Source organism: Sphingomonas qilianensis (assembly GCF_039614825.1).
Lineage (GTDB): Bacteria > Pseudomonadota > Alphaproteobacteria > Sphingomonadales > Sphingomonadaceae > Sphingomonas > Sphingomonas qilianensis.
Genome location: NZ_JBDIMF010000002.1, coordinates 167,842 through 224,828, shown reverse-complemented (window position 1 = coordinate 224,828; position 56,987 = coordinate 167,842). Strand labels below are relative to the sequence as shown.

54 protein-coding genes, 2 tRNA genes and 2 pseudogenes (2 of these 58 only partly in view) are annotated in these 56,987 nt (G+C 63.8%); 37 read left to right on the top strand and 21 right to left on the bottom strand.

The annotated features are described in order from the left end of the window. Positions 1–122 carry the beginning of an SOS response-associated peptidase family protein gene (locus tag ABC969_RS07555; RefSeq protein WP_345864303.1) on the bottom strand. The gene continues 514 nt to the left of window position 1, outside the view, so the window shows 122 of its 636 coding nt (coding positions 1–122); it begins with the start codon at positions 120–122; its stop codon lies off the left edge, out of view. A 480-nt stretch (positions 123–602) separates the two neighbouring features. Here ABC969_RS07555 and ABC969_RS07550 point away from each other — a divergent pair, with 480 nt between their 5' ends. Together ABC969_RS07550 and ABC969_RS07545 are read left to right on the top strand one after the other, a co-directional pair. Next, the gene (locus ABC969_RS07550) at positions 603–1,739 is read left to right on the top strand and encodes a diguanylate cyclase domain-containing protein (protein ID WP_345864069.1); all 1,137 of its coding nucleotides are present in this window, start codon (positions 603–605) and stop codon (positions 1,737–1,739) included. Between the two features lie 1,049 nt (positions 1,740–2,788). Further along, positions 2,789–3,172, top strand: coding sequence for a response regulator (locus ABC969_RS07545; protein WP_345864068.1), 384 nt, complete (start codon positions 2,789–2,791; stop codon positions 3,170–3,172). 665 nt (positions 3,173–3,837) lie between these two features. Here ABC969_RS07545 and ABC969_RS07540 read toward each other — a convergent pair. Both ABC969_RS07540 and ABC969_RS07535 read right to left on the bottom strand, forming a co-directional pair. Next, the gene (locus tag ABC969_RS07540) at positions 3,838–4,185 is read right to left on the bottom strand and encodes an effector-associated constant component EACC1 (protein ID WP_345864067.1); all 348 of its coding nucleotides are present in this window, start codon (positions 4,183–4,185) and stop codon (positions 3,838–3,840) included. Positions 4,186–4,376: 191 nt separating this feature from the next. Beyond that, positions 4,377–6,485 (bottom strand): caspase family protein, encoded by a 2,109-nt coding sequence (locus ABC969_RS07535; protein WP_345864066.1) that lies wholly within the window; start codon positions 6,483–6,485, stop codon positions 4,377–4,379. 531 nt (positions 6,486–7,016) lie between these two features. Here ABC969_RS07535 and ABC969_RS07530 point away from each other — a divergent pair. Continuing rightward, positions 7,017–7,648 (top strand): annotated as a pseudogene (locus ABC969_RS07530) (tyrosine-type recombinase/integrase). A 596-nt stretch (positions 7,649–8,244) separates the two neighbouring features. On the opposite strand, the gene ABC969_RS07525 reads toward ABC969_RS07530, so the two are convergent. From ABC969_RS07525 to ABC969_RS07515, 3 genes and pseudogenes are all read right to left on the bottom strand, one after another. Beyond that, positions 8,245–12,189 carry a hypothetical protein gene (locus tag ABC969_RS07525; RefSeq protein WP_345864065.1) on the bottom strand — a complete coding sequence of 1,315 codons (3,945 nt, stop codon included), beginning with the start codon at positions 12,187–12,189 and terminating at the stop codon, positions 8,245–8,247. 427 nt (positions 12,190–12,616) lie between these two features. Next, entirely contained in the window at positions 12,617–13,462 is an 846-nt protein-coding gene (locus ABC969_RS07520; protein WP_345864064.1) for a PEPxxWA-CTERM sorting domain-containing protein, read from the bottom strand. A gap of 235 nt (positions 13,463–13,697) precedes the next feature. Continuing rightward, positions 13,698–14,161, bottom strand: a pseudogene (locus tag ABC969_RS07515) (IS5 family transposase); the annotation flags it as partial. A 1,879-nt stretch (positions 14,162–16,040) separates the two neighbouring features. On the opposite strand from ABC969_RS07515, the gene ABC969_RS07510 reads away from it, so the two are divergent. The 5 genes from ABC969_RS07510 (at position 16,041) to ABC969_RS07495 (ending at position 19,186) form a co-directional block, all read left to right on the top strand. Further along, positions 16,041–16,331 (top strand): hypothetical protein, encoded by a 291-nt coding sequence (locus ABC969_RS07510; RefSeq protein WP_345864063.1) that lies wholly within the window; start codon positions 16,041–16,043, stop codon positions 16,329–16,331. 3 nt (positions 16,332–16,334) lie between these two features. After that, a complete protein-coding gene (locus ABC969_RS07505) occupies positions 16,335–16,808 on the top strand; it encodes a hypothetical protein (RefSeq protein ID WP_345864062.1) in 474 nt (157 codons plus the stop codon). Between the two features lie 550 nt (positions 16,809–17,358). Next, positions 17,359–17,682, top strand: a complete 324-nt coding sequence (locus ABC969_RS07500) for a hypothetical protein (protein ID WP_345864061.1) — start codon at positions 17,359–17,361, stop codon at positions 17,680–17,682. A 141-nt stretch (positions 17,683–17,823) separates the two neighbouring features. Beyond that, complete coding sequence (locus ABC969_RS16470; protein WP_380808254.1) at positions 17,824–18,000, top strand: helix-turn-helix domain-containing protein; 177 nt, start codon at positions 17,824–17,826, stop codon at positions 17,998–18,000. Between the two features lie 7 nt (positions 18,001–18,007). Continuing rightward, a complete protein-coding gene (locus ABC969_RS07495) occupies positions 18,008–19,186 on the top strand; it encodes a tyrosine-type recombinase/integrase (RefSeq protein WP_345864060.1) in 1,179 nt (392 codons plus the stop codon). A 161-nt stretch (positions 19,187–19,347) separates the two neighbouring features. On the opposite strand, the gene ABC969_RS07490 is transcribed toward ABC969_RS07495, so the two are convergent. Further along, a tRNA-Ser gene (locus tag ABC969_RS07490) sits at positions 19,348–19,438 on the bottom strand. Positions 19,439–19,536: 98 nt separating this feature from the next. Between ABC969_RS07490 and ABC969_RS07485 the strand changes: the two genes are divergently transcribed. Beyond that, positions 19,537–20,406 (top strand): peptidylprolyl isomerase, encoded by an 870-nt coding sequence (locus ABC969_RS07485; RefSeq protein WP_345864059.1) that lies wholly within the window; start codon positions 19,537–19,539, stop codon positions 20,404–20,406. A gap of 4 nt (positions 20,407–20,410) precedes the next feature. Here the strand turns inward: ABC969_RS07485 and ABC969_RS07480 are convergent, their stop codons facing one another. From ABC969_RS07480 to ABC969_RS07465, 4 genes are read right to left on the bottom strand one after another with little or no spacing between them, the layout of a single operon-like run. Then, complete coding sequence (locus ABC969_RS07480) at positions 20,411–21,004, bottom strand: ABC-type transport auxiliary lipoprotein family protein (RefSeq protein ID WP_345864058.1); 594 nt, start codon at positions 21,002–21,004, stop codon at positions 20,411–20,413. Continuing rightward, a complete protein-coding gene (locus tag ABC969_RS07475) occupies positions 21,001–21,969 on the bottom strand; it encodes an MlaD family protein (RefSeq protein ID WP_345864057.1) in 969 nt (322 codons plus the stop codon). The genes ABC969_RS07480 and ABC969_RS07475 overlap by 4 nt, the downstream gene beginning before the upstream one ends. After that, positions 21,969–22,844, bottom strand: coding sequence for an ABC transporter ATP-binding protein (locus ABC969_RS07470; protein WP_345864056.1), 876 nt, complete (start codon positions 22,842–22,844; stop codon positions 21,969–21,971). The genes ABC969_RS07475 and ABC969_RS07470 overlap by 1 nt, the downstream gene beginning before the upstream one ends. Continuing rightward, positions 22,844–23,944: an ABC transporter permease gene (locus ABC969_RS07465; protein ID WP_345864055.1), complete on the bottom strand. Its 1,101-nt coding sequence runs from the start codon at positions 23,942–23,944 to the stop codon at positions 22,844–22,846. Before ABC969_RS07465 ends, ABC969_RS07470 begins: the two co-directional genes overlap by 1 nt. A gap of 62 nt (positions 23,945–24,006) precedes the next feature. On the opposite strand from ABC969_RS07465, the gene ABC969_RS07460 reads away from it, so the two are divergent. After that, positions 24,007–24,657: an HAD family hydrolase gene (locus tag ABC969_RS07460; protein WP_345864054.1), complete on the top strand. Its 651-nt coding sequence runs from the start codon at positions 24,007–24,009 to the stop codon at positions 24,655–24,657. A gap of 176 nt (positions 24,658–24,833) precedes the next feature. Here the strand turns inward: ABC969_RS07460 and ABC969_RS07455 are convergent, their stop codons facing one another. From ABC969_RS07455 to ABC969_RS07440, 4 genes are all read right to left on the bottom strand, one after another. Next, the gene (locus ABC969_RS07455) at positions 24,834–26,099 is read right to left on the bottom strand and encodes a DUF445 domain-containing protein (protein WP_345864053.1); all 1,266 of its coding nucleotides are present in this window, start codon (positions 26,097–26,099) and stop codon (positions 24,834–24,836) included. A gap of 108 nt (positions 26,100–26,207) precedes the next feature. After that, positions 26,208–26,447, bottom strand: coding sequence for a hypothetical protein (locus tag ABC969_RS07450; RefSeq protein WP_345864052.1), 240 nt, complete (start codon positions 26,445–26,447; stop codon positions 26,208–26,210). A 51-nt stretch (positions 26,448–26,498) separates the two neighbouring features. Further along, on the bottom strand, positions 26,499–29,717 hold the full coding sequence (locus tag ABC969_RS07445) for an efflux RND transporter permease subunit (protein ID WP_345864051.1): 3,219 nt from the start codon (positions 29,715–29,717) through the stop codon (positions 26,499–26,501). 3 nt (positions 29,718–29,720) lie between these two features. Then, entirely contained in the window at positions 29,721–30,914 is a 1,194-nt protein-coding gene (locus tag ABC969_RS07440; RefSeq protein ID WP_345864050.1) for an efflux RND transporter periplasmic adaptor subunit, read from the bottom strand. 272 nt (positions 30,915–31,186) lie between these two features. On the opposite strand from ABC969_RS07440, the gene ABC969_RS07435 reads away from it, so the two are divergent. Both ABC969_RS07435 and ABC969_RS07430 read left to right on the top strand, forming a co-directional pair. Continuing rightward, complete coding sequence (locus tag ABC969_RS07435; protein WP_345864049.1) at positions 31,187–31,450, top strand: GlsB/YeaQ/YmgE family stress response membrane protein; 264 nt, start codon at positions 31,187–31,189, stop codon at positions 31,448–31,450. 108 nt (positions 31,451–31,558) lie between these two features. Then, positions 31,559–32,278 carry an SIMPL domain-containing protein gene (locus tag ABC969_RS07430; RefSeq protein WP_345864048.1) on the top strand — a complete coding sequence of 240 codons (720 nt, stop codon included), beginning with the start codon at positions 31,559–31,561 and terminating at the stop codon, positions 32,276–32,278. Positions 32,279–32,336: 58 nt separating this feature from the next. Here the strand turns inward: ABC969_RS07430 and ABC969_RS07425 are convergent, their stop codons facing one another. The 3 genes from ABC969_RS07425 to ABC969_RS07415 form a co-directional block, all read right to left on the bottom strand. Beyond that, complete coding sequence (locus ABC969_RS07425) at positions 32,337–32,588, bottom strand: GlsB/YeaQ/YmgE family stress response membrane protein (RefSeq protein WP_345864047.1); 252 nt, start codon at positions 32,586–32,588, stop codon at positions 32,337–32,339. A 157-nt stretch (positions 32,589–32,745) separates the two neighbouring features. Further along, entirely contained in the window at positions 32,746–33,045 is a 300-nt protein-coding gene (sciP, locus tag ABC969_RS07420) for a CtrA inhibitor SciP (RefSeq protein WP_345864046.1), read from the bottom strand. Between the two features lie 88 nt (positions 33,046–33,133). Continuing rightward, complete coding sequence (locus tag ABC969_RS07415) at positions 33,134–33,385, bottom strand: hypothetical protein (RefSeq protein WP_345864045.1); 252 nt, start codon at positions 33,383–33,385, stop codon at positions 33,134–33,136. 123 nt (positions 33,386–33,508) lie between these two features. Here ABC969_RS07415 and mnmA point away from each other — a divergent pair, with 123 nt between their 5' ends. Then, positions 33,509–34,618 carry a tRNA 2-thiouridine(34) synthase MnmA gene (mnmA, locus tag ABC969_RS07410; RefSeq protein ID WP_345864044.1) on the top strand — a complete coding sequence of 370 codons (1,110 nt, stop codon included), beginning with the start codon at positions 33,509–33,511 and terminating at the stop codon, positions 34,616–34,618. Between the two features lie 4 nt (positions 34,619–34,622). Here the strand turns inward: mnmA and ABC969_RS07405 are convergent, their stop codons facing one another. After that, complete coding sequence (locus ABC969_RS07405) at positions 34,623–35,312, bottom strand: winged helix-turn-helix transcriptional regulator (protein ID WP_345864043.1); 690 nt, start codon at positions 35,310–35,312, stop codon at positions 34,623–34,625. A gap of 82 nt (positions 35,313–35,394) precedes the next feature. Between ABC969_RS07405 and ABC969_RS07400 the strand changes: the two genes are divergently transcribed. From ABC969_RS07400 to ABC969_RS07370, 6 genes are all read left to right on the top strand, one after another. Beyond that, positions 35,395–35,829: a VOC family protein gene (locus tag ABC969_RS07400; protein ID WP_345864042.1), complete on the top strand. Its 435-nt coding sequence runs from the start codon at positions 35,395–35,397 to the stop codon at positions 35,827–35,829. 26 nt (positions 35,830–35,855) lie between these two features. Then, positions 35,856–36,509 carry a glutathione S-transferase family protein gene (locus tag ABC969_RS07395; RefSeq protein WP_345864041.1) on the top strand — a complete coding sequence of 218 codons (654 nt, stop codon included), beginning with the start codon at positions 35,856–35,858 and terminating at the stop codon, positions 36,507–36,509. Positions 36,510–36,529: 20 nt separating this feature from the next. Continuing rightward, the gene (locus ABC969_RS16465) at positions 36,530–37,249 is read left to right on the top strand and encodes a DUF1428 domain-containing protein (protein WP_427916128.1); all 720 of its coding nucleotides are present in this window, start codon (positions 36,530–36,532) and stop codon (positions 37,247–37,249) included. A 10-nt stretch (positions 37,250–37,259) separates the two neighbouring features. Then, positions 37,260–38,072 (top strand): VOC family protein, encoded by an 813-nt coding sequence (locus ABC969_RS07380; RefSeq protein WP_345864040.1) that lies wholly within the window; start codon positions 37,260–37,262, stop codon positions 38,070–38,072. A gap of 274 nt (positions 38,073–38,346) precedes the next feature. Further along, positions 38,347–39,000 carry a glutathione S-transferase family protein gene (locus ABC969_RS07375; RefSeq protein WP_427916127.1) on the top strand — a complete coding sequence of 218 codons (654 nt, stop codon included), beginning with the start codon at positions 38,347–38,349 and terminating at the stop codon, positions 38,998–39,000. 15 nt (positions 39,001–39,015) lie between these two features. Continuing rightward, a complete protein-coding gene (locus ABC969_RS07370; RefSeq protein WP_345864039.1) occupies positions 39,016–39,474 on the top strand; it encodes an SRPBCC domain-containing protein in 459 nt (152 codons plus the stop codon). A 67-nt stretch (positions 39,475–39,541) separates the two neighbouring features. Here ABC969_RS07370 and ABC969_RS07365 read toward each other — a convergent pair whose 3' ends face one another. Next, a complete protein-coding gene (locus tag ABC969_RS07365) occupies positions 39,542–40,153 on the bottom strand; it encodes a J domain-containing protein (RefSeq protein ID WP_345864038.1) in 612 nt (203 codons plus the stop codon). Between the two features lie 39 nt (positions 40,154–40,192). On the opposite strand from ABC969_RS07365, the gene ABC969_RS07360 reads away from it, so the two are divergent. The 4 genes from ABC969_RS07360 to ABC969_RS07345 all read left to right on the top strand — a co-directional run bounded on the left by ABC969_RS07360 (position 40,193) and on the right by ABC969_RS07345 (position 42,828). After that, a complete protein-coding gene (locus tag ABC969_RS07360) occupies positions 40,193–40,498 on the top strand; it encodes a BolA family protein (protein ID WP_345864037.1) in 306 nt (101 codons plus the stop codon). Next, the gene (locus tag ABC969_RS07355; protein WP_345864036.1) at positions 40,495–40,938 is read left to right on the top strand and encodes an NUDIX hydrolase; all 444 of its coding nucleotides are present in this window, start codon (positions 40,495–40,497) and stop codon (positions 40,936–40,938) included. The genes ABC969_RS07360 and ABC969_RS07355 overlap by 4 nt, the downstream gene beginning before the upstream one ends. Further along, on the top strand, positions 40,928–41,830 hold the full coding sequence (locus ABC969_RS07350) for a pirin family protein (RefSeq protein ID WP_345864035.1): 903 nt from the start codon (positions 40,928–40,930) through the stop codon (positions 41,828–41,830). Before ABC969_RS07355 ends, ABC969_RS07350 begins: the two co-directional genes overlap by 11 nt. Before the next feature lie 110 nt (positions 41,831–41,940). Further along, on the top strand, positions 41,941–42,828 hold the full coding sequence (locus ABC969_RS07345; protein ID WP_345864034.1) for an alpha/beta fold hydrolase: 888 nt from the start codon (positions 41,941–41,943) through the stop codon (positions 42,826–42,828). 205 nt (positions 42,829–43,033) lie between these two features. On the opposite strand, the gene ABC969_RS07340 is transcribed toward ABC969_RS07345, so the two are convergent. Further along, the gene (locus ABC969_RS07340) at positions 43,034–44,131 is read right to left on the bottom strand and encodes a DUF2332 domain-containing protein (RefSeq protein ID WP_345864033.1); all 1,098 of its coding nucleotides are present in this window, start codon (positions 44,129–44,131) and stop codon (positions 43,034–43,036) included. A 59-nt stretch (positions 44,132–44,190) separates the two neighbouring features. On the opposite strand from ABC969_RS07340, the gene hisG reads away from it, so the two are divergent. From hisG to ABC969_RS07270, 14 genes are all read left to right on the top strand, one after another. Then, a complete protein-coding gene (hisG, locus tag ABC969_RS07335) occupies positions 44,191–44,898 on the top strand; it encodes an ATP phosphoribosyltransferase (protein ID WP_345864032.1) in 708 nt (235 codons plus the stop codon). Positions 44,899–44,941: 43 nt separating this feature from the next. Further along, a complete protein-coding gene (gene hisD / locus ABC969_RS07330) occupies positions 44,942–46,225 on the top strand; it encodes a histidinol dehydrogenase (RefSeq protein ID WP_345864031.1) in 1,284 nt (427 codons plus the stop codon). Positions 46,226–46,426: 201 nt separating this feature from the next. After that, the gene (nusB, locus tag ABC969_RS07325) at positions 46,427–46,906 is read left to right on the top strand and encodes a transcription antitermination factor NusB (protein WP_345864030.1); all 480 of its coding nucleotides are present in this window, start codon (positions 46,427–46,429) and stop codon (positions 46,904–46,906) included. Between the two features lie 2 nt (positions 46,907–46,908). Then, positions 46,909–47,085, top strand: a complete 177-nt coding sequence (locus ABC969_RS07320; RefSeq protein WP_345864029.1) for a DUF4169 family protein — start codon at positions 46,909–46,911, stop codon at positions 47,083–47,085. Continuing rightward, positions 47,082–47,984: a thiamine-phosphate kinase gene (gene thiL / locus ABC969_RS07315; protein WP_345864028.1), complete on the top strand. Its 903-nt coding sequence runs from the start codon at positions 47,082–47,084 to the stop codon at positions 47,982–47,984. The genes ABC969_RS07320 and thiL overlap by 4 nt, the downstream gene beginning before the upstream one ends. A 100-nt stretch (positions 47,985–48,084) precedes the next feature. Beyond that, positions 48,085–50,262 carry a sodium-translocating pyrophosphatase gene (locus ABC969_RS07310; RefSeq protein ID WP_345864027.1) on the top strand — a complete coding sequence of 726 codons (2,178 nt, stop codon included), beginning with the start codon at positions 48,085–48,087 and terminating at the stop codon, positions 50,260–50,262. 191 nt (positions 50,263–50,453) lie between these two features. Further along, complete coding sequence (locus tag ABC969_RS07305; RefSeq protein WP_345864026.1) at positions 50,454–52,406, top strand: alpha/beta hydrolase family protein; 1,953 nt, start codon at positions 50,454–50,456, stop codon at positions 52,404–52,406. Between the two features lie 332 nt (positions 52,407–52,738). Continuing rightward, on the top strand, positions 52,739–52,957 hold the full coding sequence (gene infA / locus ABC969_RS07300; RefSeq protein ID WP_010162480.1) for a translation initiation factor IF-1: 219 nt from the start codon (positions 52,739–52,741) through the stop codon (positions 52,955–52,957). 115 nt (positions 52,958–53,072) lie between these two features. Continuing rightward, the gene (locus ABC969_RS07295; protein ID WP_345864024.1) at positions 53,073–53,663 is read left to right on the top strand and encodes a Maf family protein; all 591 of its coding nucleotides are present in this window, start codon (positions 53,073–53,075) and stop codon (positions 53,661–53,663) included. After that, entirely contained in the window at positions 53,656–54,603 is a 948-nt protein-coding gene (locus tag ABC969_RS07290; protein ID WP_345864023.1) for a ribonuclease, read from the top strand. Before ABC969_RS07295 ends, ABC969_RS07290 begins: the two co-directional genes overlap by 8 nt. Further along, on the top strand, positions 54,603–54,800 hold the full coding sequence (locus ABC969_RS07285) for a DNA gyrase inhibitor YacG (protein ID WP_345864022.1): 198 nt from the start codon (positions 54,603–54,605) through the stop codon (positions 54,798–54,800). Before ABC969_RS07290 ends, ABC969_RS07285 begins: the two co-directional genes overlap by 1 nt. 32 nt (positions 54,801–54,832) lie before the next feature. Continuing rightward, a tRNA-Phe gene (locus tag ABC969_RS07280) sits at positions 54,833–54,908 on the top strand. Between the two features lie 105 nt (positions 54,909–55,013). After that, the gene (locus ABC969_RS07275) at positions 55,014–56,810 is read left to right on the top strand and encodes a hypothetical protein (protein ID WP_345864021.1); all 1,797 of its coding nucleotides are present in this window, start codon (positions 55,014–55,016) and stop codon (positions 56,808–56,810) included. A 75-nt stretch (positions 56,811–56,885) separates the two neighbouring features. Beyond that, positions 56,886–56,987, top strand: partial view of a hypothetical protein gene (locus ABC969_RS07270; RefSeq protein ID WP_345864020.1) — the start only. Its footprint extends 300 nt past the window's final position; only the first 102 of its 402 coding nucleotides appear in the window; the start codon lies at positions 56,886–56,888; its stop codon lies beyond the right edge, outside the window.

Sequence of the window (56,987 nt, the reverse complement as noted above, 5' to 3'; positions counted from 1 at the left end):
CCTTTCGGCCGCAGTTCGACGGGATCGAACCGACTGTCCATCGGCTTGCCGGTGATCCAGCCCGCCTTGAAGTGCTCGATGATTGTCTCGGGCTCGCCGAGCATGCGCGCGCGGTTGCACATTACGGGCAGCATCCCGCGACCGTGACGGCTAAAGCCAGCATCGACTGCACCATAAGCCGCCTTTTGACAGCGTGTCGCGCGAAAGTCAGCGTACGCTCTTGCTGGCAATATCGCTTTTCGCCGGTGCTGGTCATGACTCCCGCTCGCGCGTCGCTACGGCATCATCGAGCGGCTTTACGCCGAGATGTGTCAGCAATCCAACGCGGCCTTTGAAAACGATGGCCTCCTCCCTCACCGTGCTGCAGATCGAGGCAGCAAAGCATAATGTGGCATACGATCTCCCGGCGTTCGAGGGCGAGTGCGAGTGCGACTCCATAGCGCAACGGCCCGCGGCGTCAGGAAGCGGCGCCGCCAGTCCTTGTCAATGATGCGTCCTGCGTGACCCCCTCCAACACCATGCCGTCTGAACGCCAGAGTCAAAACAAAACCGATCTCGGATAAGTTAACACCATATTCGTTCCGTTGCTCTAGTCGGCAGCAATGCCGAATCGTTCCCCCAACATCTCTCCCGTCGGTCAAGCAAGGGCAGAGATGAGAAATGCACTATTCGATACGGCCTTGCCCAACGCGGTCATGACCGCGATCTTATTGGTTCTTGGCCTCAAGATTACCACCACGCTTCATGACGAAGTTGCATGGCTCGCGCTGACCGCAGGCTTGGCCTGCTCGGTGGTGAAACTAGGACTGATCGCAGCGTTCAAGCACCGGGCGACCGGGCGCACGGAGCTGAAACAGGATCAGGATCACTGGGGTCGGGCGTTTGCGCTGCTGAGTGTAGGCTTGGCCCTTTCTCTCGGGAGTTTGGGCGCTCGAACATTCGACAGTCACGCTGTGCTGCTTCAGATGCTGGCTACAGGCTTGCTGTTCGGGTATTGCTCTGGCTTGGTTGCCCACACGTCGATACGACCATTGTTAGCGGCGGCATGCCTCTTGATGAGCACCCTCCCCATCGCAGCAAGTGCGGCGTTGAAGGATGACAGCACATACCAAATTCTTGCCGCCAGTCTTATATGCTTTATGCTTGCGGCATTGCAAAGTATTCGGCACCTGTACCAGGCTACTATACAGCAGATCTTGACCCGCCAGGAAATGGCAGCTCTCGCGCGGGTTGATCCGCTCACCCGGCTACCAAATAGACTTGGCCTGAAAGAGGCGTTCGGTAACCGCGTGCGCCAAAACGGGCGCGATATTGCTATCCATTGCATTGATCTCAATGGATTCAAGGCGATAAATGATCAATACGGGCATGCCACAGGCGACGCACTCCTTGCACAGGTCAGTGCTCGCGTCCGCGCAGCACTCCAATCGCAAGATACTGTCGCGCGGATCGGTGGGGATGAATTTGTCATTATTCAGTCCGCGGTTCATTCCGAGAGTGACGCGGAGTCCTTCGCCCGCACATTGGTAGCATGTATCACGGCACCGTACGAAATCGACAGGCGGCACATCAATATCGGCGTCAGTCTAGGCTTCGTAACAGCGGCATCTGATAAGGACGAACTTGATGATCTCGTCGCCTCGGCGGATGCTGCACTCTATCGAGCGAAACAATGCGGCGGTGGCGTTGCCTGTGCACTATCGGTGACAACAGGGCGACATGACACGCCTGATCGGTAAGCCGGCTGGAAAAGGAGGCGTTATTTGGCCCTCTGACGATGGCATGATCTATGATCGCAACACGTCGATCACTTGGTCGAACCCCCTCCTCAAGTCGAGCGGCGCCGCCTACGCGAACCGCAGATCACGCCCGCCCGTGATCAGGCTGACGCCGAAGCGAGGGCCTTCTGGCACGGTCTCTCAAACGGTGTAGACTCAACCATGAGCAGGCGATTGAGAGCCGGGTGGCAAGGGCGCGGTCCAGATCACCGAGTGATTGCCGAGTAAGGTCGCGGGTTCGACGGCGGGGCGGCGCGCGGGTTATGGACCGCCATCGTAGCGGTATGAGCGTGTCCGACCGACCGGCGTAATGGGCTCCGTGCGGATTTTGGACTTTAGCTCCCCGAACTGGTCTACCCCCGCCCCGAGCGTCTCGAGACAGCGCAATAACTGCGTCGCACAGCTTACATGCTGGTGTTTGACAGGAAATCGTCCTCGACTTTTTCCGTATCGCCTGCCTCGCGGCGTGGCGCATCCTTCACAACCGCCTCGACGACGCGCCGGAAGCCGGGCAACCGGCATCGACCTCCAGCCGGGCTGTATCATCGCGCCTGGCAGTGAAATGGTGCGACATTATCACGGCGTCTGACCGGCTGTACCCTTACAACACAGAAGCGACGCTGCGGCTGGCGCGGGCCGCGCGGTGGGCGGACTACTGGCTGGTTGCGCCCACATGAACGGCTTTCACGTGCGCCGTTCTGTAAGTGCTCGGGCGACGGAGGCGACGGCATTGAACACCCACCCATAGTGGTCGCCCATCGCTTCAATCGCGACGTTACTACATCCTCACACTCGGCAAGCCAGTCGACTCAAGCCGACCGTCGCCGTGATGACGGTCGCTGGGTGTCATGCACTGAGGGTCATAAGCGCCTATAAGGTAAGGGGGAGCGGATCGACATGACTTCTGAAATCAACGGGGCGTACAGCCTTGATCGAACGCCGACATGCGGCCGTATTGCAGGCCGCCGGCCTCGATCTGTGGTCATCCAGGCGTGACGTCCCCGAAGATATTGCTGATCGAGGACAACGAGATGAATCGTCAGGTCGTCCGTGACATGCTCGCGGTCGCGGGCTTGCAGATCGATGAGGCATCGAACGGCCCGGAAGGATTGCGGATGTTGGATCAGAAGCGACACGACGTCCTGCTCGTTGATCTCCGGATGCCCGGCATGGACGGCTTCGACGTCATCCAAAAAGTTCGACGTCGACGAGACGAGCTGTCGACCATGGCGATCGTCGTCATCAGCGGAGATGACGGGCTGCATTTAAGGTCCGATTGCCTACGCGCCGGTGCAGACGATCTGATCGCGAAACCGGTTTCGATGCAGGACCTGTTCGATAGCATCGGCGCCGTCCTTGCCAAACGGGCGTTGTTGGGCGGCCTGATATGCTGAGATTCTCGTTATCTCGCCCGCACCCGGTAAGCCAGGCTGCGTCGTGCTCGCCATCGGGCTGGTGCACTTCTTTCCATCGGGCAAGCTCACTGAGCTGTGCGGTAGCCGCGCGCGCCGGCTGTATGCTCGTGCGTGGAAAGAGCAGGGTTTTAAAGCCAAGCCTGAGCTTGTGCTTCCGGAAGATGCTGGCCACTGACCCTATCGGATCGGGGCAGTGCTCGATCCCCTCGCGGCCTCACCTATGGGAAAGGACAGTCGCTTCCAGGAGCTGCGGCGTCGCTGCGCGGCGCGATAAGTCACGGCCGTGCTGCCGACGCCCCCTTCGGCTTTGCCTCGTGAATAGTTGAGGGTCCCCCAATGAGATCACCATTCCAACGCCCGCTTTCAGGGGGCGCGAGGCGAGTGGCGAACGTCCAAGACTGGAGCGCAAAGCCGACCAGCCGATTTGCACGAAGCGAATGGCGGGTTTCAGAAAAAGCCGACGCTCACATTAACGACGCTGAATGTCCTAAGTTGGTCGACTTCCGCCGGAAGCGAAAGGCGGATCGTGGGACAAAGTTGCCATTTCCGACGGGGTCGCTGGACGTCAGCTTACGTCAGGAGCGGACATTCGCGCGCGAATTTAAGTGACAACGTCTATGAAAGCAGAACGGACAGTCAGAGTCCTAGGTACGGCTTGCCGTGAGGAGCGCCAGGATTTCTGCTGTCGGCATGCTGCCTTCCAATTCGAATTCGTCATCACCGCGCTTGATGCGCAGCTTTGTTCCTGGCGGCTGCCGGGTCAGCCATTCAGCCAGGCTTCCGACCAGCTTTGGAAACACATCGACCCCCGCCTTCACCAGCAGTGCCATCGTCTCCAACCCGAGCGCCTTTGAGCCTTCAGGTGCAGGCCCACCCGCCAGCCTCTCGGCACGCGCGCCGCGCACGGCATCGATCTCGTCCAAAAGATTTAATAGCGCAGCCTCGTCAACACCCTGACCGACCAAAGCCAATTCCAATTCCGAATCTGTCATTTTATAGACCCTTGGCTGGGAGTTTCCTAAACGGATGCGGCTTTTGACGCGCTGTCGAGGAGCGCATGGAGGAAAGTGAACAGCAACGGGGATCCTCCCAAATCTTTGCGATTTTCTGGCAACACCCGATAGCGAATTTCAAAAACGCCAACGCCATCAGGTTCTTCCACTTCCCGCAGAATCAGGTTTCGTCACTTATTTCCGTCAAGTCTGGCGAGACCGTGCCTCGCATAGCCCTTTTCTTCTGCAGTGGCACTCGGATTGTCTATAGCTAGATTGTAGAGTTGACGCGCCTTCGCTTTATCCTTCGCAACGCCGCGGCCATACTCATACATTTCGGCGAGATTGCTTTGTCCGGTTGAATTCCCCTGTTCGGCGGCCTTGCGATACCACGGTACCGCCTGCGCATCATCCTTCGACACGCCGCGTCCTTCTGAGTACATGAAGCCGAGATTATTCTGCCCGGTTACATCCCCCTGATCGGCGGCCTTGCGATACCAATCCACTGCCTGCGCATCATCCTGCGCCACGCCGAGGCCTAATCGGTACATGTTGCCGAGATTGCCTTGCCCGGCAGCATTCCCCTGATCTGCGGCCTTGCGAAACCATGCCACGGCTCGCGCCTCATCCTTCGCCACGCCAAGGCCGAATCGGTACATGAAGCCGAGACTATTCTGCGCGCCAGCGTCCCCAAGATCGGCGGCCTCGCGATAGAGCTTCACCGCCTGCACGTCATCCTGCTGCCTGTCGATCCCGTCCCGAAACTTGTCCGCCTCGGCAGCAAGCGCGGCTGGATCGGGGGCAGCGGGCGTCGCGGCTGGCGAGACTGCGTCGGAATACCCTGAATCGGTCGACTCCTGCGTGCTCGGGCCGTCACTCATGACCCCAATCGTTACCACCAAAACAACACCGGCCAGCAATGCGAATGCTGTCTTAAGTCCGATCATGCCCCTGTATCTGATAAACTGATCAGAAAAACTGCCCGACGCCAAGAACCGCGATTGCTCGAAGCGAGGCTCGTCCGTCGCTTGCGCAACCTGCACCGGCTCGGGACTTTCCAAACCGGGATTGGCCGCCATCGGTTTTTCAACCGGATCGCATTTTTCTATCGGGGACTGTTCGCGCTTTTCTGGCTCTGCCTCCGTTTCCGCTTGCGGGACTTCCGTTGCAACGACTTGACCTTGCGTCGCTTCCTCAGGTGCAGGGACCTCTTCAGCAGTCTCAGGCTCTGCGCTTTCCACAGACTCCGCCACCGGTTCCACCACGGCTTCCGGTGGAGAGAGGCTTACCGGCGGTGGCGCTTGCACCTGCACCCGCGCACCGCCCAGCTTCCCTAATGCCAGCTTCGCCACGGCCTCGACCACCGTGTCGCGGTCATTCGACAGCGTGTGCAGCCCCGCGACAGCGAGAGCACCAAGTTGCTGGTCCTTTCCGTTTGCCAGTTCGAGGAGTGCGCGCACGGCATCAGACCGCTTGTTGGGGCTTGTCGACCGCATGAGTTTTTGCACCGCCGGGGGAATCTCTGCGCGCCGTACCGGATTACGCGTAAGCGCGACATTTCCGTCGCCGCCGAAGATCCAGCGCTCCGGCGACTGCGCCCGGCTTGTCTCCGCCTGGACCTTCGATCGCACATGCCGGAACAGGGAATCCAGCGTGATGACGCCCAAATTTTCACGGTCCGGCGTGCCGGTCTCGATCCCTTCGATCAGATGCCGCGTAAAAAGCGACTGAACCGTGCGCTCTTCGCCCGCCTCCTTTTCGGCCGCCATTTCGATGGCGGTGGAGGCGGTGATAACAACCCTGCCTGGTCTCCCTGTATCGTCTTCTTCCGGCGATGCCCCGGCAAAATCATCCCTAGTTACGGAACTTGCTCCCTTGAACGCCACGCCTCTGGCAAAGGCGCCCGCATAGCAGGTGTCCAAAAACCAGATCTGCGTGCGTGCTGCACATTCCTGCATTCGTTCGACGAAGAAGCGCGCTTCAATCGCGGTCGCGCCCAACACGCGCTTTTCGGAATCCCGTGTCGTGAAATAGAGTTTCCCCGACCGATCCTTGAAGCCATGGCCGGTGACATAGAGGAGGACTAGATCGTCGGGCGCCGCGTCGTCGAAGAAGCTTTGAATACGTCCACGCAAGGGTTGGCAGTTGCCATCCGTATGCAACTCCACCTCATAAGGTCCGATGTCGTCGCGCTCCAACAGGCGCTTCAGCCTCTGCCCGTCAGTAACCGGCGATTTCAACGACGGGATAGTCGGGTCGTCGAACGTTCCGTTCGCAATGATGAGGGCCTTGCGTACCATCTGCTACACCTGAACCCGCGCCGGAGACGCGGCAACGGGTGCATCGAACGTTCCCGGCGTGATAGCAAGACTGCCTTCAGGCTCAAACTCGTCGTTTATCACAATATCTCCCGAAACTGCCTCGAGATACTTGAACAAGGTAAGCTAACACAGACATGTTTGATTTGGCAGAGCATCTGCGAACGGACCCATTCGCGTTTTGAAACAGTCTCTTACAGCCAGCACCTCAGGTTCCGAAGGCTTGATACCGAGATCGGACAGAAACCCCACTATGTCGCAGCAAATGCCTACAGATCCTGACCAAAGACTGTTATCGACAACGTCGGCCACACATTGCCCCGATCGACTATAGTTGAGACATCCTGCGGAGAGACGGCTTCAAGGGAAGCAAACGGCCGCTTCTGACAGAAGCGGCTGCACGGTGGAACCGGTGATCGTTTGCCTGTGGTCGGCAGGTGCCTCGGGCCATGCCTGCTTATCAAGCGCCAAAAGCGTTCTTCGAACGGCCAATCTGGCTATCGGAGAATGATCATGGAGATGCCTGAAACCGAACCCACCGCGACAAAGCGCCCAGTCTAGAATGCCGGACGAACCGTCGGCGCGAAGCGCGCGCTGAAACCGAAGCAAATATGGGAGATCCGATTTTACCTCAATCAGTTCCGCCGCTTGCGAGATCGGGCGCGGTTCGCCCTGGCGATCGACAGCAAACTCCGGGGCTGCGATCTGGTGCAGATGAAGATCCGCGACCTTGTCAGCGGCGGGCAGATCCGAACGCGTGCGATCGTGATGCAACAGAAAACCGGTCGGCCGGTTCAGTTCGAGCCGCTCCCAGACGCGCGGGCCAGCTTGCTGGCTTGGCTTGAAAGGCGAGGCGGCTCGGTGGATGAATATGTCTTTCCCAGCCGGGTCGATCATAATGGCCATCTCAGCATCCGCCAGTATGCGCGCCTTGTCGATGAATGGGTGACGGGCGTCGGACTGATGCGAAGCGAGTATGGCACGCCTCGCTTCGCCGAACGAAGGCTTCGATCATCTACCGGGCTACCGGCAACCTGCGCGCCGTCCAGATGCTCCTCGGTCATAGCAAGATCGAGAACACAGTGCGCTATCTCGGCATCGACGTGGAGGACGCGCTTGCCCTTGCCGAGAACACCGAAATCTGACGCGACGGCTCCTCGCCTCCGGCGAGGGGCCGATTTCACAGCGCTTGAGACTTTTCTGCCGTTGAATGTCCGTATGTCGAACGGCGGCTGTCGTCATGAGCTGACGTTCAACGCCAGTTCCATCGGTATCGCAGAATGGCAGAACTGGGCCGACTGCTGACTGTCAGCTTTCCCGCAGGGAAAGCGGAAAACTTGACGTTCAGGTGCGCTGAAGCTTTGGTCAGTCATGGCGTACACAGACGACATTCGACGGTTCGATTGCATTAACTGAAACCTGCAGTTTGTTCACGCAATCTGATATCGCGGGCCTTCACCCGCGAAGATGGGCACTATGTCTGCGCTGTAGCGCCACGATCGATGTAGAGCTGGCCGTCCAGTCGGGTACAGGCGGTTTTGTCCATTCGTTCTTCGCCCACGGCAGAGACTGGCCGCGAGCGGAACAGCATCTTTGGGCAGAGATGCCAAAGGCGGCCTCAGAATCAGTGACGGAACAATGCTCCCGTCCTCTCATTTCGAGGCGATAGGAAATGATCTGTTCGAGAGTGGTGTGGAGCAAATATCCTGCCGGTATCGTACAGGTAAGCGGAGAAACCAGGCTAAGTAATCTGACTGACCTTCCAGCCGACCAGATAGAGGATATCAAAATTCCCCTTGATGCCCTGCTGAGCGCCTGCGGCGACCTTCACGCCGCCCTTCATGGTAATTGACATACCCAAGGTCAGCAGCTTCTCTAGTTCAGCCGAAGCGCTCAACTCGCGGCCCAGTTCGCCGGTCAACTCGCCGCTTTCGTTGAACTGGAGCGTGACCTCGATCGATTTCATCGCCACTTCGGCGATGCCGCGCAGCCGGATGGCGCTCGATCCCGGCGGGATCTTCAGGTCGTCGATATTGGCATGCAGGTCGAGCGGGAAGTTGTTCGCCACCGACCGCAGCGGCAGCGCATAGGACTTCTCCTTCAGCGCGAAGCCTTCGATCGTCAGCCCGGGGATGTTGACGGTGAAGCTGTCGGTGAACGGCTCGATCTCGTTAGCGATCATCGATATGCCGACCGGTTCGCCGGGAAGGACGATATCCTCCCACTGGACGAACTGGTTGGTCGCGTACGGCGTCGGGTTTAGCAGCTTGGACGGCTTCCCGGCGATGAAGATCTCGCCGACATAGGTCGCCTTCATCGGCTTCCTGGTAATGCCGGCCCCCTCCCATCCCGAGCTGAGCACGACCGTCCACTTCTTCCCGTGGCCCCAATCCTGCTCGACCACCTGCTGGCGGACCTTGGCCTGCTCCTTGGGCGGAAGGTGTTCCTTGGCCGCCTCCAGTTTCTGGACGCCGTTGTCGATCTTCTCCTTCTCCCTTTGCTCGTTGGTGCGCTCGGGCTGTGCCTGTGGAGTCGGCGTGGGCTTGGGCTGCGCAGGCGGAACCACCCCGCCGCCGCCCGTCGGCGGGGTGGTTCCGCCGCCGCCTGTGGGAGGCGTGTGCGAGCCGCCACCGCCCGTCGCTGCCTTCTGGGCTTCCACCGCTACCTCGGCGATCTTCACGCTGTTGTTCGACAAGGTCTTAAGCAGATCCGCGACCTGAGCCTGACCGGACATGTCACGGAAGGCGTTGGCGGTGGTGATCGCGCTGATCGCCGCGGCGAGGCCGCCGGGGTCGGGAGCCGGCGTCGGGTTGACGATGTTGACCAGTGATTGCGGGAACGCGGTCGGCGTCACCGTAACCGCCTGTGGCTCGGGCGTCATCGGGGTCACCGGCGCGATCTCGGGCGCCAGGATCGGAATCGGATGCTCGTCCCACTTCCAGAATCGGGTATTGTCGATCTCCTCCGAGACGCTGCAGTGGCCGAGCTTGCCCTCCGCGAAAACCCCACGGGTCGGCAGGGTGATAAGCCGTTCCGATTTGGCCGACGCCAGCGGCAGCCGCTCCAGCACCGAGGTGCGGTCCGCATCGCTCATCGCGGCGAGCTGATCGACTGCTCGCTGACGCTGCGCGGGATCGGTGCCGTTGAGCGCAGCGGCGATGTCGACAACCAGCGTGTCGTCCACCCCCGACATCGTCTTCACCAGCGGATAGGCGACATAGCTGCCGAACACCTCCAATGGCGTCGGCTCGACATGGTCGTCCATCGATGACGGCGCCCATGGGACGGTTTCAAACTGGCGCGCGATCGCGTTCACGTCCGTGCCGAGCTGGATCACCGATGCGTAATGGTCGATATGGACGGCGACATGCTCCTTTAGCCGCTTGATCTGATATAGTTCGCCGGAACTGAGGCTCTTGTCTGGCGATAGCGCGGGCAGGTTTGGCGGCGGCGGTGGCCCCGGCCGCTTGATTCCAGAGAAGGCCTGTGAACCTGGCTCTCGGCCCAGGAAGAACAGATTCACATCCACCTTGCCGGGCGTGAAGTCGACTTGGAAGCCGAAGCGGTCCCATGCCTTGATCGACAGAGCGTCGATCCGCCACTCGGTCCCGCCCCATTTCTCGAACTGGAATCCGATCACCTGTGACCAGGGAATGCGGACTGATGGCCCGCCCTCTGCCTGACCGGCAAGCTTTAGGAATGTAAACTGCTCTTGGTCCGTCTCCATCCGTTCACCGCTGTTGACGTTGTGCGCAGCATAATTGGGGCCGGCAGCACTGGAGCCCTTGTAGACATAATGGAGTTCGTGCCGCTTGCTGCGGGCGTGATCGTCAGCGGTGATGATATAGATAGTGATGTTGTTGATAGTGTTGTCGTTGGTCCAGATGCCAATTTCGAACAGTTCCAGCTCGACCGTGCCCTCCCACCACGGGTCGACCGGGTCAATCGCGGGGCCGATGCCGTGAAGCGCCTGATGATGAGCGATCTCTTCGCGCTTCTCTATGGCGACGAAGCCAGGGGCGAGCGAAGTGTCGAGCAGTGCCGGTTCAAGCAGATGACGGTGCTTGACTAGGGCAGCTTCATCCAGCGCCGCCAGCCGTGCGGGAAGCCGTGCCAACACCGACGGCCGCCGCCGAACCCATTCCACCGTCACCCGGAAGTGCCGCAGCACCTCGTAATAAAGCACCGTCAGTGTGTGACTGTGATTATAGTTGGAGAACGTGCGCGTCTGGATGCTCTGCTTCTCTTCCTGCCGAGCCTGGATGACGACGGTCGAGTTGAGTTCTCGCTGGGCCGAGCTTGCCTGGGCGAAACTATCATTGACCCGCTGAACGTTCTCGGCGGCGAGATCGCGGCTACCCATGCTGGTCGCTGTCGACCCGCCGAGACTCCAGCTGTTCCCTACAGCTGCGCCGATCCCGAGCCCGCCGGTGCCCGCGCCGCCACTCGCCCCCGAGGACCCCGCTGCGCCGCCCATGAAGGACGAGCCTTTCTGCAACTCGCTCAGTCCAGCCTTGACCGTTTCGGAGATGGTGCGGTCGCGATGCGTCTGATGGAGAATGTCCTCGGTCAGCGCCGTCGTCTCATCGCGCTTGGTGTCGCTGTCCCACGACCAATCGATCACCGCCAGCCGCACCGTCTCCCCCGGCGCCAGCGGCAGGCTGTAAAGGATCTCGCCCAGCGAGTGGCCGAGCGAATACCAGGAAACTTTGTAGTCATCGACATAGGCCGCCTTAAACCCGGCCCCGGCCGGCAGGTCGAATCCTTCGGGCGTGTCAGTTAGCCGCACGACTTGGCGCAGCACGAACTGCTGGAGCGCCAGATTCGCCGGCATCAGCTCCTCGCAGCCATCCTCGCCGACTAAGCTCTTCGGGCTGGCCGCGAACGAGGCGGGCGAGAGCCGCCAATCGGTGAGTCCCGGATTCTGGAGCGCGCGCGGCCCCATGTTGATGAGCGAGGGCGGCAGGGTGTGCCACACCATCGTCAGCCGTGCGACGATCGCATCGAAGGCGAAGCGCGCCTGGGCCAGCACCTCGTGCCGGCCGTCATGGCCATAAGGATAGACCCAGATGGCCAGCTTCAGCACCGCCTCCGGGTCGTCGCGCTGTGCCGCTATCGCCTCGGCGAGCAGCAACTGCACCTCCGGCCGCAGCCGGGTGAGGTCGAACGAGGCATAGCCGACATGGTCGGTGGTGAGCACGCCTAGCGGCTCCGCCCAGATCGCGCCCGTCTCCTCCTGTAAGTCGATCAGCCCGAGCTCAAAGCCCGGCGAGAGATCGCGCACCGCCGCCAGCATGAGGGCAGGCAACTTGCCCGCCGGTATGTCCGCCATGCGCGCGGCATTGGCGTCGCGCAGCACCTCCTTGAAGACGCGCTCGAACAGGGAGCGGGTCTTTTCGAGATCGAGCAGGGATTCCAGGCTGTCGTCGTTCAACGCCTGCCCCAATGCGGCGAGCGCCGCAGCTTCGACCCGCGCGCGCACAGCGCCCGTCGCGGTCGGATCGACGGCGTCGAGCGCCGCTCGAATCGGTTCGCGCAGCCGCTCTCCGGCGGGCGAACGAGGTGACACGATGCGCGGCACCGCGACCTCGGCGTAAAGCGGCAGCCGCTGGACCGGATTTCCGTTCTCAGGGTCAATTACAAAGATCACCAGATGAGTCGGCGGCAGCGGCGCAAGCGAAGGCATTCGATATCCCCCGGCGAATCAAGCTGGCGGAACTATAGCATGAGTAAAGAAGTTTAAACACTTCCAAGCCGCTTCCAAGGCCTTGTCCTGGTTGAATTCTATGATCCGCCCTTCGATCCCTGCAACCTGGCGTAGAATAGTGTAGTTTCTCGCGGATAAAATCGTTGTTGGCGGTGCTCATCGCGCGCCCGCAACCAGCACCTATTCGGTGGGCGCTTCCCAGCCGTCAATGCTCGCGGAGGCTGACAACGGGGCGGCCATTTCGGCTCGGGCCGTTTGCCAGGTGTCCAGACTCGTCCCTTCAAGAACGGTCATCACTGACCCTGCGGCGGTTTGCAAGTAACGCCCGCCAGTTGCAAGTACGCCCGCTAGGATTTCAAGCGGCTACACTAGGTGATAGACTGACTCCTCCTCCCCGATGCCTCACTCACCGAAATGCAAGTTTGCGACGCTCCCGGCGCCGCAAAGCTCCGGTCAGACCGAAGCCAGTTATCAACATCGTCCAAGCCGCGGGCTCGGGCACCGAGCTGACGTCCGAGCCGCCGTCAACGACGTTGTTCCCAAAGCCAGGCGTGTCGGGGTAGTAGTTTCCGATACGGTTCGTGTCGACGAGCATGTCGGCCAGGTTGCTATAGGTCACATACACGGCGGTCGCGACACCCTCGCCCTCGCGGTTGAACAGGCTCCAATAAATATCTCCGTTGGAGCCAGTTCCAACAACGTTACTGCCAAAACCGGGCGTGTCGGGATAATAATTCCCTGTTCGATTGGTGTCGACGAGCATGTCAGCCAAACTATTATAGGTGACATAGACCGCAGTCGCAGCGTTCTCACCCTCGCGATTAAACAAGTTCCAATAGATTTTGCCGTCGGTACCGCCGCCGACGACATTGGCGCCGAAGCCCGGCGCATCGGGATAATAGTTTCCTGTTCGATTGTTATCGACCAACATGTCGCCCAGAGTCGCATATGTGACGTAGACTGATGTCGCGACGGACTCCTCTTCGCGGTTGAACAGGCTCCAGTAAATGTCTCCGTTGGAACCGGTTCCGACGACGTTGCTGCCAAAACCTGGGGTGTCGGGATAATAAGTCCCTGTCCGATTGGCATCGATGAGCATGTCGTCGAATGTGTTATATGTAGCATAAACTGCTGTGGCGACGTTCTCGCCCTCACGATTGAACAAGTTCCAGTAGGCCGCTTGGGCCGCGCTGCTCGCTAAGGTGGCGAACGCGATGACGGACAGGCGTGAAGCAATGAGGAGAATACTCATGGCATTCCTCCTGAACGATCAACGAATACCGTTCTCGCGCAATTGATTCTCGGCGTCAAGTCGCTCGGCGAAGCCGAGCACGACAAAAAGCGCCGAACAACTGCCTTCTGCTTTGGATAGGTGTCGGGAATGAACCACATTAAGATACAGATTACTATATAGATACATACAGGTATTTAAGAAATGTGAGTTTTTAGAGTACATACCGACGCCGACTAGGGCTAGGATTCGTTGATCAGAGCCAGAAGATGACGGTAGCGGCGAGCGCGATAGCGAAAAAGTAGACGGTCGAGCAGCGATCGTAGCGGGTGGCGACCCGGCGCCAGTTCCTTCAGACGGCCGAACGTGATCTCCAAGCGACTGCGGCTTCGGTAGCGGCGCTTATCGTATTTGATGAGTACATCGCGTGATTTTCGGCCCGGAATGCAGGGCGTTATGCCCTTTGCCTGAAAGGCGTCCCTGTGCCAGTCTGAGGCGTAGCCGCGGTCGGCGAGCTTCCACTGTGCCTTGGGCGGATCGTCCAATAGCGCTGCAGAGCCGGTGTAATCGCTGACCTGGCCAGCGGTCATAAAAAAGCGGAGCGGGCATCGGTGACGGCGCGGAGCTTCGCATGCATGCCGCTTTTGATGCGACCAATCAGCCGCCCGAAGTCCCCTTTTTTACCCGCAAGCTGGAAGCAGTTCGGTGTGCTTTTACGTGATTTGCGTGAAGTGACTGAGATAAGTAGAAGTTGATTTGAGTTACTCCCACCGCTGAAATTAAAGCACGCGAAAGCGCAAAAATTTCTGCGAGGAAAATGTCAGACAGTCCAAACGAATGATGTGACTTTGAAAAAATAATGGGTGGCACCCTTTCACAGTACAAACTCGAGCTGCAAAATCTGGTCATTCAAAAATCGCGATGGAGCTGCGGAGCGTACGATTTGACGCAGTCTCTAACGACTCTGAGACCGGCTATTTGCATGGTCATGTGACGAGATGTCGACGGCTCGCATAAGTGGAAGGAAAGCGTTCAAGTGCGGCGGACGCACCGAGGGCAAGGCCCTGCGGCAGCGAGGCTGCTGGTTAAACCGACGCTCAGGCTCGTGCACCGTGCTGACGTGGATCGGAGCGGCGCTCTTTGGCAGCCGTGAGGGCTATGCCCTTCTCCCCCGCGCAAGCGCGATCCGGCACTCGGGCGCTGTGACGGGGCCCGCCTAGTAACGCGGACAATTGCCGGTCCCAGCGTCAGACGGCCTTATCTTAAAATTTTACCATCCAGCACATTCGAAACCGCCCGCCGCCCCCGAACGGTCGGCGCTCTACGATCTGGTGTAGTGCCCGTGCAGCCGTCCTTGTCACAAGTCACCGAACAAGTGCCCCCCGTGCACTTCTTAAAGCAGCTCCAAGCGCCACCGCCCCGAATATAGTCACCTCCCTCTTTTCCGCAGGTCGCTTTGATGTCGCCCGGAGTGTGCTTACCAAGATCAACCTGCTTCGCGCTTGCAGGGCTGCCAAGAACTAGCGGCGAAAACGCAAGTCCCAGCAAAATAGCCTTAATCTTAGCCACAGCAAAATCTCCTTGATGCGAAGAACTTACCAATGCCTATCCCAACCTTGCGATGCAGCCCTTGAAGGCTTTTGCAACCGGTCGGGCGCCCCGCGCAGCGACCCAAATTTATCGCTTTTGCCTTAGGACGATGGAAGGCCAGCAATGTAATAACTGGCGGACCCACGCCGTTTAGCCACGCTGTACGGACACTTGCACATGCTTTCTCGTCCAACAATATTTTTTGCGCCCTGGCCCAGAAACTGACCGAGCGAGTACCGAAAGCGCAGTGGTTGCAGCAGGTCTGAAACCTTATTCTTTTTAGCACCGACCGCCGACGACCACGATCCCGTCCGCATTCAATTACTATTATGCGCCGCGGACATAGATAATCCTCTTACTTTCGCATCAAAGCATTGGTGTTCTAGCCATATTTCTGAGTGTGATTCGGAGAAATATTCCAGTACACTATCTAGATTTATTTCACAACACTTACACTCGCGTGACACTAAACAACGCATACGATAACAACTCTTGTGCTACCTATTAATTAGTAACATTCGAAGCGATCTCGCTGATAAATTTGCATATCAGATCAAGGTCGTAGGGCAGCGACGCCTCATTGCTCCTAACGGCACCCGCTCGCGCGGCGAACCGCCCTCAGCGAGGTAGCTGGAGATTAAATGTGGAGCAGCCGCGCAACCTTAGAACATTTACGTCGAACGATATTGCTGGCTTCTAGCCGCGGAAAAATCACTTAAACGGAGACGCTTCGAAGCAAACCAACTTTAGCCTAGCCTCATCGCCAAGCTGATTCAGGCTCAGTGGCTGGGATGGCCCGGATTGCTGGTCCTGCTCGCGCTCGAGTTGGCAGCGGCCTGGACCTTGATCGGATTTAAGCCCCTTACAGACGTTTTTAGGCGTCGGGGTACCCCAGGCAGGGGTCAACGTCGTTTTCGCGCTGTACGCCCCGTTCCCGGGCGAAATTCGGGCATTTGAGGCGGGGCGTGTGGGACGCAGGCGTTCTGATCCACAGCCAACATATCAATTTATGCCCTATATCCAGGATATGAACGTCATAAGGCCCTGGCGGAACCATAAACTCAAGATCGAGAGACCCGTTACTCGGATCGTGTCATCCCGCGTCAGCCATGAGCGCCTGGCTAAGAACCCGTTTCCGGGCGCGGCGGACGATCTGCAACGCTATGCCCAGCTTGCGCCCGGCAAGAGCGCAATTCTCATCAGCTATCGCGGCCCGCCCGTGCCAGACTCTGGGGATATTCCCTCGACGGGGGCCGTGACCTTCTACCTCATCGAGGTGGAGGAATATCAGGACCAATAAACCATGCTGTACCATTGCGGGCTGCTCGATGAGCGGCCCGAAAAATCCACGACCCTCCAGTGGATCAAGCGCCCCCGGGTTTGGGGCCGACTACCGCCTGAGATCGAGCGCGAGCTTCGCATCTTCCTCGCGATGCCCGGTTTCTCGGATTCCTTTTACGCCCATGTGTTTCGCTGCAGCCGCAGCGTAGCCACCCGAGAGGCTGGTGGTTACGAACCGTGGAAGGCCGAGGTAGCCGAAAACTGGCTGTCGGCCACATCCGAGGACTGCGCGGCCCTGAGCCGTATGCGGCCCGGAACCGGCAACGTGCCCGTCATTTCCCAGCTGCGAGCCATTCAGGACGTGAAAGCTGGTATGACAATGGCTCAGGTTGGGCGGGATTACCGTGTGTCCGCTGTGTCGGTTACAGGCTGGTGCCACGGGGGGGTCAATTTCCGAGGCGACCTGCCAGCTGGGTTCTCGCTGCTCGGGGCCTAAATTCGTTTGCCTATAGAAAGTAGTTTTTTATCCAAAGTATAGGATATTCTCTTATATTCTTTTTCCTTCTCTCTAAATTTCGGAAGATTAGAGGAGAATATAAGAGTATATACAGGATATTGGATAAAAACATACTTACTATGAGCAATGGAGTTTGGCCCCTCCAGACATCCATATCCTATACTTCGAGCAAAAATCGATCTGATATGACCGATCGAGTTTCGACCCCGTGTCGAGCATCATATCCTGGATAAGCGTGTCGAACGCCGTAGCCGAATCACTGCGGCATGGCCCACACCCCGATCCAGACGCTGACCCAGTGCCAGATAGTCCGACCTCGCCAAATACCTGACTTGTATCATAAACGCTTGAACAGAGATTCTCGCAGCGACCTTGGCTGCGTAGCCATCAGATGGCTCCGTAATCGCCACCAACTCATTTTCACAAGCGGTTGAACAGGGATTCCACGATTCATACGTAGTGGACGGGCCTGAACGCGGTTGCACCCGCGCCCAGGCCCTGACCCCAAAACGATGTGGAGAATCGAATCGTGGCTACCCGGACTGCTAATCCAACGAATGCATTTGCCAAAGCTTTTCACGAGTACACCGAGCTTGAAGCCGAGCTTCTTGAGGCACCTAAAGAACGGGACGTGGCGCTGCGCGAGCGCGTAGCAGCTAAAATGACCCACCTTCTCGCGATGCCTGCCCCCACATTTATCGCAGTCCAGCAAAAACTACGGATTATGTGGCAAACCGAGCTCACAGAAGACGGCGATGATAACGACGAAAAGCGGCTTATCGTTCAAGATCTCTACGACCTCATTGTCCAGTCAGCAGCCGTCCTTGGCTTAGAAAGGGACCCATTCGCCTAAGGCGGCCCTCGTGTCGATTGAGCGTGGACGCAATCCGCGTCTCAATCGCACGCTTAGCCTAGACATGGGTTTCGCAGCGCCTACCCGGCGTGCGAACGGACTGTATTTAGATACGCTTCAATAACATTTGGAGCTCCCACAGTGTCAGAACCCATAGCCTATTCCGTCAAAGACGCAGCAGCGGCGTGCGGCCTCAGTCGGACAACACTTTACCAGCTTATAAAGGCAGGAAGGATCACGCCGCGCAAATTCGGGGCGAGAACCATACTCCTCCGATCCGACTTAGAAGCCATGCTCGCGCATGCTGCGACAGCCTGAGGTTACGATGGCACAACAGTTCAATCGTCTAAATGCAATTTCAATTAAGAGGCCGATGGTCGAAGGACGGCATCCGGATGGCAACAATCTTTACCTGAACGTTAGCCGCTCAGGCGCCAAGTCTTGGGCGTTAATCTATACCCTCAACGGCAAGCGCCGGGAAGTCGGGCTAGGAAAGCTCGACCTCGTCCCGCTGGCAGAGGCTCGCAATCGCGCGCGGGAGGCTGCCGACCTGCGCAGACAAGGCCTCGATCCTAAAGCTATCTGGGATGCTCAGAAGGCGCCTGCATCTGCTGCATCTGCTGCATCTGCTGTGACGTTCGGCGAACTCGCTCTCGAGGTTGTCAACGACCGCAAAGCAGCTTGGAAAAATGCAAAGCACGTACAGCAGTGGGAGAACTCGCTTTTCACGTACGCCGCACCAATTTGGGCAACGCCCGTCTCGGACATCGATATCGAGGATGTCCTGACGATTTTAAGGCCGATCTGGACGACGAAGCAGGAGACAGCGAGCCGGTTGCGTGGTCGCATCCAGGCGGTGCTCGACGTAGCTAAGGTTCGTGGGCTCCGAACCGGGGAAAACCCCGCGGTTTGGGCCGGCAATCTAGCCCTCGTCCTAGCAAAGCAACGTTCTGGTCCAATGCGACATCAACCGTCGATGCCGCACGCCGATCTCCGCGAATTCATGATCGCGCTGCGGAAACGGCGGGAGGTTTCGGCACGTGCCCTGGAACTGACGATCCTTACGGCAGGTCGCACAACGGAGATACGAGAGGCCGTATGGGAAGAGTTTGATCTCCCAAATGCTACATGGTGCATTCCTGCAGACCGAATGAAGATGGCACGCGATCACCGCGTAGCCCTCTCAAAGCCCGCTTTGGCCTTATTAGAGGCGCTCGACGCAAAATCCGGTTTGCTTTTCCCTGGTCAGAAAGCCGGGAAGTCTCTTTCCAATATGACCATGCTTCAGCTGATGCGACGAATGAACGTTGGTCACTACTGCGTGCACGGCTTCCGAAGCAGCTTCTCCACTTGGGCCGCGGAGAAGACAGATTTTCAGCGGGAGCTGGTCGAGGTGTCGCTTGCTCACGTTGTGGGATCTGAAGTGGCGCGTGCATACCAGCGTAGCGACATTCTGGAAAAGCGCGTCGCGCTCATGCAGGCCTGGGCCGATTACATTCTCTGACCATGCAGAGGCAGTGGGTTGCCGTCTGGCAACCCTACTGCCAACCCTACTGATGCCGTTCGACATGCGCAGATGGCGAGGTACTCCCATGCACAACAGGACGCGCCGCCCTCAGATAAACAGTGATTTTGAGACAACGCTGTACACGTGTGAACAGGAGTTGGCGGAGCGGGAGGGATTCGAACCCTCGATACGCTTTTGACGTATACTCACTTTCCAGGCGAGCGCCTTCGACCACTCGGCCACCGCTCCGCATGTCCTGGACGGAAGCGGTTGCCTAGAGCGTGATGCGGCGGTGCGCAAGGCGTGAACGGTTGCCTTGCCCCGATCGGCTATGTCACTCTCGCCTCATGCTGATCCCCTTCCTGCTGTTCGCCGCGCAAGCCGCCCCCGCCACCGCCGCCGCACCACCGCCTCCCGCGCCGCTCCCGTCCGATGCGGCAGAAGGCGACTGGCGCCCGATCCCCGACGACGCGCTGATGATCATCACGCTCAGCGGTAATCGCCAGGTCGTCATCCGGCTGGCGGCGCGGTTTGCGCCGGCGCATCTCGCCAATATGCGTACGCTGGCGCTGGCGCATTGGTGGGATGCCACCAGCGTGTACCGCGTGCAGGAGAATTGGGTCGCGCAATGGGGCGATGCGACGGAGAAGAAGCCCTTGCCGCCGGGCATCGTCGCGGTGCCGCCGGCCGAATTCGAGATTGCCGACTTTACGCCCGCGCAGACGCTGCCGCGGCCCGATGCCTATGCGTTGTATGCCGGGATTACCGCCGATGGCTGGCCGATCGCCGGCAACGGGCGGCAGGCGTGGCTGACGCATTGCTACGGCATGGTCGGCGTCGGCCGCGATGCCTTGCCCAGCACCGGCAATGGCGCGGAGCTGTTCACGCCGATCGGGCAATCGGCGCGGCGGCTCGATCGCAATTACACGGTGGTCGGGCGGATCATCGAGGGGATGAAATATATGTCCGCCATGCCGCGCAGCGATGCAGCCATGGGCGTCTATGCGACGGAGGCCGAGCGCACCGCGATCATCTCGGTGCGGCTGGCCAGCGATATCCCGGCGGCGGAGCGGCCCCGATATGAGTATCGCGCGGCGGATAACCCCCGCTTTGCCGCAATGATCGCGCTCCGCGACAGGCCGGCCGCGCCGACCGTGCGCACCGGCCTGACCGTCTGCGACGTGCCGCTGGCGACGCGCCGCGTGGGCGCGCGCTGAGGCTTTAGCGCCCGACCCAATCGGCGACGTCGCTCGCCACCTGGTTCGCCGCCTGATTGATGCCGACGCCGACCGCGCCCGCCTCGATCGCCGCGATCGGCACGCGCGTTTCGAAGCGGCGCTTCTCGACCACCGTCCCGCTCGTCCGGATCAGCGACGCATCGAACGTCACCACCGCTTCGCTGCGGATCGCATCCACGCCGAACGCGCGCAATTCGCCAGACAGACGCGCGCCCGGATCGGAAAAGGATTGCGCCGGGGTCAGCACGACGCGGCCGGTCTTGGCCGCGATCGTGTCCGACATCAGCCGCGCGAACAGCCGCCCGGGCAGTTCGACCCATTGCGCATCGGGCACATAAGCGAGCGTCGTCTCGCTCGATTGTACCGGCACGCGGGTCGTCGCCAGCGCCTGCGCGAAGCTCGGCACGGCGATCGTAATGGTGGCAGCGGTGGCCGAGCTTTGCGTCTGCCCGGTCGGCAGCGCCTGCGCCGCGGTCAGCGTCAGCAACGAGGGTGGCGGCTTGGCGCCGAAGCTGATGCATGCCGAGAGCGGCAACAACGCGAGCAGCGCGAATGTCTTCTTCATCGGGAGGGTCATTTCTTCTTACCCTTATAATCCGGCAGTTTCGGAGATCCGATCAACGTCGAGGCGCCGCCCTGATCGATCTTTTCGGCGACCGAGGTCAGCGCCGAGGACATCACGCGCAGATCGCGGACCAATTGGCCGACCTCGGGCACGGTCTGCTTGCTGAACGCCTGCAGCCCGGGTCGCGCATCGCCGATCGCGGCGTTGAGATTCTCCATGCTCGCCTGCGCCGAGGCGACGGCCTTGTTGAGATTGGCCGCGGCCGGGCGGATATCCTCCGCGATCAGGCTGTTGGTCGTCCCCGCCAGCACGCCGATCTGCTCGGCGGCGATCCCGGCCTTCTGCACCGCGATGCGCGTTTCGGCCAGCGTGGCGGCGATTTCCGGCCCGCGATCGGCCAGCGCGTCGGTCAGCCGATTGGTGTTGGCGAGAATACCGGCGATCGAATTCTGGTTACGATCGCTGAGCATGTCGGTCAGCCGCTCGGTCAAGGTCGACAGTCGCTCGAGCAACTGCGGCGCCGAACTGAGCAACGCGCCGAGGCCACCGGCCTTGGTCGGGATCACCGGCACGCCAAACGGGCAGGCGCTCTGTACGTCGTTGGCCGGGCAGGCGATCGGCGGCGCGCCCTTTTTGGCGCCATCCAGCTGAATCGTGCTGGTGCCGGTGAAGCTTCCCTGCACGGTCGCCGTGGTGCCTTCCAGCACCGGCGTCTCGTCCTTGACCGTGATGCGCACGCGCACGAATTGCGGATCCTTCTTCCACAACGCGATCTCCTTAACCTGGCCCAGCGGCACGCCCGAAAACGCCACCACCGAGCCCTTGTTCAGGCCATCGACCGATTGCTTGAAGAAGATGTCATACTCCTTCTCGGAGGTGCCGTTGAGCCGCGCGATCCACACCGTGAACAGCGCCAGCACGGCGAGCAGGATCAGCACCACGGCACCGACCAGCACATGGTTCGAACGGGTTTCCATCAGCCTTCAGCCTCTGCTTCTTGTCGGCCCAGCCCGGGCGCGCCCGTGGGGGTGCGGTCCTGCTGCCGGTCCTGGGCCTCGGCCCGTTCTTCGTTGCGCGCGATCGCCGCGGTGGCGGCGCGGCCGCGCGGGCCGTTGAAATATTCCTGGATCCACGGATGGTCCATCGCCAGCAGTTCCGGGATCGTGCCCACCGCGATCACCTTCTTGTCGGCCAGCACCGCGATACGATCACAAATGGCGTACAACGTGTCGAGATCGTGCGTGATCAGGAATACCGTCAGCCCCAGCGTCTTCTGGAGCGATTTGGTCAGTTCGTCGAATGCCGCGGCGCCGATCGGATCGAGCCCAGCGGTCGGCTCGTCAAGGAACAGCAATTCCGGATCCATCGCCAGCGCGCGTGCGAGGCCCGCGCGCTTCTTCATGCCGCCTGAGAGTTCGGCAGGGAATTTGGGTCCGGCATCCGCCGGCAGGCCGGACATCACCACCTTGTAGGCGGCGATCTCATCCATCAGCGACGGATCGAGATCGGGATAGAATTCGCGCAATGGCACTTGCACGTTCTCGGCCACCGTCAGTGTGGAGAATAAAGCGCCACCCTGGAACAGCACGCCCCAGCGCTTGCGGATATCGATCGCGTCTGTTTCATCACGACCGATCGTTTCCTCACCGAACACGGTGATCGCGCCTTCCATCGGCGTCTGCAGCCCGACGATCGAGCGCATCAGCACCGATTTGCCCGTGCCCGAACCACCCACCACGCCGAAAATCTCGCCGCGCCGCACATCCAGATCGAGCCCGTCATGCACGATCTGCTCGCCAAACCCGTTCTTGAGGCCGCGCACGGTGATGATGTTGTCGTCTTCCGCCGGCATCAGATCCACCCCACCCAGGTGAAGAACACCGCGAAAAACGCATCCAGCACGATGACCAGGAAGATCGCCTGTACCACCGCCGCGGTGGTGCGGATGCCGACCTGCTCCGAATCGGATTCGACCGACATGCCCTGGAAGCAGCCCGAAATGGCGATGATCGCGCCGAATACCGGCGCTTTCACGAGACAGACGTACAGATCGGTGATCGGCACGACCTCGCGGATACGCTGAATAAACGTCACCGGCGGAATATCGAGCGACACCCAGCTGAGGATACCGCCGCCGATGATCGCGATTAGCGAGGAATAAAAGGCCAATAGCGGCATCATCATGACGACGGCGAGCGTGCGCGGCACCACCAGTGCCTCCATCGGCGACACGCCGATCGTGCGCATCGCATCCACTTCCTCGGTCAGCTTCATCGTGCCGAGCTGCGCGGCAAAGGCCGAGCCCGAGCGCCCGGCGACCATGATCGCGGTCATCAGCACGCCCAGTTCGCGCAGCGTGAGCCGCCCGACCAGATTGATCGTAAACACCTCGGCGCCGAACTGGCGCAACTGCACCGCGCCCTGCTGCGCGATGACGATGCCGATCAGGAAACTCATCAGCCCGATAATGCCCAGCGCCGACACGCCGACGACTTCGAAACGCATCACGGTCGCATTGAAGCGGAAACGGCTGGGGTGGCGGATCAGCGCGCCGAACGCGATCACCGTCGCGCCCATGAAACCGAGCAGCCCGTACATCGTGTGCAGCGCGACCATCGTCGCGTCGCCGACCTCGCCCAGCACGCGGGAGAAACCGCTGCCCTGATCGGGGCGCATCGCCACCACCTGATCGGCATCCTTGACCTGCGCCAGCAGATGCTGCTGGTCGCCATCGAGCCCGTCGATGCGGGCATCCTTCTCCGCCGCGAAGCGATGCACGATCCAAGCGCCGACCGTATCCATACGGCCGATCCCGGCCAGATCGAGCGTGGAGACGGTGCCGTCATAAGCGCGCAGGCGCTGCGCTACGTCGCCGATCCGCGCCAGCGTCAGGTCGCCACTGAAGGTTAGCACGCCGGAGTCGTCGGGCGAGAAGGAGGCGTTCTGACTCATCGCCCCACCCCATGCTGCAATCGCACTGGATCGGCAAGCAGGTTGCGGCGTAAGACGGGCCGATGCTTAACATCGCCATCTACGATATGGACAAGACGATCACCGTCGCGCCCACCTGGACCGCCTTCGCCGTGGGCGCCGCGCCCAAGTGGCGGCTTGCCCTGTTGCCGCTCGCCGGTCTCGCCACCGCCGCTTATGGCGCCAAGCTGATCGATCGCGCACGACTCAAGCACGTCACGCAACGATTGCTGCTCGGGCACACCTTGCCCGAAACACGCGCCAATGCCTCGATCGAGCGGTTTGCCGGGCGGGTCGCGGTATTCCCCGGCGCCGAGGCGCGCATCGCCGCGGATCGCGCCGCCGGCTACCGGCTGGTCATGGCCACCGCCTCGTATCGATTCTATGTTACCGCGATCGCCACGCGGCTGGGCTTCGACGATGTCATCGCCACCAATTCGCGCGACAGCACAGGCGGATCAGTGCGCGCCGGGATCGCCGGCGAGAATTGCTACGGCCCGGCGAAATTGCGCATGATCGAAGCGTGGCTGGCCGAGGAAGGCATCGCCCGAGAGGACGCGCACATCCGTTTCTATTCCGATCACGTCTCCGATGCGCCGGCGCTCGACTGGGCGGACGAGGCATTTGCGGTCAACCCGCACGCGCCGCTCCGCGCGCTGGCCAAGCTCAAGGGCTGGACGATCATCGACTGGTGAGCCCCGCGTCACGGTGACGCCGAATGCGCCGGGGTCGAAAACTGCCACGCCAACTTCGTCATCCCAGCCTAAGCTGGGATCTCAGGCAGCGGGCGCGGGACAGGAGCCGCATGAGACCCCAGCTTGCGCTGGGGTGACGAGATAAAAGGCCCGCTTTCCGGTACGCCCGACCAACCTCACAGCCACCGATCCGCGGTATGGATTGCCACGCCCACCAGCCCGCCGACCAGCGTGCCGTTCACGCGGATGAATTGCAGATCCTTGCCCACGGCATTTTCCAGCCGCCCGGTGATCGTCTCGGCATCCCAGCCGCGCACCGTTTCCGAAACCAGCCGCACGATCGCGTCGCCATAATCCGCCGCGGTGCCGACCACGGCGCGGCGCACGAAGCGGTTGATCGTGGCGCGCAGCCGCGGCTCGCGCTGCAGCGTCTCGCCCAATTGGCGCAGCGCTTCGCCGACCTGCCCGCCAAGCAATTTCTCCGGATCACGCGCGATGCGCAGCATGGCGCCGCGCGCCTGCTCCCACAGCCCGTTGATCCAGCGCTGCATCGCCGGATTTTCCAGCATCGCCAGTTTCAGCGCATCAACGCGCGCCGCCATCGCCTCGGAATGCTGCAAATCCTCGGCCAGCGTTGCCAGCGCCTCCTCGGCGCGCTCGCGCAGCGGATGATCGGGGTTTTCGCCCATCTGCTGGAGCAAGCCCTTGAGCCCGTCGATGATCTTGTTGGACAATGTCTCGTCCAGCCCGGTCCAGCGCATCACCGCGCCGGCGCGTTCGTGCACCATGGTGCGCACCAGCTGTTCATTGGTCTCCAGCACTTGCCCGGCGGCGCGGACGATGCCGTCGAGGATCGGCAAGTGGCGGTTGTCCGCCATGGCCGCGCTCAGCGCCTGGCCGAGCAGCGGCGCCAATTTCAGCCCGCGCACCTGCTGCACCATCGCGCTGCGCACCATCCCGCCCAGCCGCTCCTGATCGAGCGCCTGCAACACCTCGATCGCCAGCCGCGAGATGCCGCGCGTGATGCGTTTGCTCGATGCGCCCGGATTGGCCAGCCACGCGCCGGCGATGCTGGCGATATCCATCCGCCGCATGCGCCGCGAGATCACCACGGGGGTAAGGAAATTGTCGCGCAGGAAAGCGGCCAGCGTGTCGCCGATGCGATCCTTGTTGCGCGGGATGATCGCGGTATGCGGGATCGGCAGCCCCAGCGGATGGCGGAACAGCGCCGTCACCGCGAACCAGTCGGCCAGCCCGCCAACCATCGCCGCCTCGGCAAAGGCACGAATATAGCCATAAGCGGGATGCCCGCCCTCCAGCGCGCGGGTGGCGATAAAGATCGCCGCCATCGCCACCAGCAATCCGGTGGCGACGATGCGCATCTGCTTGAGCCCTGCCGGGGGCGGCTCGGATGGGCGGGACGCGCGGGACAGCAGCTTCATGGCATGACCAATCCCCGAAACGGGCGATTGTTCAAGTGGCGATGCTCAATGCGTGCCATCGCCTCCCGGTCGGCACCCGCCCGCAAGACTGCCCCGGCGCCCAACCGGTCAAGCGGGGGGTCGCCGCTGGCCCCACCAGGCAGCGAGAATGCCGCATGCCAAAAGGCCGACATTCATCAGCAGGCTTTCGCCCAAACTCCACTGGTCCCCCGTACTGCCATCGCGGATGCGCAGCCCTTCGAATACGGTAAGATATAGTCCGACCGCGCCCATGACGCACAGAAGCAAGCCCCCCAGATGCAGCGCCAGCATCGGCATGACGTGGCTGTTGTCCGGCTCGTTCGTCACCCTCGCCAATCCTCGCCACCCCCCTCCCCCGGCGGCCGGGGGAGCACGGCCTTATTCCGCCGGCTGCGGTGCGTCGCCGGGCGCGCCCGGCAAGCGTGGACGCGCGCCGGGCAGCGCGGCGTGCGGATCATGATCCAGCACCGGCTTGCCATCGTCGCCCGGCTTGAACGAGATCAGCCGGCTGCCGAGCTTGCGCCCGATCGCGCGTTCCATGCCCAGCGCCAGGCTGAAGCTCGATGGCACGATCAGCAGCGTGAGCACGGTCGACAGGATCAGCCCGCCCATCACCGTGACGCTCATCGGCGCGCGGAACGAGGAATCGCCCGTTAGAGACAGCGCGGTCGGCACCATGCCGGCGACCATCGCCACCGTGGTCATCACGATCGGCTGCGCGCGCTTGTGCCCGGCATCCAGGATCGCATCGAACCGCCGCACACCCTTGGACATTTCCTCCAGCGCGAAATCCACCAGCAGGATCGAGTTCTTGGCGACGATGCCGAGCAGCATGAGCAACCCGATATACACCGGCAGCGACACCGACATGCCGGCGATCCACAGCGCGATGCACGCGCCCAGCGGCGCCAGGAACAGCGATCCCAGATTGACGAACGGCGGCAGGAAGCGGCGATAGAGCAGCACCAGCACGGCGAACAACAGCAGGAAGCCCGAGGCTACGGCGATGATGATGTTGGCGACCAATTCGGCCTGCATCTTGGATTGGCCGACGGTCAGCCGCGACACGCCGATCGGCAGATCCTTGATCGCGGACAGCGCGTTGATCTGCTTCATCGCATCGCCCTCGACGATGCCCGGCGACAGATCGGCACCGATCGTCAGCTGGCGCTGCTGCGCGATGCGCTGAATCTCGGTCGGCCCGGCGCCAAAACCGATCTCAGCGACCACCTTGAGTGGCACCGAACCGCCGGTCTGCGTCGGTACGGCAAGGTTTTCGATATTGGCCAGCCGCTCACGGGCATTCTGGGCAAAGGCGACGCGGATCGGGATCTGCCGATCGCTGAGCGAATACCGCGCCGAATTCTGGTCGATATCGCCCATCGTCGCCACGCGGATGGCGTTGGACAAAGCCGAGGTGGTGATGCCCAGATCCGCGGCAAGATTAAGCCGCGGGCGGATCACGATCTCCGGCCGCTGCAAGCCGCCCTCGATCCGCGGCGCCTGCAGCGCGCGCAGGCTGGTCATCTGCGCGACGATCTTGTCCGCTGCCTGCTGCAGCAATTCGGGATTGTCGCTGCCCAGCGTGATCGACAGATCGCGATTGGGTCCGCCCCAGCCATTCTGATTCTGGAATGACACGCGTGCATCCGGGATGGCCGCCAGGCGCGGCGCGATCGAGCGCTCGAACTGCACGCTGGTCTGCGTACGATTCTCGTTCAGCGTCACGGTAACGCGACCATTGCCGACGAAGCTGCGCTGATAGACCGATGTGACCATCGGCTTTTGCGCCGCGAGCATGGCCGCGACCTGATTCACCACCTGTTCGGTATGCTGCAGCGTCGAGCCCGGGGGCAGCGCCACCGTCACGGTGGAGCGGTCATTATCGCGCTGCGGCTGGAATTCCTGCGGCAGGATCATGAAGATCGCGACCGTGGCAACCAGCGCGAGCCCGGCAATACCCAACACCCATACGCGGTGATCCATGAACCGCGCAAACACCCGCCAGATGCCGCCCTTGGCCTGCGCCGCGCGCATCCGCGTCAGATCCACCGTCCAGCGCAAGGTGCTCATATAGCGCCGCATGACGAAGCCGTCGGGCTTGGTATACTCGCCATGATGGCGCAGGAAATAGGCCGCGATCATCGGCGTCACCATGCGCGCGACGGCCAGGCTCATCAGCACCGCGGCGACCACGGTAAGCCCGAAATTCTTGAAGAACTGCCCCGAAATCCCCGGCATCACCGAGACGGGCAGGAACACCGCGACGATCGACATGGTGGTGGCGAGCACCGCCAGCCCGATCTCGTCGGCGGCGTCGATCGATGCCTGATAGGCGGTCTTGCCCATTTTCATGTGCCGCACGATATTTTCGATTTCCACGATCGCGTCGTCGACCAGCACGCCCGCCACCAGGCTGAGCGCGAGCAGCGTCATCTGGTTGAGGCTGAAGCCCATCAGCTCCATGAAGAAGAAGGTCGGGATGGCGGAAAGCGGGATGGCCAGCGCGGAAATCGCCGTCGCGCGCCAGTCGCGCAGGAACAGGAACACCACGAACACGGCGAGCACCGACCCCTCGACCATCGCGTCGATCGCGCCATGATAGGCCAGTTCGGTATCGTTGACGCTGGTCGACAGCATCTCGAAGCGCACCTTGGGATTGCGCTTCTCGAGCTCCTTCAATTTCTCCTCGGCGGCGTGAAACACCGTCACATCCGACGCGCCCTTGGAGCGTTTGAAATCGAACGACACCACTTGCTGCCCGTTGAACGCGGCGCGCGAGGTCTGCTCGGCATAGGAATCGCGCACATCGGCGATGTCGGCGAGCCGCACGGTGCGCCCCGTGCCCAGACTGATCTGCGTATCGCCCAGCGTGCGCACGTCGATGGCGTTGCCCAGCACCCGCACCGATTGCTCGGAACCGCCGATCTGCGCCTTGCCACCGGTGGCGTTGATGTTGACCTGGCGCAATTGCGCGTTGACCGCGGGTGCGGTGAGCCCGAGCGCCTGCAGCTTGACGGGATCCAGGATCACGCGAATTTCGCGGCTGACCCCGCCGTTGCGCTCCACCCCGCCCATGCCGGGGATCGACAGCAATTCCTTGGCCACCGTATCGTCGATGTACCAGCTCAACTGCTCGACCGTCATGTCGCTGGTGATCGCCGAGAAATTGGCGATGTCGTTGTCCGATGTATCGACGCGGCCGATCTGCGGTTCGAGAATGCCGTCGGGCAGGTTGCTGCGGATCTGCGTGATCGCATCGCGCAGATCGTTGACCGCACGATCGATATCGGCGCCGATCTTGAGCTGCAATATGGTCTGCGAGCTGCCTTCGGACACGGTCGAACGCAATTCGTCGACGCCTTGCACGTTGCGCGCCGCCGCCTCGACCCGCTTGGTCACCTGCGTTTCGAGCTCGCTCGGTGCCGCACCGGGCTGGCTGATCTGGACATAGGCGATCGGGAAATCGATGTCCGGATCCTGGTTGACGTCGAGCCGCATGAAGCTGACGATGCCGGCCAGCGTCAGCGCGACGAACAACACGATCGGCGGCACCGGATTGCGGATCGACCAGGCCGAGATATTGCGAAAGCTCATGGCTTAGCCTTTGCTTGCTGCCGCCGCGGTCACGGGGGCGACGACCGGATTGATCTGCTGGCCCGGATTAAGGAAGGCGCCGGCGGACAATACCACGCGTTCGCTGCCGCTCAAACCGGAAGCAATCGCCACGCCAGCATCGGATACCGCGCCGACCTTCACGGTGCGCCGCTCGACCTTGTTGCCGGCTCCCACGATGAACACGTAATTGCCCTTGTCGTCGCTCAACACCGCGGATTCGGGCAGTTGCGGCGCCTGCGCGCCGCCGCTGGTGATGTCCGCCGCGGCAAAGCCACCGGGGCGCAACGCGGCATTGTAGGACAAGGCGATGCGCGCCACGCCCTGCCGCGTTTGCGGGTCGATCACCGGCGATACCTGCCAGACCTGCCCCTTGAACGATTGCGCCCCGCCGACCGGCGTGACGATGGCCGGCACGCCCACGCTCAGCCCCGCGAGATCGGCTTCGCTGAGCAATGCGCGCATTTCCATCTCGCCGCCCTTGGCCATGCGGAACAGCACGCCCGAGCCCGAACTAACGATCTGCCCCGGCTCCACCGCGCGGGTCAGAATCAGCCCGGCGGCGGGCGCGCGAATATCGAGCCGCCCGTTGCGCGCCTGCTGTTCGCCCAGCGCCGCCTGCGCCACGCTGACGCGCGCCCGCGCGGCATCGCGTGTTGCCGTACGGCGCTCCAGATCGGCCTTGGAAATGAACCCGCGATCGACCAGGGCCGCTGCGCGCTTCACCTCGGATTCGGCGATCGCGAGATCGGCACGTGCCACGTTGATCTGCGCCGCCAGGCTGGCCGCGGTCTGCGCCTGAACCGAGCGATCGACCGTCGCCAGCACCTGGCCCGCGCCGACCCACTGGCCTTGTTCGACCAGCACGCGCGTCACCAGACCGCCCTCGCCCGCCACGCCGACGGGCATTTCGCGCCGTGCCGCGAGCGTACCGGTGGCCGAGATCACGCGTGCCACCATCTGTCGCCCGGGCACGGCCACGGTCACGCTGGGCAGTGCCGCGGCGCCTTGCGCCGCAGCCGCGGGTGGCGCGGCGCGCTTGGACAGGAAATAGCCGACGGCGAGCAGCGCCAGCACCACCACGATGCCGATCACCCACCATTTGCGCCTCGGCCGGCCGCTCTCGGCAGGCAACGCCAGGCGCCCGTCATTGTCGACCGTTGCCGATTCGTAATTCATGCCTGTCACTTTCCGTCCGCCCCGGTCCATCAGCACCGTCAATCGCGGACTGTGTTAGCGAAATAAGGCACCGATCTCAAGGCCCTTCCGCAACGCTGGTGTCTTGCCCGGTTCGTGGTCAATTCGCAAGATGAGCAACGCTTCGCAACGGCGGATTGATAATCCCGTCGCCGAACCGCGACGATCCAGAAACGTGTTGCTTTCCGGCCACGCCGACGCAACCGTCCGCGCGGTCGGCCACTGGGGCCGGTTGACGGGATTGGGGATATACGATGCTTGCTGAAGGAATTCTGGGGTGGGTCCTGATCGGCCTGGTGGCCGGCATCTTGGGCAAGGTCATCATGCCCGGGCGCGATCCCGGTGGGTTTATCGTCACCATCTTGATCGGTATCGCCGGCGCGCTGCTGGGCGGCTATCTCGCGCCGCTGATCGGCTGGGTGCCGCGCGCCACGTGGGAGCGCTATGCCGCCGCCACGCTCGGTGCGGTGATCCTGCTGGCGCTGTACCGTATGGTGGCCACGCGCCGCCGACGCTGACCGACCCGGCTGAACGCGGGCCGACTGCCCCGTTCAGCTGGCGTTGGCCGATCGCTGGCATGGCCGGTGCGGCAGGCCGCCCGGCTTGAACGACGACAGGAGTTTATCATGAAATTGCTTGCGCTCACGGCCCTCGCCGTTGCCGCCCCCTGGTCCGCTGCGGTCGCGCAGACCGCGCCATCGGTGGTGCCGATGATCCAGGCCGACGGCACCGTGCTCGACATCGCCGCCACGGGCCAGACCACCCGGGTGCCCGATCTGGCGACGATCCGCGCCGGCGTGGTGACGCAAAATGCCAGCGCCGGCGCCGCGCTGGCCGAGAATGCCGAACGGCTTGGCCGCGTGCTGGCGGCGCTCAAACGTGCGGGCGTGGCCGAACGCGATATCGCCACCGCCAATGTCAGTCTGCAGCCGCAATATCGCTATGGCGAAAATGTCCCGCCGGTAATCACTGGGTATCAGGCCAGTAACACGGTGTCGGTGCGCTTTCGCGCCATCGCCAGGTCGGGCGCGATCCTCGATGCCTTGGTCAAGGAAGGCGCCAACCAGATCGACGGGCCGAACCTGTCGATCGACCGGCCCGACGCGGCGCTCGACGAAGCGCGCGCCGATGCGATCAAGCGCGCCCGCGCGCGCGCCGAGCTGTATGCCAGGGCGTCTGGTCTGACTGTCGCCCGCATTGTCTCGATCGCCGAGAATGGCGAAAATGCCGGTGGCGCGCCGCCCCCGATGGCGTTCCGCCTGGCGAAAGCGGAATCCGACACGCAGATCGCACCGGGCGAGACGGATGTCACGGTCACGCTCAGCGTCCGCTTCCTGCTGAAATAACGAAAAGGGCCGCCCGGTCGCCCGGACGGCCCTTCTTCACGTACCAGCAGTGCCGCTTTTAGCGGACGCTGCCGCGACGCACGAGGTTAACGATCGCGAGCAGGATGATCGCGCCGATCAACGAATAGAGGAACGTCGTCACGGTCACGACCTGGTTGATGCCACCGCCGAACAAGAACGAGGCGATCACCGAACCGATGATGCCGACGACGATGTTCAGCAAGATGCCCTGCTGCCCGTCGGTGCGCATGACCATGCTAGCAAGCCAACCAACGACGCCACCGACGATGAGCCAAATGATGATACCCATGATTTTTCCCTCTGTTAACGCCCGCTGATCGGGCTACGGGAAACAAGACTCGCAAGCGCGGTTATTTGTTCCGCAAGCGGTCTGTTTTTGCAGGGCAAATAAAAACGGCCCACGCCTCGCCGAGGAGTGGGCCGCCCTGTTAGCACGCGAGAATGGCTCAGTATTTCTGCTGGCGATCGTAGAGCGACCGATAATGCTGAATGCGCGTAACCCGCAGGCCCGGCATGCCCGAGCGATCGATCGCGCGCTGCCAGCTGGCGAATTCCTCTACCGTCAGACCGTAGCGATCGCATACTTCGTCGACCGACAGCAGCCCGCCATTGACCGCTGCCACCACTTCGGCCTTGCGCCGCACGACCCAGCGGGTCGTTTCGCGCGGCGGCAGGCTATCCAGTGTCAGCGGTTCGCCGAGCGGCCCGATCACCTTGGCAGGGCGGATGTTCTGGTTCTCAATCATAGCAACCTCGGATGGGGGCGGGGGCACCCGTTCAATTTCAAACAATCGTTCGCATAAGCGAGCCATAGGCCTCGGATTTGAACACAGCTTAAAGCGGCTCGGTAAATATTGCCTTTATATCTGTTTCCGACAGCAAGGACGCTGCCACCGCGGCGTTGAACGCACCACTCAGCGGCGCCAGGCGCAGCCCGGTCACCACCTCATCCGCCAGCCGCGCGTGGGACAGGGCCGTCGGGCTTGCCGTCTGACGCGCCACGATCGCGACGAGCATGACGGCCAGATCGGGCGGCAGCAGCGTCGCCGCCGCGGCATGGTCGAAACGAGGAAAAGATAGATCCAATCTGCGCCCTTAGCTCAAGCAGCGAAGGCACGGGTGATACCGTGTCAATCTAAAGGCCGGGTAAAGACGCCGCGCGGTGCGCGACTTTTTGCAATGGACGGGTTTGGGGCTTATGGCCGCGGCATGACCGACAGCGGTGATTTTCAGCTCGGCGCCGATCTCAGGGGCAAACGCATCGTCGTGGCGATGTCCGGCGGGGTCGATTCGTCGGTCGTGGCAGGGCTTGCCCAGCGCACGGGCGCGGAAACGATCGGCATCACGCTGCAGCTGTACGATCATGGCGAGGCGGTCGGTCGCAGCGGCGCGTGCTGCGCCGGGCGCGACATTCGCGATGCCCGCGCGGTGTGCGATCGGCTGGGCATCGCGCATTATGTCTATGATCACGAGACCAGCTTTCGCGAACAGGTGATCGATGGCTTTGCCGATGAATATCTCGCCGGACGCACGCCGATTCCCTGCGTGCGCTGCAATATGGGGCCGAAATTCACCGATCTGTTCGCGCTCGCGCGCGATCTTGGCGCGGATTGCCTGGCCACCGGCCACTATGTCCGCCGCGTCGCGGGGCCAGCGGGTGCCGAACTGCACCGCGCGATCGATCCGGCGCGCGATCAGAGCTATTTCCTGTTCGCCACCACGCAGGATCAGCTCGATTATCTGCGTTTCCCGCTGGGCGGTCTGCCCAAGGCGCGCGTCCGCGAACTCGCCGCCGAATTCGGTCTCGCCGTCGCCGGCAAGCCCGACAGCCAGGATATCTGCTTCGTCCCCGATGGCGATTATGCCAGCCTGGTCAAGAAACTGCGCCCCGAGGCGGCCGCGGGCGGGGCGATCGTCGATCTCGCCGGGCGCGAGCTCGGCGCGCATGCCGGCATCGTCAATTTCACCGTGGGCCAGCGCCGCGGGCTCGAAATCGGCGGCAGCCCCGAGCCGCTCTATGTCGTCCGGCTCGAGCCGGACACGCGCCGCGTCGTGGTCGGCCCGCGCCGCGCGCTGGCGGTCGATGCCGCGCGGCTGACCGAGATCAACTGGCTCGGCGGCGATCATGCCGGGCCGCTGACCGCCAAGGTGCGCTCGATGGCCCAGCCCGTGCCGGCACGGCTGGAGAACGGCCGCGTGCTGTTCGATGCGCCCGAATATGGCGTCTCGCCGGGGCAGGCGGCGGTGCTGTACGATGGCGATCGCGTGCTGGGCGGCGGCTGGATCGCGGAAACCGAACGCGCGCAGATCGCCGCCTGACGGCTCAGCCCACCTTATCGGGCAACGCGAACAGCGTCGCAAAACGCGTTGCCAGCGCGACATCTCCTTTCATGCCCAGCGCGCCCGAGTCCACCGCCCATAGCAGCGGGAGGCCACCGTAAAAGACCGGCAGAAACGCATTCGTTTCGCCCGTCAGCACCGCATCCGCGCCCGCCACCGGCGCCCGTGCCACGCTGATCGCCCCGTCCGCCACGCGCGCGACATACTCTTCGCCGCGCAGCTCAAATCCGATCGTCGCGACCAGATCGCCGATCCGCTCGGGCACCAGCAGCATCTTGAGCGACAGCAGCAGCGCGGTCGGCGAGAAATGCAGCATCGGATCATGCCGCGGCGAACGCAGCGCCCAACGCCCCAGCCCCAGCACGACCGACTCGCACTCTCGCCCCCACGCGGTCAGCAGATAGACCTGCGCGCGCGCCGGCGGTGGCAGTATCTCGCGGGCCACGATCCCCGCTGCCGCGAGCCCCTCCAGCCGCTGTGTCAACACGTTGGCGCTGATCCCGGGTAGCCCCGAGCGCAGATCGCCGAAACGGCGCGGCCCGAGCAGCAATTCGCGGACGATCAGCAGCGACCAACGCTCGCCGACCAGTTCCATGCCCAGCGCCGTGCCACAGGCATCGTCATACCATTTTCGATCGACCGTCTCAGTTCTAGTTACTTTTTCTAACTTCATAGTTGTTTTTACTAACCGTCGGCGGCATCATCGTCAAATCGCGATTCGCCCGATGGAGCGTTTCGCACGCAGGGAGAGACATATGGCCAGGATGATTTTCGTGAACCTGCCGGTCGCCGACGTGGCGGCATCCACCGCGTTCTATGAAGCGATCGGGATGGTGAAGAACGAGAAGTTCTCCAACCCGCAGGCGTCGGCGATGGTCTGGTCCGACACCATCCACTTCATGCTGCTCGACCACGCTTTCTATAGCACCTTCACGCCCAAGCAGATCATCGACGCGCACAGCACCAGTGGCATGCTGCTGGCGCTCGCGTTCGACAGCCGCGCCGAAGTCGATGCGATTACCGCGGCGGCGGTCGCGGCGGGAGGCGCGCAACTGCACGACGCCGAAGACATAGGCTTCATGTATTCGCGCGCCTTTGCCGATCCCGACGGTCATGGCTTTGGCCCCTTCTGGATGGACCCCGCCGCCGCGGCGGACGGCCCCCAGCAGATGGCCGACGCCGCGGCCTGAGCAAGCCACCAGCAGGGAGATACATCATGACCCCGATCATCACCGCGTTCGAATGGGTGCCCGAGTTCGCCCGCTCCTACGTCCGTGACATGCGCGCGCGCTGGGCGTTCGAGGAGACCGGCCAGCCCTATACTGTCGATGTGATCGATTTCGAGACCGTCAAAGGCCCGGCGCATCGCCGCCTCCAGCCCTTCGGCCAGATCCCGACCTATCGCGACGGCACGGTCGACATCTTCGAATCCGGCGCGATCGCGCTGCACATCGCGCGCCAGGCGCCGGGGCTGCTGCCCGCCGATCCCGCGGGGCAGGCGCGCGCCGAGCAATGGGTGATCGCCGCGCTCAATTCGGTCGAGCCGTGCGTCATGCAACTGGCAGTCGTCGACATTTTCGAAGCGGATCGCCCCTGGTCGGCCGCGCGCCGCCCCACCGTGGTCGAGGATATCCGCGCGCGTCTGGCCGATCTGTCCACCGCCCTGGGGGACAAGCCGTGGCTCGATGGCGATTTCAGCGTCGGCGATCTGATCATGGTGTCAGTGCTGCGCGGGTTGCACGATAGCGGCCTGCTCGATGAATTCCCCAATCTCGCCGCTTATGTCGCGCGCGGCGAAGCGCGCCCGGCCTACCAGCGCGCGCTGGCCGCGCATCTGGCGGATTTCCGGGCCGAACCGATCGCTGCCTGATCCGCCCTCAAGGAGAAACGATGATGCCTTATGTCCAAGGGTTCGTGCTCGCCGTGCCGAGCGCCAACAAGCTGGCCTATATCGATCACGCCACCAAGTCGGTCGCCCTGTTCCGCGAATTCGGCATGACGCGCATGGTGGAATGCTGGGGCGATGATGTTCCCCCGGGCAAACTCAACGACTTCCGCACCGCAGTGCAGGCCAAGGATGACGAGACCGTCGTATTCAGCTGGCTCGAATGGCCCTCCAAGCAGGTTTACGAAAATGGCATGAAGCGCATGATGGAGGATCCGCGCATGGCCGAGATGGGCGAGATGCCGTTTGACGGGCAACGCATGATTTTTGCCGGCTTTCTGCCCGAAATGGATGACGGCCCGCGCGGTGCCACCGGCTATGTCGATGGTTTCCTCATCCCCGTCCTGCCGGACCGGAAGGAGGCCTATTTCGCCATGGCGCGCAAGGCATCGCCAATGTTTCAGGAGCACGGCGCGACACGGATCGTCGAAGCGTGGGGCGATGACGTGCCCGCCGGCCAGGTCACCGATTTCTATCGCGCCGTGCACGCCGAGGACCGCGAGAATATCGTCTTTTCCTGGGTCGAATGGCCCGACAAGACCGCGCGCGACGCCGGCATGAAAAGGATCACGGCGGACGAACGCATGAAAACCCCGCCCGCTGAGATGCCGTTCGACGGCAAACGCATGATCTTCGGCGGCTTCACGCCAATCCTTGACCAATAGGAGACGCAAGATGCGCAATCTTCATGGCAGCCCGATCTGGTATGAGCTGACGTCGCCCGATCCCGACGCGGCCAAGGCATTTTACGAACAGGTCATCGGCTGGACAGTCCACCCGCCCGAACCGGGCGGGATGGATTACCGCATGATCGACTGCGGCAATGGCGATTTCATCGGCGCGCTGGCCAGCGCAGCGGGCGAGCGGCCGCCCGGCATAGGGCCGGGCTGGAAATTCTATCTCGGCGTCGATGATACCGATGCCATCGTCGCCAAGGTCATCGCCGCCGGTGGCAGCCTGATCAGCGGGCCGCACGATCTGCCCGGGGTCGGCCGGCTCGCGCTGGTCGCCGATCCCCAGGGCATTCCTTTTTATGTCATGCGCGGCGCGAGTGACGGTGAAAGCACCGCCTGGGATCGCACCGGCATGGGCAAATGCAATTGGAACGAACTCAACACGCCCGATCAGGCCGCTGCCAACGCCTTTTATGCCGACCTGTTCGGCTGGACCTATCCCGACAAGCTGGCGATGGGCGAGATGGGCGATTACGTCTTTGTGGCGGCCGGCGACGAGACGATCGGCGCGACGATGACCGCGCTGCCCGGCCCGCCGCCTGCCTGGCAGTTCTATTTCCGTGCGCCTGATATCGACGCCGCGGCCGCAAAAGTGGCGAGCGGGGGCGGCACCGTCCATGCCGGCCCGATGGACGTCCCCGGCGGCGATCGCATCATCGTCGCGAGCGATCCGCACGGCGCCATGTTCGGCGTGGTCGCCCCGGCGACGGGGCACCAGCATGACGGCCCGGATCGTCCCGTGCATCTGGTATGAGGGCGCGGCGGAAAAGGCGGCCTCTTTGATGCCGCCAGCTTCCCCGATTCGTCGGTCGATGCCGTGTCGTTCCGGAGCTCACCGAGGATCCGGCCGGGAAAGCGGCTGCGGCTGGTGTAAGGACTAATGGGGTGTATCATGGCAGATATCGCCGCGCAGCTTGCTCGCGGCGATAACGCGGGCTGACCAGACAAAGGCGAGCGGGAGGCGGGGCGATGATGACGATGCACAGGATCGATATTGCCGCGATCGAGCGCGCAGTGGCGGGCGGCTGATGCTCGAACTGTTCGCGCATCCCTTCTCGTCCTACTGCCAGAAAGTGCTGATCGCGTTCTACGAGAACGACACGCCGTTCGCTTATCGCATGCTCGGCGCCGACCAGCCGCGCAACAGCGCGGAATTCGCGCGCGCCTGGCCGCTCGGCAAGTTTCCCGTGCTGCTCGATTCCGGGCATGCGGTGATGGAATCGAGCATCATCATCGAACATCTGCACCTGCGGCACCCCGGGGCGGTGCGGTTTTTGCCGCTGGATGCGGACGCGGCGTTGCAGGTCCGCATGCTCGATCGCATTTTCGATCATCATGTCATGTATCAGGTGCAGCGCGTGGTGAACGATGCGCTGCGCCCGGCTGCGCGCCGCGATGTGATCGAGGTCGAGGAAGCCAAGGCCGCGCTCGAGCGCGCTTATATCTGGCTCGACGCGCATCTTGCCGGCCGCGAGTGGGCGGCGGGCGGCTTCGGCCTGGCCGATTGCGCCGCGGCGCCCGCCTTATTCTATGCCGATTGGGTTCATCCGATCGACCCGGCACACGTCAATCTGCGCGCCTATCGCGCGCGCTTGCTCACCCGCCCGTCCTTTGCCCGCGCGGTCGAGGAAGCCCGCCCGTACCGCAGCTATTTCCCGCTCGGCGCGCCTGATCGCGACTGACATCCAGGAGCCATCATGACCGACACGTACGAACTCTCCGTTACCCGCCTGATCAACGCACCGCTCGCCACCGTGTGGGCGATCGCCACTGAGCGCATGGCCGAATGGTGGTGCCCCAGGCCCTGGACCACCGAGATCGTCGCCCAGGAATGGTACGCCGGCGGGCGCTCGGCCATGGTCATGCGTGGTCCCGCGGGCGAAAAACATGCCGCGGAAGGCGTGTTTCTGGAAGTCGTACCGCTCCAACACTTCATCACCACCGACGCGTTCGCCGCCGGCTGGGTTCCGCAAACCCCGTTCATGACCGGCCGGTGGGAATTCGCCGAGGAAAACGGCCAGACCCGCTATACCGCCCGCGCGCAGCACTGGACGCAGGAGGCGCGCGACCAGCACGAGGCAATGGGCTTCACCGAAGGCTGGAGCAAATGCGCCGAGCAACTCGCCGAGATCGCGGAACGCGAGGCGACGGCGTAGCCAATACCGTCACCCCAGCGTTCGCTGGGGTGACGTACGGCGGTTGTCGCGACCGCCCCTTATACCCTCACGCAAACGCCGCCGCGCTTTTGAGCTGCGTATAAGCCGCGATCACTTCCTGCAGCGCCTTTTCGTGGCTGCGATCGCCGCCGTTGCGATCGGGATGAAACTTGCGCACGAGTTCCGCATAGCGCGACCTGAGCCCGCGCCGGTCGACATCCGTGCCGAGCCCGAGCACTTTCAATGAGCGCCGATCGACTTCGGACAGTGGCCGGCCATCCTGCCGCGCCGCCTCCGCCTTGCGCTGGAAGCGCGCGCCGATGGCATCGAGCGGATCGGTGAAATCGGCCCATTTGGGCGGCCGGTCCGCACCGCCCGTGCCGGTAAAGGCGCGCGTCTCGCGTTCCCACCCGGCAAAGGGCCGCTGCGCATCGTGAATCTCGTCCACGCTCATGCCGTTGAAGAAATTATACCCGGCGTTGAACGCGCGGACATGCTCCAGGCACAGCCAGCGATACGGCCGCGGCCCCTCATGCCCGCCGCCCACGCCGTCCAGCAGCGGCGCACGGAATTCGCCCGGCTCCCGGCAGCCGGGCTCGGCGCACACCTGCCCGGTATCCGCAATGCGGCCATGAAACCGCACGCCCGGCCGGTCCTTCTTTTCACGCTGGTCCGCCACGCGGCTCCCCGAATGCCAAAAGGAGGTTATATAGGGCGGATGACAGACCTCGCCACCACGCCCACCACGCCGCCCACCGCATCCATCGCCGATCAGATCACCGCTCGGCTGACCGCAGCGCTCGCCCCGACGCATCTCGCCGTCAGCAACGATAGCGCGCAGCATGCGGGCCATATGGGCGATGATGGCACCGGCGAATCACATTTCTCGGTCGAGATCGAAAGCGCCGCCTTCGCCGGCGTGTCGCGCGTCCAGCGCCAGCGCCTGGTCAATCAGGCGCTGGCCGATCTGCTGCGCGATCGCATCCACGCGCTGGCCATCCGCGCGCGCGCGCCCGGCGAATGACGGCACGGCGCCCCCGCCCGGCCGCGCGCATCCTGCTCACCGATCCCGCCGGCCGCGTGCTGCTGTTCCGCTTCACCCCCGATGACCGCCCGGCTTTCTGGTGCACGCCCGGCGGCGCGGTCGATGCGGGCGAAAGCTACGAGCAGGCCGCCGCGCGCGAGCTGATCGAGGAAACCGGCCTCGCGCTCGATCCGGGCCGCCAGATCGCCCAGCGCAGCGCCGATTTCCTCACGCTCGAGGGCGTCGAGGTCACCGCCGACGAACGCTATTTCCGCGTGCGCAGCGATGTCGCCGACATCGACACCAGCGGCCATACCGCGCTCGAACGCCGCGTGATGCGCGCCTGGCGCTGGTTCGACCGCGCCGACATCGCCGGCCACGCAGAAACCATTTATCCCGAAGACCTGCTCGCCCTGCTGGAGGCCACCGATGACCAATGACGATCTGTTCCTGCAGACCATCACCCCCGTCAGCCACGATCTCGGCGGCTTCAAGGTGCATCGCACGCTGCCCAACAAGCAGCGCACGATGGTCGGCCCGTTCCTGTTCTTCGATCAGATGGGCCCGGCGCAGCTCGCCATCGGCAACGGGATCGACGTGCGCCCGCATCCGCATATCAATCTGGCGACGGTGACCTATCTTTATGCCGGCGGGCTCGATCATCGCGATTCGCTCGGCACTTGTGCCACGATCGCGCCCGGCGCGGTCAATCTGATGACCGCGGGGCACGGCATCGTCCATTCCGAACGCTCGCCTGTGTCCGAGCGCGCCACCGGCCCGCAATTGTCCGGCATCCAGACCTGGATCGCGCTGCCCGAAAAAGACGAGGAGATGGATCCGGCGTTCGAGCATGTCGAAAAGGCCGCGCTGCCGACGGTGGAGACCAGCAACGCAAGAGCGCGCGTGATCATGGGCGATCTGTGGGGCGTGTCCGCGCCGACCACCACCTATGCCAGCACGATCTATGCCGATATCGTGCTCGATGCCGGCGGCGCCGTGCCGATCGACGCCGGAGCGGACGAGCGCGCGGTATACCTCTCGATGGGCGAGGCGACGCTCGACGGCATCCCGCTCGAGCCGATGGTGCTGTACGTGCTCAAACCCGGCATCGCCACGTCGCTGCGCTCGGCCACCGGCGGGCGCGTGATGCTGTGCGGCGGCGAGGCGTTCGCCACGCCGCGCCACGTATGGTGGAATTTCGTCAGCTCCAGCCGTGATCGTATCAACGAAGCCAAACGCGCGTGGAAAGCGGGCGCGTTCCCCAAGGTGCCCGGCGACGACCAGGAATGGATCCCGATTCCCGAAATCCCGCTGACGGTCAGCTATCCGTAAAATTCCCCTCCCGCTTGCGGGAGGGGCTAGGGGAGGGCATGTCCACAAGTACCGCGCGTGACTGGTCAGGCCCTCCCCCGACCCCTCCCGCGAGCGGGAGGGGAGAAGAAATGCCTGATTTCAACCTGACACCTGTAACCCTCTCCACCGGCGTCACCTTGAACGTCGCGGCCGAAGGCGATCCCGCCAACCCGGCGATCATCCTGCTCCACGGCTTCCCCGAATCGCACCGCACGTGGCGCCACATCATCCCCGAGCTCGCCAGGACGCACTACGTGATCGCCCCCGATCAGCGCGGCTATGCCCGCTCGTCCAAGCCGGCACAGGTCAGCGATTACACGCCCGACAAGATCGTCGCCGATCTCATCGCGCTCGCCGATCACTATAAGATCGATCGCTTCACCCTGGTCGGCCATGATTGGGGCGGCGCGATCGCCTGGATGGCCGCGCTGACTCGCCCGGACCGCATCGCCCGGCTGATCATCGTCAACGCGCCGCACCCCTATATCTTCCAGAAGACATTGTTCGACGATCCGGCCCAGCGCGAGGCCAGCCAGTATATCACCAAATTCCGCGATACGTCGCTCGATCAGGGGCTGATCGGCGCCGGCCTCGAACGTTTCTTCGGCACCACCTTCGCCAAGGTGCTGACCAAGACCGTCGCCGGCCAGGACAAGGCCGCCTATCTCGATGAATGGAGCCAGCCCGGCGCGATGACCGCGATGCTCAACTGGTATCGCGCCAGCCAGATCGTCGTTCCCGGCATGGACGAAACGCCCGAGCGCCCGGCCTTTCTCGACGCGCCCTTCCCCCCGGTGACGCAGCCGACATTGGTCATCTGGGGCATGCAGGACAAGGCGCTGCTGCCAAGCCAGCTGGAGGGGCTCGATGCGCTCGTGCCCGACCTCACGGTGGTGCATGTCGATGCCGGTCACTTCGTCCCCTGGGAAGCCCCCGAGGCGGTGGTTCACACGATCAGGGCGTGGCTGGGCGGATAAATAGCGGCGGCTTCTTTACTGGAAGTTGGTTCGCGCAGAGGCGCGGAGGCCGCAGAGACGGGCATGCTTGTCGCTCTGCGACATTTAACAACCAGCCGACCGCTCTGCATCATAATCGAGAGATGCCGGTGCCGCGAATATCTCTGCGTCCTCCGCGCCTCTGCGCGAACCAACCCAGCCCATCCACAAACGCGCCACCTGCAGCTCAGACGGTAATCTTCGCCCCCGCCGGCAAGGCGATCCCCGCGCCCGCCTCCGGCACACCATATTTCACCCACGCAGCATGCGCATGCGCCGTCGCCAGCACCTGCCACGCCCCATCGCCCGGCCAGCTACGCACGCGCACCACCTGCTGCGCCAGCGACCGATCCGGCTCCATCGCCACCCAGCCGAGCGGCCGCTCGGCCGTCGCCCACGCGCCCGCCGCCGCCATTGCCACGCGGATGCGCTCGGCCACCGGCTCGGGCAGATATTGCCACACCACCGAATGCATCAGCACGCGCGTCACCCCCGCCGCCTGGGGCTCGGCCAGCCGCGCCTCCAGCCAATCCGCCGCATCGGCCCGGTCCAGCGCCACGCCGCGCTCGCGCAACATGCCGATCGCCGCGCGCAATCGCGCCAGCCGCTCTGGCGTCTCCGCCCACACATAGGCCGCGAGCCGCGCCTCCACCGCCGGATCGGTCGCCGCCATCGTCGCCACGTCGCAACCGCGCGTCGCCACGATCTCGATCTCCACCGGCGCAGGCGCGGCACCGGACCAGTCGGGCTTCAGGCGCACGGGCGAGTCCACCGGCCCCACCACTGTACCGCCCAGATCGAACCGATAGCGATCGATCAGCAGGTTGAGCCCCGCGCTCGAGCCGATCTCCAATATCTCAATTCTGGGCCCGCACGTCCGCGCCACCTCCAGCAGCCCGGTCATCAGCGCCGCCGATCGCCCCGGCTCGTTGGTCTGCGGCGGCCCGTCGAGCCACGGCATCAGCGCCGCCTCGTGTCGCGCCAGCACCCGCTCTAGGACCCCGACAATTGTCGCCGCCTCGCGCACCTTGCCCGCAAACACGGTGGCGAGTTCGTCATCCTGTCCGGCGATGACCAGCGCATGCAGCCCGCCGATCAGCCGCAGCGGCACGGCATCGCGCGTCGGCTCCCCCGTCCAACCCAGCACCCGCGCGCCCACCGCGCTGTCGGGGGTCAATCCCCGCGCCAGCACGGCGCAGATCCGCGCATAGATCGGCGCGTCCATCGCCGCGCAATAATGTTCCTGGATCAGGAATGCCTCCCGCACGTTCTCGCCGTTCGTCATCGCCCGCTCCCTCACGGCGGTGTTGCTCCCTGCCCCACCCCCTCGTAAAGCCCGAGCCTATGCCTCAGCCGTTAATCATCGCCATCCCCAAGGGCCGCATCCTCGACGAGGCCGTGCCGCTGCTGCGCCGTGCGGGAATCGAGCCCGAAGCCGCGTTCAGCGACGAAAACAGTCGCGCGCTGCGCTTCGCCACCAATCAGCCCGGCATCGATCTGATTCGTGTCCGCGCCTTCGATGTCGCGACGTTCGTCGCGCATGGCGCCGCACAGCTCGGCATCGTCGGTTCCGACGTGCTGGCCGAATTCGATTATTCCGAGCTCTACGCCCCGGTCGATCTCGGCATCGGCCATTGCCGCATCTCGGTAGCCGAGCCCGCCGCGCTCGCCGCGACGGACGACCCGCGCGGCTGGAGCCATGTCCGCATCGCCACCAAATATCCGCACGTCACGGCGGCGCATTTCAAGGCACGCGGCGTACAGGCCGAATGCGTCAAGCTGAACGGCGCGATGGAGCTGGCGCCGCTCCTGGGGCTAGCGCCGCGCATCGTCGATCTGGTCTCGTCGGGGCGGACGCTGAAGGAAAATGGCCTGGTCGAGGTCGAAGTCATCGCCGAGGTCACCTCGCGGCTGATCGTCAACCGCGCCGCGTTCAAGACGCGCGCGGAAATCGTGCCGCTGGTCGAGGCATTCCGCCGTGCCGTCTCTTCTCCCCTCCCGCTTGCGGGAGGGGCTGGGGGAGGGCCTGTCACCATGGAGACCGCCACGTGAAGACACGCCCTCCCCTAACCCCTCCCACAAGTGGGAGGGGGATTTGATCAAACTCTCCACCTCGGACCCCGCCTTCGGTCGCGCCTTCACGACGCTCGTCAACGCGCGCCGCGAAGCCGACGCCGACGTCGCCCGCGACGTGCGCACGATCGTCGCCAGCGTGCGCGACGAAGGCGATGCCGCGCTCGCCGCGTTCACCAAAAAGTTCGATCATCACGATCTGAACGAGACCGGCTGGCGCATCGAAAAAAGCGAGTGGCTCGCTGCCTATGAAGGCCTCGACCCCGCGCTGCGCGATGCCCTGAACCTCGCCGCCGAACGCATCACCGCGTATCACGAAAAACAGCGCCCCTCCGACAGCGACACCACCGACGCCGCCGGCGTCCGCCTCGGCGCACGCTGGAATGCGATTCAAGCCGCCGGCATCTATATCCCCGGCGGCCGCGCGGCCTATCCGTCGTCCGTGCTGATGAACGCCATCCCCGCGCGCGTCGCCGGGGTCGAGCGCATCGCGATGGTCACGCCGACGCCCAACGGCGAGATCAACCCATTGGTCCTCGCCGCCGCGCACATCGCCGGGGTCACCGAAATGTGGCGGATCGGCGGCGCGCAGGCGATCGCCGCGCTCGCCTACGGCACCGGCCGGATCGCGCCGGTCGATGTCATCACCGGCCCCGGCAATGCCTGGGTCGCCGAGGCCAAGCGCCAGCTGTACGGCGTGGTCGGCATCGACATGGTCGCCGGCCCGTCCGAGATCGTCGTCGTCGCCGATGGCCAGAACGACGCGAACTGGATCGCCGCCGATCTGCTCAGCCAGAGCGAGCATGATCCCACCAGCCAGTCGATTCTGTTCACCGACGATGCGGCGTTTGCGCAGCGCGTGGCGGACGCGGTCGATCTGCAGATCGGCACGCTCAGCACGGCGCAGACCGCGCGCACCGCGTGGGACGCCAATGGCGCGATCATCGTCACCGCCAGCCTGGAGGAAGCACTGCCGCTGGTCGATCGCCTCGCGCCCGAGCATCTCGAACTGGCCTGCGATAATCCGCAAGCGCTGTTCGATCGCGTGCGCCACGCCGGTTCGGTGTTCATGGGCCGCCACACGCCCGAGGCGATCGGCGATTATGTCGCCGGACCGAACCACGTGCTGCCCACCGGCCGCCGCGCGCGTTTCGCCAGCGGCCTGTCGGTGCTCGATTTCATGAAGCGGACGAGCTTTCTGCAGCTCGATCCCGCCAGCCTCGCCGCGATCGGCCCCGCGGCCGTGGCGCTCGCCGAAGCCGAAGGCCTCCCCGCCCACGCCAGGTCGGTCGCGTTGCGTTTATAACCCCTCTCGTCACCCCGGACCTGGTCCGGGGTCCACCAAGCCGCAGGCGCAGCGGTCGAGCCTCGAAGCGCATACCCTGCCGCCCGGTGGACCCCGGACCAGGTCCGGGGTGACCAAGGTTGGAGCATTTGTCGGCGTCTTGCCGTGCCGCCGGGGGAAGCAGGTTCATTTTTTGAACGTCCTCCTCTATAGCCCCCGCGCATGACCTCCCCCAATCCCCGCACCCCCGCTCGCACCAAAGCCCGTAGCCAGGCGCGCGCCGCCTCGCGTCTCGCCGCCGTCCAGGCGCTGTACCAGCACGATATGGAGGGCACGCCGGTCCCCACCTTGCTGCACGAATTCCACAATCACCGGCTCGGCGCGACGATCGAGGATGCCGAATATGCCGAGGCCGAAATCGATTTCTTCGACGACATCGTCAAAGGCACCTCTGCCCGGCTCGACGAGATCGACGCCGCGATCGCCGCCAAGCTGTCGACCGGCTGGACGCTCGCCCGGCTCGACAAGGCGATGCGCGCGATCCTGCGCGCCGGCTGCTACGAATTGCTCGCCCGCGCCGACGTGCCGGTCGGCACCGTGATTACCGAATATGTCGATGTCGCGCATGCATTCTTCGACAAGCGCGAAGCCGGCTTCGTCAACGGCCTGCTCGACGCCATCGCCAAGGATGTGCGCGGCTGAGCGTGGCCGAGATCGTCAACCTCCGCGCCGCGCGCAAGGCCAGGGCGCGCAGCGCCGCGGCGGCGGTGGCCGACGCCAACCGCGCGGCGTTCGGGCAGAGCAAGGCGGAGCGCGCGGCCAGCGCCAGCGAGAGCGCGCGGCGCGCGCGCACGCTCGACGGCGCCAAACGCGAACCGTGACCGAAGCCGAGTTCCTCGCCGCCCTGCGCCAGCTCCCGCTGCACCCCGGCGCGCACAGCCTGACCGACGACACCGCGACGCTCGGCCGCTACATCCTCACCACCGACACGCTGGTCGAAGGCGTGCATTATCTCGCCGGTGACCGGCCGGCAGACGTCGCGTGGAAGCTGCTCGCGCAAAACCTCTCCGATCTCGCCGCCAAGGGCGCGACCCCGGTCGGCGTGCTGCTCAATTATCCGCTGCGTGGTGCGGACGATTGGGACGCCGCCTTCCTCGCCGGCCTCGCCACCGCGCTGACCCATTTCAGCACCCCCCTGCTCGGCGGCGACACCGTTTCGCTCCCCCCGCACGCCCCCCGCGTCCTGACGCTCACCGCGATCGGCGCGGACGCCCCCGCCCCCCCGCGCAGCGGCGCGCGCGCCGGCGATGCGCTGTACGTCACCGGCACGATCGGCGATGCCGGCGCTGGCCTCGCCATCGCGCTGGGCAAAGACGGCCCCGCCGAACTGCTCGCCGCCTATCGCCGCCCCCAGCCGCGCCTCGCCGAGGGTCAGGCGCTCGGCCCCCATGTCCACGCCATGATGGACATTTCCGATGGCCTGCTGATCGACGCCGAGCGCATGGCGGCCGCCAGCGACCTCGCCGTGACGATCGACCTCGCGGCCATCCCGCTCTCCCCCGCCTACGCCGCCTTTGCCGGCACCGACCGCGCCGCCCGCCTCGCCGCCGCCACCGCGGGCGATGATTATCAATTGCTGTTCGCCGCCCCCGCCGAGCGCGCCTTGCCCGTCCCCGCCACCTGCGTCGGCCACTTCACCCACGGCACCGCCCTGACCCTCAAACATGGCGTCCAACCCCTTCCGCTGCCCGGAAAACTCGGCTTCCAACACGCTTCCTAGCGCGGCTTGCGCTCCCCCTAAGCGCCCTATACCTTCCGCCCCACCGTGGGAGCACGGCGCAAAGCATCGGCTCCCCCGATAGAACAGAGAGGGAGAGAGCATGCAGATCGTTTATGCCGCCATCGTGTGCGGCCTGATCGCCGTACTCTACGGCATCGTCACCAGCCGCCAGGTCATGTCCGCCAGCCCCGGCAACGAACGCATGCAGGATATCGCCGCCGCGATCCAGGAAGGGGCCAGGGCCTATCTCGGGCGGCAATATCGCACCATCGCCATCGTCGGCGTCGCGGTCGCGATCATCGTCGCCTGGTTCCTCGGGCTGGTCTCGGCCACCGGCTTCCTGATCGGCGCGATCCTCTCCGGCATCACCGGCTTCATCGGCATGAACGTCTCGGTCAAAGCCAATGTCCGCACCGCCGAGGCCGCGCGCACCTCGCTGCAGGGCGGGCTCACCATGGCGTTCCGCTCGGGCGCGGTCACCGGCATGCTCGTGGCGGGGCTCGGCCTGCTCTCGATCGCCGGCTTCTTCTGGTATCTGACCGGCCCCGCCGGCCACGCCCCCAATGATCGCATCGTCATCGATTCGCTCGTCGCGCTCGCGTTCGGCGCATCCCTCATCTCGATCTTCGCGCGGCTAGGCGGCGGCATCTTTACGAAAGCAGCGGATGTCGGCGCCGATCTCGTCGGCAAGGTCGAGGCGGGCATCCCCGAGGACGATCCGCGCAACCCCGCCACCATCGCCGATAATGTCGGCGATAATGTCGGCGATTGCGCCGGCATGGCCGCCGATCTGTTCGAAACCTATGTCGTCACGCTCGGCGTGACGATGGTGTCGATCGCGCTGCTCGTCAAAGCCGACACGCTCGAATTGCTCAAGCTGATGACGCTCCCGCTGATCGTCGGCGGCGTGTGCATCATCACCTCGATCATCGGCACCTACATGGTGCGGCTGGGCCCCCCTGGGAAAGATGGCGGCCAGTCCATCATGGGCGCGCTCTACAAGGGCTTCTGGACCACCGTGATCCTGTCGATCCCGGCGATCTATCTCGCCACGCAATATACGATCGGCGACATGAGCGCGGTGATCGGCGGCGCCGGCTTCCTCGATCCCGCGTCCGACAATCTCACCACCGAAGCCGCAGCCGGCGCCACCCGCGCGGCATCGTTCACCGGCCTGGACTTGTTCTGGTGCATGATGATCGGCCTCGCGCTCACCGGCGCGCTGGTGTGGATCACCGAATATTATACCGGCACCAATTATCGCCCCGTGCGCAGCATCGCCAAGGCGAGCGAAACCGGCCACGGCACCAACGTGATCCAGGGCCTCGCGGTCAGCCTGGAAAGCCCCGCGCTCCCCACGCTCGTCATCTCGGTCGCGGTGATCGCCAGTTACCAGCTCGCCGGGGTGATCGGCATCGCCTTTGCCGCCACCGCGATGCTCGCGCTCGCCGGCATGGTCGTGGCGCTCGATGCGTATGGCCCGGTGACGGATAATGCCGGCGGCATCGCCGAAATGGCCGGGCTCCCCGATGATGTCCGCCAGCGCACCGATGCGCTGGACGCGGTCGGCAACACCACCAAGGCGGTGACCAAGGGCTACGCGATCGGCTCGGCCGCGCTCGCCGCGCTCGTCCTGTTCGGCGCCTACACCACCGATCTGGCCGAATTCTTCCCCGATCTGACGGTCGATTTCAGCCTCTCCAACCCATATGTCATCGTCGGGCTGCTGCTCGGCGCACTCCTCCCGTTCAGCTTCGGCGCGTTCGGCATGACCGCGGTGGGCCGCGCGGCGGGCGCGGTGGTCGAGGATGTCCGCGCGCAGTTCCGCGACAATCCCGGCATCATGGCCGGCACCAGCCGCCCCAATTACGCGCGCACCGTCGATCTCGTCACGCGCGCGGCGATCAAGGAAATGATCGTCCCCAGCCTGCTCCCCGTGCTCGCGCCGATCGTGGTGTATTTCCTCATCACCGCGGTGGCGGGGCAGGCCAGCGGCTTCGCGGCGCTGGGCGCGCTGCTGCTCGGCGTGATCGTCTCCGGCCTGTTCGTCGCCATCTCGATGACGAGCGGCGGCGGCGCGTGGGACAATGCCAAGAAATATATCGAGGACGGCCATCACGGCGGCAAAGGCAGCGAAGCGCACAAGGCCGCGGTGACGGGGGATACGGTCGGCGATCCGTACAAGGATACGGCGGGCCCGGCGGTAAACCCGATGATCAAGATTACGAATATAGTCGCGCTGCTGCTGTTAGCAGCCCTGGCTGCTAACACAGGCTGAGCAAAGCGAAGCAAGCGCGACCGGCCGAGGGGTCCCCACAAAGTAGTACTTTGTGGGGTGCCCCGGCGGGGGGCGCCCGACGCCCCCGACCGACGGCGTGGCTTCGCCACGACGCCTTCAGGCCTTGATACCAATAACTTTAATTCTCCCACCGCCTACGCTAACACGGCTCGGCAACCGGGGGGCTGGCCATGACGACCAACACACTAATCACCTGCGCTTGCGCGCTGTCGCTTACCGCGGCAGCTCCGCCCCCCGATCCCGCCCCAGCGCGCCCGACGGCGCCGGTGCCGGCAGTTGACGCCCCGCCACCCGTCGAAGCATTCGCCGAACTCCCGTTCATCGCCACGCCGGTCGTGTCGCCGAACGGGACGCAGGTCGCCGCCCGCCTCTCCTCCAACGGCGTGCAGGCGCTCGCCATCGTCCCGCTCGACAGTGATAAGAAGATCGTGCGGCTGGGCACCGGTGATAACGATCTCAATAGCTGGTCGTGGGTCAATGATGATTGGCTGGTCGCGCGCATTGGCGCCACGCAGGGCGTGCGGGGCGATCGCTGGTACCTGCGCCGGGCGTTTGGCATCAAGGCCGACGGGTCCAAGATCATGCCTTTGGGCAAGGACGCGGCGCAGAACGCCGACGACATCCTGTGGATCGCCAGCGATGGCACGCCGCGTGTGACGATCGCGATGCAAACCTCGATCTATTCGGGCGATCCCAATTTCTGGCCGGTCGTGCGCGAATATGACGTGTCCACCGGCCGAGCGAAAACCGTCCAGCGCCCTACCGATCATGTCATGGACTGGTATGCTGATGGCACTGGCACAGTGCGCCTGGGCATCGCCTACAATGACGATCGGCGCGGCTATCGCTTGCTCTATCGCGATCGGGCCGATCAGTCGTTCCGCACGGTCGCGAAGGCGCGCGGCACCATTGCTTCGCTCGGCGATGTGCCCGCGATGTTTCTGGCCGAGCCGGGCAAGGGCATCGCCTTCAGCGACGATGATGGGTTCGACGCGCTGTACGACTTCGATCTCGCCACACTCAAGACCGGCAAGAAGCTGTTCGGCAAGCCGGGCTATGACATGGGCGCGATCATCACCGATGCGGCGGGCGGGCGCGCCATCGGCGTGCGCTATATTGATACCGCGGCGCGCACGCACTGGTTCGATCCGGAGCTTGCCCGCGTGCAAAGCGAAATCGACAAGGCGATCGCTCCGCGTCAGGCGCGCATCGTCTCGTGGAGTCGGGATTTCACCACGCTGATGGTGCTGGTCGGCGGCGCCGATCGCCCCGGCACTTATTACGTCTATCGCCCCGCGATCGGCGTGATGAAGCTGTTCGCGCGCACCACCAGCAAATTGCCCATCACCGCTTACGGTCCGGTCTCGACGATCCGCTACACAGCGCGCGACGGCCTCGAAATTCCCGCCGTGCTCACCCTGCCCAAGGGGAAGCCGGCCAAGAACTTGCCCCTGATCGTGATGCCGCATGGCGGCCCGGCGGCGCGAGATGACGAAAGCTGGGATTGGTGGACGCAGTTCCTCGCCAGCCGCGGCTATGCGGTGCTGCAGCCCAATTATCGCGGCTCAATCGGTTACGGCACCGCTTTCGAGGAAAAGGGCAAGGGCCAATGGGGCCTGGCCATGCAGGACGATTTGACAGACGCGGTCAAATGGGCCGCCGCGACCGGCCTTGCCGATGCCAAGCGCGTGTGCATCGTCGGCGGGTCCTATGGCGGCTATGCCGCCTTGCGCGCAGCGCAGCGCGATATCGGCGTCTATCGCTGCGCGGTGTCGTTCGCCGGCGTCTCCGACATGCCTGCCATGCTGCGCTATGACGGTCGCTTCCTCAACGGCAACCGCAGCAAGGATTATCTCAAGGCCCAGGCGCCGGATCTGAAAAGCGTCTCGCCGATCAATCACGCGGCGGACTTCTCGATTCCGTTGCTGATGATCCACGGCAAGGCCGATACCGTCGTCCCAGTCGATCAATCACGCGATATGGCCGACAAGCTCAAGGCCGCCGGCAAGCCGTACCGCTATGTCGAGCAACCAAAAGGCGACCATCATTTCTCGCAAGCCGCCGATCGGCTGCAGTTCCTGCAAGAACTGGAGGCGTTCCTGGCAACGAACAATCCAGCCTAATCCGGACAGGCGGCGGCGTAGGCAAAGCCACGGCGACCACACAGGCGGAGCGTATTTTGTTGGACGCAGCCCCCTGTCCTACACGCCAAACACCATATATCCTCCCCCCAACCCCCGCTCTTTCGCATCGTTGGCCGCCCTCCCCCCGCCCCCTTCAGGCGCGCCCGAAAACCGCGCCAGCGTCTCAACATTGTCAACATTCGCCACCGCCCGCGCCCGCCCGCGCGCACAGAGCGCGCGACCTTCGTGACTTTCGCCCGCGCGCTTCCCTTTGCGCGCGTGATCCGCTAAGGGCCGCGTTCACGATTTCCCGATATTTGCTAGAGGTTTGTTTGGCCAAGGAAGAATTGCTCGAAATGCGCGGCCAGGTGGTGGAGCTTTTGCCCAACGCCATGTTCCGCGTGAAGCTTGAGAACGATCACGAAATTCTCGGCCACACCGCCGGCAAGATGCGCAAGAATCGCATCCGCGTGCTGGTGGGCGATGAAGTATTGGTCGAGCTGACGCCCTATGATCTCACCAAGGGCCGCATCACGTACCGCTTCAAATAAGCCGTCGAGTACAACGTCATCCTGAACGCGTTTCAGGATCCAGGCGCGGCCCGGAATCCCAATGACAGTGTCGATGAGGCGGGTGACCGCGCATCGCTGCTGAAACGAGTTCAGCATGACGGATGTTAGCCCCGCGCCGGACCTGGTCCTGGCCTCGACCAGCCCGCGCCGGCTGGAGCTGCTCGCGCGCATCGGCGTCACGCCGTCCCGCATCGCCGCGCCCGATGTCGATGAAGATCCGCTGCGGCTCGAACTCCCCCGTCCTTACGCGCTGCGCATCGCGCTGGCCAAGGCGCAGGCGGTGGCGCGTGCGCCAAACGAGGTGATCCTCGCCGGCGACACGACGATCGCGGTCGGCCGCCGCATCCTCGGCAAGCCCGCCGACGACGCCGATCTGCGCCGGATGCTGGGGCTGCTGTCCGGCCGCCGCCATCATTGCCTGTCGGCGGTCTGCGTCATCGCCCGCGACGGCAAGCCGCGCACGCGGATCAGCGACACGATCGTCGCGTTCAAGCCGCTCTCGCCCGCCGAGATCGAGGCGTACGTCGCCAGCGGTGAGGGCATGGGCAAGGCCGGCGGCTATGCCATTCAGGGCCGCGCCGAGGCGTGGGTGCGCTTTCTCGCCGGCTCGCATTCGGGCGTGGTCGGGCTGCCGCTGTTCGAAACGCGCGCCTTGCTCACCAGCGCCGGCGTGCCCCTTGCCTGAATGGCTCTATGAGGCCGGCATCGGCGAGGCCCGCGCCGCTTTGGTCGAGGGCGATCGCCTGGTCCAGGCGCTGATCGAGCCCGACGATACCGGCCCCCGGCTCGGCACCGTCACCCGGGCGCGGATCACGGAGATCACCACCAAGGGCCGCGAAGCCCGCCTGACGCTCGAGGATGGCAGCGAGGCGACGCTGTCCCCGCTGCCCCCCGGCATCACGCAAGGGGCAAGCCTCACCGTCCGCATCGTGCGCGCGGCGATCCCCGAGCCCGGCCGCCCCAAACGCCCTAAGGCGAGCCCGAGCGACGACGCGCCCGCCCCCGGCCCCGATCTCCTCGCCCGCATCACCGCTACCGGTGTGCCGGTCCGCATCCTCCGCCCGCACGAGCCCGACGCGCTGGAGCAGGCCGGCTGGTCGGAAGTGCTGGAGGAAGCGCTGACCGGCGAGATCGGCTTTGCCGGCGGCGCGCTGCGCATGACGCCGACCCCGGCGATGACGTTGTTCGACGTCGACGGCGTCGGCCCGCTCGAGCCGCTGGCCATCGCCGCCGCCACCGCCATCGCCGAGGCGATCGTCCGCCACGCCATCGGCGGCTCGATCGGGGTGGATTTTCCCACGATCACCGGCAAGGCGCCACGCCAGGCGGTCGCCGCCGCGCTCGACGCCGCCTTGCCGCCGCCGTTCGAGCGCACCGCGGTCAACGGCTTCGGTTTCCTCCAGATCGTCCGCCCCCGCCTCCATGCGTCGCTCCCCGAATTGCTGCGCAGCGATCCCGCCGCGCGCACCCGCGCTTTGCTCCGCCAGCTCGAACGCGTGCCCCCGCCCGCGCCGCGCCACCACCGTGTCAGCAAAGCCATGCTTGCGACTCTCGAGCGCCACCCCACATGGACGTCCGAGCTCGCCCGCCGCACCGGCGTCGCCGCAATCTTCGAGACCGACTGATGGCCAAGACCGATACCTGCCCGATCTGCAGCAAACCCGCGAGCGCGGCGCAGAAGCCGTTTTGCAGCCAGGGCTGCCGCGATCGTGATCTGCTGCAATGGCTCGGCGAAGGCTATCGCCTCCCCGCCGGCCCGGCCGAGCGCGATGAGTCAGATAGCATGCCGGATGGGCTGGACAGCGGTGGGCACGCCGACTAAGAGCGCGCTTCCGGTGCGGAAACGTGCCGTGTGCCCGAGTAGCTCAGTTGGTAGAGCACACGATTGAAAATCGTGGTGTCGGTGGTTCGAACCCGCCCTCGGGCACCACTCCCCTCCTAGGGGACTGGAAAGCCGGGAAAATCCCAGAATTCAGTGACTTCGCAGGTCCTAGACGGTACATTGCGAAGGACATTAAGCAGCATGGGAGCGGCCTTGGACTACGTCGAATGCGACCCCAAAACGAGCCGACTGATCTATCGGCGCGTGTATCCGATCGCCCTGCGCCCATTCATTCCGCCGCCGAACTCACAGCTCAAGCGGTCGCTCGCAGCTACCAAGATCGACGCGCCGGGAGTGCTGGAAAGATATCGGGAAGCCGCCGCGCTGTATGATCGAACGGTGGCGCTTGCACGGAGGGCCTCCAAGCGATCGTTCGACCCCCTGGACACGCCGACGATCGCCTTCATTGCCGAGGCCTACCGCGTAGAGATGCTAGACCACGACGAATACGCTCGATGGACCCCAGGCAGCAGCACGGCCTTTGTGGCTAGAAAATCGCGCACGGGGCACCTGACACGCGCGTTAGATACCGAGACCCGCACGACGCGCGACATGGCCTACTGGCAGGCGTTGCGGGCCCTTGCTGACATAGAGGGCATCTGTTCGGAATGGGCCGCTACGGCGGCGCGTCTCGCGGCCCTTGAGGGCTGGCTGTTCGACACGGCAACGCCCGCCTATCGCCAGCTATGCCGAGCGATTAATGACACGGCCATCCTCGCCAGCGCGATCATCCTCGAACGCCAAACGGGTGCCGTACTACCGACCCCCGCCGCCCCCCAGCGCCCGCCCCGCCAACCGGAAGTCCTCCAAGCCCCACGCGAAACACCCGTGGAGGAGACCTTCGAGACGATCGCAACCGCTTTGATGGACGCCGCGTACCAGGCAATAAGTCCCACGACGCGCCAAGGTGCACAGACAGCGCTGCGGTTCCTTCGCGAGGCGCTGGGCCCGGTAACGCCTGCAGCGCTTTGCAGGCGGGCCGTCACGGACATGCTGAACCTCCTAGCCCAGCGGCCCGCCAAGGTGCCGCGTGTTCATCGGGCGGCCTCACTGCAGGAACTGGCGGCACTGTACGCCAACCGGCCCGAGGTGCCTCGCCTATCGCCCGTCACGCTTGACCGCCATGTAGGCGCATTAGCAACCCTGTGGACAAAGGCGGCCACCGCTGGCGACATTCCAGAGGAGCTGCCTAATCCGTTCAAGGCGCGGACGTCACCGCAGGGCACTAAGCGCCGGAAGGTCATCGGTTTCAGCTTGGCGGAAATACAGGCGTTCTTGGCGCTGCCGATCTTTACGCACGGCGAACGCCCTGTGAGAGGGCGCGGGGAGGCCAGTTATTGGATACCGCTTATGCTCCTATGGACAGGAGCGCGGCCCGAGGAGATCGCGCAGATGCTGGTAGCGGACATCGCTCGCGACCCCGACAGCGATCGTTGGATGATGACGATCACAGACGCGGGGGTGCACCCTGTGAAGGGACAGCAAAGCCTAAAAACGTCCAAGAAGGACTCTGGCGTTCGCACCTTCCCAGTCCCCGCGCCGCTTATCGACCTTGGCTTCCTCGATTACGTAACGTGGCTGCAGGGTTCGGGAACGGTCGCACTGTTCCCAAAGCTCACAATTAAAAATGCCCGTAATCTCCTGTTCCCGACATTCGGCGAGTGGTGGAGCCTGTATGTGGCGGAGCACGGCGCGAAACCCATTGGGGAGGGCCGCCAGCCGTCGCGGGAGTTCCGGCACTCTTGGTCGACTGCTGCCCGCAAGTCGCTGCTACCGCGTGATGCTCGCGAGTACCTTATGGGCCACCGCCCCAAGAACGCCACCGCCAACGAAGAGTACGGCGAGACAGCATCGCTAGGCCTCGCGATCGACCAGCACAGATACGCAGGCCTGGATGTGTCGCGGGTACGCCGCTGGACGCCACCAACGCGGGACATTCCACAAAGGTAAACCCGGATCGACCGCGCCCCAGAGGACACATATACCCCAGCGAAGCCGACCACCTTCGGCGCGGGGGATTGCACGATGGAACAGATAGCCGCACCGGAGGCTTCGCTGACCGAACGGGAACAACATTTACTCGGCCAGCTCGAAGTAGCTTCCGAAGTGATACAGGACGCTATCGGG

Excerpts from the sequence above, each read along its gene's own strand:
- ABC969_RS07355 (WP_345864036.1), top strand. The coding sequence starts at position 40,495 with ATGACGGCACGGCGCCCCCGCCCGGCCGCGCGCATCCTGCTCACCGAT.
- ABC969_RS07430 (WP_345864048.1), top strand. The coding sequence starts at position 31,559 with ATGAAATTGCTTGCGCTCACGGCCCTCGCCGTTGCCGCCCCCTGGTCC.
- ABC969_RS07550 (WP_345864069.1), top strand. The coding sequence starts at position 603 with ATGCCGAATCGTTCCCCCAACATCTCTCCCGTCGGTCAAGCAAGGGCA.
- ABC969_RS07345 (WP_345864034.1), top strand. The coding sequence starts at position 41,941 with ATGCCTGATTTCAACCTGACACCTGTAACCCTCTCCACCGGCGTCACC.
- ABC969_RS07375 (WP_427916127.1), top strand. The coding sequence starts at position 38,347 with ATGCTCGAACTGTTCGCGCATCCCTTCTCGTCCTACTGCCAGAAAGTG.
- ABC969_RS07340 (WP_345864033.1), bottom strand. The coding sequence starts at position 44,131 with ATGACGAACGGCGAGAACGTGCGGGAGGCATTCCTGATCCAGGAACAT.
- sciP (WP_345864046.1), bottom strand. The coding sequence starts at position 33,045 with ATGATTGAGAACCAGAACATCCGCCCTGCCAAGGTGATCGGGCCGCTC.
- ABC969_RS16465 (WP_427916128.1), top strand. The coding sequence starts at position 36,530 with ATGATGCCTTATGTCCAAGGGTTCGTGCTCGCCGTGCCGAGCGCCAAC.
- ABC969_RS07470 (WP_345864056.1), bottom strand. The coding sequence starts at position 22,844 with ATGCCGGCGGAAGACGACAACATCATCACCGTGCGCGGCCTCAAGAAC.
- ABC969_RS07485 (WP_345864059.1), top strand. The coding sequence starts at position 19,537 with ATGCTGATCCCCTTCCTGCTGTTCGCCGCGCAAGCCGCCCCCGCCACC.
- ABC969_RS07540 (WP_345864067.1), bottom strand. The coding sequence starts at position 4,185 with ATGACAGATTCGGAATTGGAATTGGCTTTGGTCGGTCAGGGTGTTGAC.
- ABC969_RS07360 (WP_345864037.1), top strand. The coding sequence starts at position 40,193 with ATGACAGACCTCGCCACCACGCCCACCACGCCGCCCACCGCATCCATC.
- ABC969_RS07435 (WP_345864049.1), top strand. The coding sequence starts at position 31,187 with ATGCTTGCTGAAGGAATTCTGGGGTGGGTCCTGATCGGCCTGGTGGCC.
- ABC969_RS07460 (WP_345864054.1), top strand. The coding sequence starts at position 24,007 with ATGCTTAACATCGCCATCTACGATATGGACAAGACGATCACCGTCGCG.
- ABC969_RS07395 (WP_345864041.1), top strand. The coding sequence starts at position 35,856 with ATGACCCCGATCATCACCGCGTTCGAATGGGTGCCCGAGTTCGCCCGC.
- ABC969_RS07475 (WP_345864057.1), bottom strand. The coding sequence starts at position 21,969 with ATGGAAACCCGTTCGAACCATGTGCTGGTCGGTGCCGTGGTGCTGATC.
- mnmA (WP_345864044.1), top strand. The coding sequence starts at position 33,509 with ATGACCGACAGCGGTGATTTTCAGCTCGGCGCCGATCTCAGGGGCAAA.
- ABC969_RS07520 (WP_345864064.1), bottom strand. The coding sequence starts at position 13,462 with ATGAGTATTCTCCTCATTGCTTCACGCCTGTCCGTCATCGCGTTCGCC.
- ABC969_RS07350 (WP_345864035.1), top strand. The coding sequence starts at position 40,928 with ATGACCAATGACGATCTGTTCCTGCAGACCATCACCCCCGTCAGCCAC.
- ABC969_RS07310 (WP_345864027.1), top strand. The coding sequence starts at position 48,085 with ATGCAGATCGTTTATGCCGCCATCGTGTGCGGCCTGATCGCCGTACTC.
- hisG (WP_345864032.1), top strand. The coding sequence starts at position 44,191 with ATGCCTCAGCCGTTAATCATCGCCATCCCCAAGGGCCGCATCCTCGAC.
- ABC969_RS07510 (WP_345864063.1), top strand. The coding sequence starts at position 16,041 with ATGCCCTATATCCAGGATATGAACGTCATAAGGCCCTGGCGGAACCAT.
- ABC969_RS07480 (WP_345864058.1), bottom strand. The coding sequence starts at position 21,004 with ATGACCCTCCCGATGAAGAAGACATTCGCGCTGCTCGCGTTGTTGCCG.
- ABC969_RS07305 (WP_345864026.1), top strand. The coding sequence starts at position 50,454 with ATGACGACCAACACACTAATCACCTGCGCTTGCGCGCTGTCGCTTACC.
- ABC969_RS07405 (WP_345864043.1), bottom strand. The coding sequence starts at position 35,312 with ATGAAGTTAGAAAAAGTAACTAGAACTGAGACGGTCGATCGAAAATGG.
- nusB (WP_345864030.1), top strand. The coding sequence starts at position 46,427 with ATGACCTCCCCCAATCCCCGCACCCCCGCTCGCACCAAAGCCCGTAGC.
- ABC969_RS07400 (WP_345864042.1), top strand. The coding sequence starts at position 35,395 with ATGGCCAGGATGATTTTCGTGAACCTGCCGGTCGCCGACGTGGCGGCA.
- ABC969_RS07455 (WP_345864053.1), bottom strand. The coding sequence starts at position 26,099 with ATGAAGCTGCTGTCCCGCGCGTCCCGCCCATCCGAGCCGCCCCCGGCA.
- ABC969_RS07370 (WP_345864039.1), top strand. The coding sequence starts at position 39,016 with ATGACCGACACGTACGAACTCTCCGTTACCCGCCTGATCAACGCACCG.
- ABC969_RS07525 (WP_345864065.1), bottom strand. The coding sequence starts at position 12,189 with ATGCCTTCGCTTGCGCCGCTGCCGCCGACTCATCTGGTGATCTTTGTA.
- ABC969_RS07380 (WP_345864040.1), top strand. The coding sequence starts at position 37,260 with ATGCGCAATCTTCATGGCAGCCCGATCTGGTATGAGCTGACGTCGCCC.
- ABC969_RS07425 (WP_345864047.1), bottom strand. The coding sequence starts at position 32,588 with ATGGGTATCATCATTTGGCTCATCGTCGGTGGCGTCGTTGGTTGGCTT.
- ABC969_RS07285 (WP_345864022.1), top strand. The coding sequence starts at position 54,603 with ATGGCCAAGACCGATACCTGCCCGATCTGCAGCAAACCCGCGAGCGCG.
- ABC969_RS07440 (WP_345864050.1), bottom strand. The coding sequence starts at position 30,914 with ATGAATTACGAATCGGCAACGGTCGACAATGACGGGCGCCTGGCGTTG.
- ABC969_RS07465 (WP_345864055.1), bottom strand. The coding sequence starts at position 23,944 with ATGAGTCAGAACGCCTCCTTCTCGCCCGACGACTCCGGCGTGCTAACC.
- ABC969_RS07445 (WP_345864051.1), bottom strand. The coding sequence starts at position 29,717 with ATGAGCTTTCGCAATATCTCGGCCTGGTCGATCCGCAATCCGGTGCCG.
- ABC969_RS07295 (WP_345864024.1), top strand. The coding sequence starts at position 53,073 with ATGACGGATGTTAGCCCCGCGCCGGACCTGGTCCTGGCCTCGACCAGC.
- ABC969_RS07495 (WP_345864060.1), top strand. The coding sequence starts at position 18,008 with ATGGCACAACAGTTCAATCGTCTAAATGCAATTTCAATTAAGAGGCCG.
- ABC969_RS07505 (WP_345864062.1), top strand. The coding sequence starts at position 16,335 with ATGCTGTACCATTGCGGGCTGCTCGATGAGCGGCCCGAAAAATCCACG.
- ABC969_RS07535 (WP_345864066.1), bottom strand. The coding sequence starts at position 6,485 with ATGGTACGCAAGGCCCTCATCATTGCGAACGGAACGTTCGACGACCCG.